Below are 57,671 nucleotides of genomic sequence, written 5' to 3' on the forward strand. Positions count from 1 at the left end.
TTTCTCTTTGTAGTACTGCGCTAATGTCACTCTCTTTCGTTGCCGTCGCTTCGGCCCAATGCGTGAAATACAGTGTCGCACCCGTTAATGCAATGAAAGCAATAAACACCAACACTGATATCGAGAAGATCTTTTTCGGCTTCATATTCTTCGTCACAGAGCATCCCTCAACGACTTCATCGGAGTACTCTTAATCATTCTGATCACTGGCAATGCCCCCGCGATCATGATGGCAAACATCGCCCAAGCAATCGTCTGAACATACTCCCAAGGGATCGTTTGCAACTCTAAAGACCAGCCAAAAGATTGCTTAATAATGATATCAACAATCAAATGTGCCAACGCTAATCCGAGCGGGACGGCAATAATGGCGGAGATCATACCAAAAGCAAACAACTGTAACCCACCAAGGAGGACAAGCTCTTTACCCGACACGCCCATACAACGAAGTAAAGAAAAGTGCCTTTGCCGTGAAAACTCGCCAGCAAGGGTGGCAAAGAACAAGCCAAACACAGCAATAATCAATGTAATGTTGCCTAGTGTGCCTGCAATCGCAAAGGTGTGGTCAAACACTCGCATGGCTTGGTTATAGATATTGTTGTTGTCGAAGACTCGGTCTTGTGACAAGCGGAACACGTTTTCTAAGCGACGTTTCAAACCTTCGCCATTAACATTGTCTTCAAGTAAAACGCCAAGCCCAACGTTACCTGAGCCCGCAAAAGCATACAGCCAATTTCGGTGCGACATCATCACTTGGTTGTAGGGGTTGCCATAGTCGTAGTACACCCCAACAACTTGCCACCCTCCGCCTAACGGTGGCTGAAGATCAATATAGTCACCAGGGCGAATGTCGAGCTTCAATGCCATAGACTCACTGACCATCAGACTTTTTGAATGATGTAAGTGATACCAATAATTAGGCACGCCAAGTTTTACTGTGAGTGAATCAAGTTCCCCTTCCGAAGCCCCTGTACTCACTACTTGAAGCGCTCCACGTTCCGTAGGCACATCTTTTTCCCAACGCCACCAAACGGTATCGACCTCTGGTTGTTCTTTTAACCAAGCACTCATGCGAGCTGCTGAGTTGTTCGTAGGGTAGATGTAGATATCTGCAGCAAGACGTTGGCTCAACCATTTGTCGGTCGTATCACGGAAACTGCCTACCATGGTCTCAACACCAATGTTTGCCGCAAGTGCCAGCATAAAGGCCATCGTAGCAACACCTCGGTAACTCATGCTTGCCGCCGCATCAGCGAAGAACCAACGGACACGAACCCAACGTAATGAATAAGAGAAACTTTGGAACATATGCCACATCAGGAACGGCATAAACAACGCCACGCTGATCAACATTAGCGCTATGATGGCAAAACCTGACTCTTGCGTTCTTGGAGCTTGATAAACCGCAACGGCCGCTACACAAAAAGCACAAGCAGCAAACGCCTGCCAAGAGAACTCACGTCCAGCAAAGCGCATCAAAGATAAACGAGAAGAAAGACGGATGGGTTGTGATTTCAACAAACGAATCAAAGGCCATAAACAAGAAATCAGAGCGCCCAACGCCGACATTGCCAAGCTATATAAACTCGATTCCCATGACCAACCAATGGTGAGACCAACGTTGGCATCGTATAAATCACTTAAGCTGGATGACACTGCAGGAATCAGTTCATTCGCTAAGATCAACCCGAAGAAGTTACCACAAGCCCATGCAACCAAAACTAGAATGGTCAGTTCTAACATCAATGCCTGTGCGAGCTGCATGCCATTTACGCCCGTTTGGCGAAGAATACCAACTAAACGTTGACGTTGGATAAAAGACAGAGACATTGCTTGATAGAAGATAAACAAACCAACAAGGAAGGACAACATTCCCATGGCCGTTAAATTCATGTGGAATGCTTTAGTAAGCGATTCTAACTCTGTACGGCTATTGCGCACCAACGTCATGCCATTAGGTAGCATATTTTTTAGCGCCAGAACTTTTTCCTCTGGCATTTCACCACAGGCAATCGCAGACAATCCTGAACTGCGTTGCAGCATTCTTAATAGAGAGATGTCCGTGACTAAACGCGTACCAGAAAGCAAGTTGTCACTATCAACCTTCAAAGGCCCGAGCTGACTGCCATCATTCAGCGTAATAAAGTCACCATTGCTCCATGACATATGTGCAGCTAAATCTTGGCTGACTAAGATTGGATATGGCGGCTTCATTAACGTCAGCATTGGAAGATCTTTAAGCGATTTACCTTGCTGTAGCGGCAGCAATGCAACAGGGTCAACCCCCACTAACATCAAACTTATATCGGTGTTGGTGTCTAAATGTAGAACATCAAATGGTGCGCATTGATTAAAACCAGCACGACGAAGCTGGATATAAAAGCCTTGAGGAATTTTGTTTGCAGAGTGTTTAGTACGAATACGGTAAGGCAAAGGGTTGGAAAAAAGTTTCTCACCAGTTTCGTAGCTCTGTTTCGCGTGTTGGTTAATTGAAGTCACACCAACAAGGAGTGATACTCCGAGGGTTAAACCAAGCCAAACAAGAATAATTTGAAGTGGGTAACGACGGTAATGACCGAGTAGCGCCTTAACTACGGGCCATAACATGCAATTGCCCTCCTTGAAGACGAATGCGGCCTTCCATGTGCTCAGCGACCTTTTCACTGTGCGTCACCAACAACAGCGTACACTCAAGCTGACGAGCAAGGCTGGTCAACAAGCGCATTACCGCTTCAGCATTTCGTTCATCTAAGCTACCAGTCGGCTCATCGGCAAGTAAGATCTTCGGCTCCATATACAGCGCACGAGCAATCGCAGCGCGCTGCTGCTGTCCACCTGATACCTCTTCTGGGTAACGCCCTAAAAGCGGCATAAGATCGAGTGCAGAGAGAATTTGGCGCCATAAACCTTTGTCTTCAGGCAAGCCTTTTAACTGGCGACAGAAACGGATGTTATCTGCAATATTCAAAGTAGGCAGCAGGTTGAATTGCTGAAAGATGTTGCCGATGTTGTTTCGACGATAAAGTGTTCTTAAGCGCTCTGGAGCACTGTGCATCGCGAAACTTGGGTATTGGATTTCACCAGAGTCAGCGGTATCAAGGCCTGCAATTAAATTAAGGAGTGTACTCTTACCAGAACCACTCTCTCCCATTAATGCAACTTGTTCACCCTGTTGTAATGTTAATTCTGCCCCTTGTAGTACAGGATGAAATTCGCCCCCGTCTACATAGCCTTTACATAGGTCTGACAGTTTCAACATTGATTTTGCCGCTCAAATGGTGTTTAAAAATTGGAATCAGAATCTACACTAAAATCCGGTTGGTAGGAAGTAATTTGAATAGTTGATCACACTATCAGACTACAAATGCAACTTGTCTCGCGACCCTTCTTAAGCATCGATCAAATTTTTCATCCATTTCTTACTCGCCATGCGGTGTAAACATGTCCCCCACTTAACCACTTCCTCGGTTAGAAACAATAAGTAAACCCATTGTGGTTCAAAGCCTAGGTAGATAGCACCAAAGGCGGCAAGAGGAATGCTAATCACCCATTGCGCAATCAGATCTTGGTACAAGCAGAACTTCACATCCCCACCCGCACGAAGCACACCGACAATGGCCATCATAGGAACAGAGCGAAGAACCACGCCGACGGCAAGAATCACCATAAACTGTTCAGCTAGGTGGCGCGTTTCTGGTGTCAACGCACTGAAGGCGTCGAGAATAAGTTGGTTAGAAAACAGAAGTAAAATCGCCACCACGATAGCAATCGCCACATTGAGGATCACCGTCGCCCAAGCTTGATAATAAACAGGGCCAAAGTTCTTCGCTCCCAATTGATTGCCCACCAATACTGCAGCAGCGTTAGATGAACCAATCATCATAGCTAGAGCAATTGACTCTACCGGCGTCATTACTGACAATGCCGCTAAACCTTGAACGCCTGCTTGCCCCATAATCGCATGATAGGCAAACAAACCACCCGCCCAAGCAAGGAAGTTAAATGTGGTCGGAAGAGAGAGCTTCAAGAAACGTGTAATTTTATCCAACACCAAGCTGGCACGAATATCATCCAAACAAAACGCAATGATGTGTTTTTTAAACCACAGGTAACTGAATAAACAAGTTACTTCAATAGCACCACTGATAACGGTGGCAATGGCAGCCCCTTTAATACCCATCGCAGGAAAGCCAAATTGACCAAAAATGAGCACCCAGTTAAGGAAGATGTTGGACAGAATGCCGATGCCACTGAAAAAGGTGCTAAGCCCGGGTTGATGCATGGCTCGAAGACCGACAGCCATACTTGCGACACAGGCTACAGCAAACATACTAACCGATGAAATAACGAGATAATCAGCACCAAGTCGAATCACCTCTTCCGAATCCGTTGTCAGGCGCATGATTGGTTCTGGGAACAGAACGAATAACACCACCGTAAGGGCAGCGAATACCATGGAAATCATCCAAGTCAACGACGTACTCTGACGCACACCGACTTTATTACCTGCCCCCCAATACTGCGCCGTAAGCAATGCTCCACCCGTTGTCACCCCAAGTAACATAATGGTCGTTACAAATGTCGCTCTTGCTGCAACACCGACCGCAGCAATTTCCGCCTCTCCCAATTGACCGAGCATCAGTACGTCCACCAAGCTTCGGCTGGAGAACATCATGCTCTGTAAAGTTATGGGTAATGCGATGGCAAATAGTCGACGTAAAAACGACTTATCAGCATGAATAACCAATTGTGAGAAAAAAATCATGCTCGCTCCGACGACAACTTATTGATAGAACGGGAAAAGTGTCTCATGATTATACCCAGTGGTGACTAATCCACCAGTAATAAAAGGATTCATAATGAAAAAGGTGTTGGTACTCGGGGCTTCCGGCTACATAGGCTCTCAACTTCTTCCACAACTGATCGATAAAGGTTACAGCGTCACTGCAGCAGCTCGTCATATTGACTATTTAGAATCTCGAACTCAGCCACACCCTAATCTCACACTCACTTATTTAGACCTCGCAGACGCAGAAGCGACGCTCGAAGTCGTAAATGATTTTGATTTGGTGTTCTTCCTTGTGCATGGTATGGCACAAGGTCACGACTTTGTTGAGTACGAGTTAAACCTCGCAGAGAACTTCAAAAATGCGCTTGAGAAAAGTCGCGTAGAACACGTGATCTACTTGAGTGCGATTCAGCCTCAAACCGGCAACTCTCAACACTTAGCAGCACGTAAAGCGACGGGGAAGATCATTCGTCAGGCTGGTGTTCCTGTTACCGAGCTTCGCGCAGGCGTGATTATTGGGCCAGGGTCTGCGGCATTCGAGATCATGCGTGACTTCGTCTATAACCTGTCGATTCTGATTGCGCCTAAGTGGGTCGACTCCAAAGCTAACCCAATCGCCCTACCCAACCTCAATCACTATTTGCTGGAACTGGCAGAAACCAAACCAACAGAAAGTGAAATCTATGAAGTTGGTGGGCCGGATACATTAAGTTATCGCGAGCAATTTGAAGTCATTTGTAAAATCACGAAGAAACCTTACAGACTGTGGTCAACGCCACTGCTAACACCCAAAATGGCATCGTATTGGTTAGCCATTGTGACGTCAGTTCCCACAAGTATTGGTAAAGCGCTGCTTGCTGGTTTAGAGCACGATTACATTGCCAATACCAAAGCCATTCACGAGCGATTTCCACAAGAGTTAATCAGCTATGAACAGTCCGTAGCGGACACCATCGCTACGGAGGGAACTTTTGTGCGTAGTAACGTATGGGGGTTTGAACCAGCAGCTCTCAAACGTTGGCAACCAGGCTACGGCTATTATCCAAAACAAGCAGGAGCAAGCATTAAGACAAAAGCTTCTGCAGAATCACTTTGGAAAGTCGCACAAAAGATCGGGAGCCCTGAAAAAGGCTATTACTTTGCCAACATCCTTTGGCGCACCCGAGAGTGGCTTGATATCTTCTTTGGTGGAGGAAAACCCATTCGAGTTTCACCACCGGGGCCAGAGCTCAAAGTAGGTGATTTCATTGATTCATGGAAGGTCATTCGCTGCGAAGAGAACCAGTTCCTCTCACTGTTTTTCGGTATGAAAGGTCCCGGACTTGGTCGTTTAGAAATTACAATCAAAGACGATGGCGAAGAGCGCGAATTCGATATCACCGCATGGTGGCACCCGCAAGGCTTCCCTGGTTTGCTTTACTGGTTTGCGATGATGCCAGCACACCTATTCATCTTCAAAGGTATGGTAAAAGCGATCGCCAAAGAAGCAGAGCATCTAGAGCGGGAGTAACGCCCCATTGCGGTTGGCCGCTCATAGCACTTTCAAACAAAGCAGATAAAGGCTATTTGAGAGTGCTATTGAAAAGGTTCTATATTGATTAACACTCTGTAAATTTAATTGAATTTATTTCAGTACAATCTCCATATTATTCTTAGCTCATACCTTTTTAGACCGGCTTTGTTCTGAACTTAGTGACTATAACGTTAAGCAGATTTTGGAATCACAATGGGCAATCGATACATCATTAGCAGTAAACACCACGATAACTTTATGCTTCGTCAGCAACACGTCGATAAGATCGCGTTGGTGACAGAAGGTGGCGGCCAGCGAGGCATTTTTACTGCAGGCGTGTTAGATGCCTTTCTTCATGCTGATTTCAATCCTTTTGACTTGCTGATTGGTACTTCTGCTGGCTCTCTCAACCTCGCCTCGTATATCTGTGGGCATCAAGGGCATGCTTACAAAATCATCACAGAAACAACACGACGCCCTGAGTTCTTTAAACTCACGAAATACTTGCTCAATGGTGAAGGGTTTGACTTAGATTTTTTAGTAGACAATGCCGAGATAAGCATCCCGTTAAACTGGGAAAAAGGTTCTGATTTACTCAAAACAAAGCAAGTCGTCGCCGTCGCGACACACGCACGAAACCTAACGACAGAGTGTTTTGATGTCACCGTTGATAATTGGAAGGATGTACTGAGAGCATCTTGTGCTATTCCTGCTCTGCACAAAAAGCCCGTTGTGTTTAATGGCGCGCGTTGGTTAGACGGCGGTGTATCTGCACCAATCCCAGTTGAAGAAGCTTATCGTCGAGGTTACAAACACATCGTGGTAATCCGGACGATGCCCATCGACTTTGACGAACATCATCCTTTAATAGAAGCCGTGCTAAAGCGCGCGCCATCCAAAACAATGAGTGAGCTATCGGCTATTTTGCTCAAACACGAAGAAACTTATCGACAAACTCGACGCTTTCTCGCCTCTCCTCCTGATGATGTAAACATTTACGAGATTTCTCCAGCGCGGAACTTACAATCTTCAGTTGTTGAGAGTACGAAAAAGCAACTCGATGCGGATTATTTGCACGGTGCTCAACTAGGCCGCTTGTTTGTGACCAGCATAGGAAGAAAACTCAATATTCCTCACAAGCCTTATAAACGCTATCACCCCATTACCTCGGAATTGAGCCACCATAACCATGATTATCACCAACAAATAGATGAAGTATGGCAAAACAGAAAGAGCGGTTACTTTAAAGGTGCGATGAATAATGATATCGCTTGGATTAACGTGAACCCTCAAAACCATACAAGAACGTTAGTCATTGTTCAGGGGCGAAATGAATCGTTTTGGAAGTACAAAGAAGTCATTTACGAACTCAGCCAATACTTCAATATCTATTCCTTTGATCATCGAGGTCAGGGAGAGTCGCAACGCTTGGCAGAACACAGCGAACTTGGACACGTGGACCAATTTGAACATTATGTTGAAGACTTAGCTCAGTTTCTTGGAGAGGTTGTAGAGAGCCAACATAAAGACGAAGTTATGATGCTCGCCCACTCGATGGGAGGTGCTGTCGCAACTCAATACCTCGCGAGTTATGATCACAACGTTAAAGCGTGCGCCCTAACAAGCCCAATGTTTGGTATCAAATTACCCAAAGTGGTTGGCGGCATTCAAACGGCCACCATTAAACTCATCAGTCAACTTCAGAAAACACCGAATTTCGCCCCTACCCAAACGGCATTTGTGACTAAAACCTTCGAAGGTAATGATCATACAAGTAGCCCTAATCGCTTTAGAGCCTACAGTGATTTGTTGAGCAACCACCCCAACTTGAGACTCGGTGGTGTTAGCCCTAAGTGGATTAGCGAAGCCGTTGCTGCGGGTAAAAATTGTTTAGCTCAAGCCAAAGACATCAAAACGCCGATTTTAATCGTGCAACCGGAGGGGGATAACGTTGTGTCGTTGCCTGCCCAAGATTTATTCAATGAGCATTGTTCCAGTTCAAGGCTTTTAAGCATTCCTCATGCAAGACATGACATTTTAATTGAATCCGACCGATATCGAGATTGGGCCCTGAAGCGGATCATGAATTTCTACGACCACAGCCATAAGTTTGTTTAATCGCTCGATAGAAGTAAATGTCAGGCCCTCAAAAACAAAAAAGCGTACACACCACAGTATGTACGCTTCAAAGCACCGCAATCTCCGATAAGTAACGTTTTTCGCTCACTTGTAGGTGAAGCTCGATTACTTATTGAGATGCTTAATACGGTCTAGTCTGCTTTAAATGACAACGGAATTTCCGCTAACTGGTTTCCTTCATTCGCAGGGAAGATCAGGTATTCACCGTGGTACTTCACCATTGACTTGTAATCGGTCACCTTGTGGACCATGTAGCCAGCTTGCGTTGCTTTCTCGACAAATTCAGCGTGGTTACCGCGAACAAACCAACTCATCGGTTTAGCAAGCACTTCACCATCAAAACAGCTTTCACATTGGTCTGCACAAAGCGCCAGAGAGTTTTGACCCTCAGTGAAGATTTGTACTTTACCACAACCAATCAGTTGCTCAGAAGTCGACACTTCCCACTGAGCTTGCTCCATAAGATCCAAAAACGCTTCAATGTCTGAATCTTTGATCACTTTCTGTTCCTCGCCTTCTGGGAAGAATTGTGCGTAATAAGCAGAAATACGTTTGAAGATAAACAGCAAGCCAGCATCGTTCCCTTTTGAACGACCCGCTTTTTGCCAACGCGTTAAATCATCCCCAACAGTGCGACCGAAACGCTGTGATTTTAGCGCTTTGGTCACCCAACGAACCAAGTAATGATTGTTAGCAACTGGCGCATTCGCCAATTTACCTGAACGATGTTCCTGATCCAGTTCTTCCAGAGCAGAATTAACCAAGTGTTGAATTTCTTTGGTGTAATTAGACATTACGCCTTTCTTCCTAAAGTCCAATAAAACAGTGCAGACAGCACTGAACAAGCAAACATAACGATGATCATCGGCCATGCAACACCGCTCGGCATTGCAGCAACCAGCGCACCAATAAGTGAACCAGTACCAAAACGCAAGGTGCCAGCAAGTGAAGATGCTGTACCAGCCATGGTTGGGTAACCACTCAACAACAACGCCATTGAGTTACTACCAATCGTAGACAAGGTACCAATAAACAGCACGACAAATGGCACCATACCCCACAAACCAAGGTTGAACATCCAACCAACAAACAGACCAATACCCGCGGTTAATTGCACAGCTAAACCAAAACGAAGCATGGTATGAGAGCCAACTTTTTTCACCAAACGACCGTTGATGCTGGTCATGATGATCATCGCCACGATGTTCAAACCAAATAGATAACCAAATTGGTCCGGTCGAACACCATACAAATCTATATAGATAAATGAACCCGCCGTCAGGAATGCAAACATACCTGAGAACGAGAACGCCCCAGAAAGCATTAAACCTAATGCTTCAGGATTTGAACACAAGCGTGCATAGTTGCGAATTGTTGTTCGGAATCTTAATGGCTGACGGTTTTCTGGTTTTAGCGTTTCCGGAATCATCCATAACACCAGCAAAATCACTACGACAGCAAAGATAGCCAATACCCAGAAGATAGAGCGCCAACCGAACCAAATCGCTAAGTGACCACCGATCATAGGCGCAACAAGCGGCGCAATAGTGATAACTAGGGTCACAAACGACATTGCACGTGCAAAGTCTTCACGGTCAAACATATCGCGAACGACAGCTTGGATGATCACGGCAGCAGCTGCTCCTGCAAAACCTTGTGCAGTACGTACATACGTCAGAGCATCAATACCATTTGTAGTTGCACTAACTACCGCCGCCAAACCAAAAAAGAACACACCTAAAATGAGTACAGGTCGGCGACCATAGCTATCAGCTAGCGGTCCATGAAGCAACTGGCCTAACGCAAAGCCTGCGGTGTACGCCGTTAACGTAATTTGCACTGCCCCTGCTGTCACGCCTAGATCTTTCGCGATAGTAGGCATAGCTGGCAGATACATATCGATAGCAAGCGGGGTTAATGCACCGATTGCACCGAGAACAAGAAACAATAAAAAACTGATTTGTGACTGGGGAGCACTTTGGGCTTTTTCTGTCATTGATTTACCTCTTGTTGTGGTCCTCCCATCAACATTCCACATTGATTGAGACAGATGAGTGACACTTCTCGAACACTGGCTTCATAACAGAGTTACAAAAAACAGTGCGTAGTATCCATACTATTGAGAAATACAGATGCTCAAGTACTTTTTCACTTTTTTAGTGTCACTTGAGCATTACTGACGAAAGTATACCAAGGCGGTCTTGACTAACTCGACGCTTAAACCTGCATGATGATTATGCGCAGCGACAATATAACCGAGCTAAAACGAAGAGGCGGTGAAGTTAACACCGTCTGTACTTATCGTCAGTAAGGACCAACAAGAGAAAAGGTTTTTCTCAGATTAAATACAGTTCAGCCTGCGTTTACGAGCAGCGAATACATGACTGGTTCAGTCATTAACACAAATTTGGTAGGAAACCCCATTCTGAGTGATTTCCTACCAAAACACTAGTTCCTATCGAGAACTAAACAATTTCCCAGAACAGCGATTATTTCCAGTCAGAAAGAATTACTTTAATACCGATTCGACTTCTTCTTCGGTTAACACACGGTAATCACCGGGCTCTAGAGCTTCATCCAATACGATAGAACCGATACGCTCACGGTGAAGGTGTTCAACCTTATTGCCAAGAGCAGCAAACATGCGCTTCACTTGATGGTACTTGCCTTCGACAATCGTCAATAGCACTTCGTTTTCGGCTTCGTTCACGATTTCCAAGTGTGCTGGTAATGTCGGTTCACGTTCATTGCGAAGTTCTATCCCTTGGGCAAACTTCTCCACGTAGTCTGGCTCAATCGCATCCACCAACCAAACACGATAGGTTTTCTCACACTTGTGTTTAGGTGAAGTAATACGATGAGACCATTGGCCATCGTCAGTGATCAAAACTAATCCTGTCGTATCGACATCCAAACGACCAGCAAAGTGCAAGTTCTCTACTTTCGGCTCATCGAGCAGAACGAAAGCGGTCGGGTTATGCCCGTCTTCATGCGAACAAACAAAGTCCGCAGGCTTGTATAGCATGATGTAACGTGGGCCAGGTTTACCAACGTCACGACCATCCCACTGGACGACACCACCTTCTGGTACTTTAAAAGAACCACTTTTTTGTACTTCACCATTGATGGTTACTTCGCCACTTTTGATGATCTTTGTTGCCTGCTTGCGAGTCGCACCCAGAGCATCACACAAATATTTATCTAAACGCATGAATACCTCATTGAATTATACCCAAATGACCTCTGCCCAAGCCCATTTAAGCTAACAATCGGTAAGTAAAACCGCACTCAAAAGTCACTTGGGTATAAAAGTCGGGTATTATAGCGATCCTAATTAGAATAGTTGAGCAATTTCACAGATTTTCATGTACACCCTTCGCCCTTACCAAGCCGACTCTGTAAAAGCGGTGATTCATTATTTTCGCAAACACACCACACCAGCGGTCATTGTACTACCAACAGGTGCCGGTAAGAGTTTGGTTATTGCAGAACTGGCGAGACTCGCCAAGGGACGCGTATTAGTGCTCGCACACGTTAAAGAGTTGGTGGAACAAAACCACGCCAAGTATGAAGGCTACGATTTAAAAGGCTCAGTTTTTTCGGCGGGTTTAGGCAGAAAAGAAACCGATCAACAGGTGGTATTCGCATCCGTTCAATCAGTCGTACGCAATTTAGATTCATTCAAAAACCAATTTTCCTTGCTGGTCATTGATGAATGCCACCGCGTACCCGATGATAAAGACAGCAGCTACCAAAAAGTCATCACTCACCTAAGAGAGCTCAATCCAGGTATCAAGGTCCTTGGCTTAACCGCAACGCCATATCGTCTTGGGATGGGGTGGATTTACCAATACCACACTCGCGGACAAGTTCGTACCGAAGAACCTCGTTTTTTCCGTGATTGTATCTTCGAACTACCTATTCGTTATTTATTGGATGAAAACTTCTTAACACCTGCACGCATGATGGATGCACCAGTACTGTCCTACGACTTCTCGCAGCTTAAGCCAGCCAGTACTGGACGATACAAAGAAGCCGAAATGGATATGGTGATCGACAAAGCCAAACGCGCCACGCCACAAATCGTTGAACAGATCATTCAATACGCCAAAGAACGTCAAGGTGTGATGGTATTTGCTGCGACGGTACGACACGCTCAAGAAATTCATGGTTTATTACCTGAAGGGGAAACATCCATTGTGATTGGTGATACACCAACTCCAGAGCGAGATGCGATCATTCAGTCGTTTAAAAACCGTGAGATTAAATACCTAGTTAACGTCTCCGTTTTAACCACAGGCTTCGATGCACCGCATGTTGATTTGATCGCGATTCTACGGCCCACGGAATCAGTCAGCTTGTATCAGCAAATTGTTGGTCGTGGTCTGCGTTTATCAGAAGGCAAAACCGAATGTTTAGTGCTCGATTATGCCGGTAACAGCTATGACTTATACCAACCAGAAGTGGGCGACCCAAAGCCAGACTCCACCAGCGAGATCATCACTATTCCCTGCCCTGCTTGCGGGTTCAACAATAACTTTTGGGGCAAGTTAGACAGCAATGGTTTCTTGCTTGAGCACTTTGGCCGTCGCTGCCAAGGCTATTTTGAAGATGACGAAACCGGAGAACGCGAGCATTGTGGTTATCGGTTTAGAGCAAAATACTGCGGCGAATGTGGTGCAGATAATGACATTGCGGCGCGTATTTGCCATGAGTGCGACGCCACACTTGTCGATCCAGATAAAAAGCTAAAAGAAGCGTTGAACCTCAAAGACGCACTAATTTTTGAATGCACAGAAATGGACTTGTCCGTGTTCAAATCCAGTGATGGAAAGTCACAACTGAAAGTCACGTACTCTGGAGAGTCTTATCAAGGTGAAGGGAATGCATTGGTGCATGAGTTTTGGTCTTTAAACACCAAAAAGCAGAAGCAAACCTTTAGAGATCAATTTGTTCGCCCTCATTTAGCCGACAAGCATCGTCCATTTGAAGAGGCTTCCCCGACCAAAGTGGTCGCGAGTCAGCATCGCTTTCGCTTACCTCAATTTGTAATAGCGAGAAAGTCTGGTCGTTTTTGGAAGTTACGAGACAAGATTTTTGAAGACGAATTAAAGCAGTAATCGGCACATTATCGCGTCCAGATTGAATACAACGGCGCGACATGATTACTGAAAACTCTCGGTTATTTTGAGCGGTACATATCCCGGTCAGCGAGTTCGATAACGTCTATCAGGGATTCATTCCCTGTTGCTTTGGCCACACCTGTCGTTACTTTTACTTCTACATTATAACGATCTAAAGGCTTGGCAACGATGTTCTCCTTGAGTCGTAAAGCTAAGTTTTCCGCAGATTCTAAGGAACAAGAAGGAATCACCGCTACAAACTCATCTCCGCCCAAACGAATCAACCAATCGCTCTGACGGAACGTAGATTGCATCGTTCGAGCAATATGAATCAATGCCATGTCACCAGCATTGTGGCCATGGTTGTCATTGATCTCTTTAAACTTATCACCGTCAATCAAAATCACAGAGTAGTGGCCTTGTTTTATTACCTGCTCAAATTCTTCATCTTCAAACACCTTCCGGTTATGTAGAGACGTCAATTCATCTTTGCTGGCATTTTTTATTGCATGCGCTAAGTGGTTTTGATGCCTTATATTAGAGGAATACAATCGATGGTAGGTGCGCACCACCCCCCAAGCGACCAACAACACCCATAGATTATCGATCAGCACCTTTACTACCGGAAGCTGATAGATGACCACGCTCGTATTATCGAGAGGTAGCACTAATCCTCCAGTAAGGTCATAAAAAGGGTACTTATCATGCCCTATCGTGACATAGTAATGCCCATTTACTTTTTCTGATGTGAGGCTTTGACCATCTAAAAAATGGTAGTTCACATAAACTTCAACAACGACATCTCCCAAAATCTGACCATTTAAATAAACGGGACTGGAGATGCTGAATGCGGTTTCACCGGTTTCTGTGTTATTGAAGTTTTCCGAGAAGATGACGCGATCCGCTAAGTCTGAGTCGTGCATATTCAAAGTACAGGAACGAGTTTGACTACATAGCATGGGATCAAACATCGATGCGTCGATAGCAAGATCATCATTCGCTTTCGAGAAGATAAGTTTCTTTCCCTCATAAGAACGATAGTAGATATGAACGTTAGGTCGTTCTGTTAGTTCTCTATTGTAGCGAAACAAGTCATCTAGAGCAGAAAACGCGATGCGTTCATTTGGGGTTAATTCTGCATCGTGAAGAGATTTAACTCGTTGCGAGCTCTCTATTTGTTGTTGGGTAAAGTTTACATCGGATTGGTTCTTCAAATCAGACTCGATTCGTAGCCCAGTTAATATCGCGGTACTTTTATAAAGTTCCAGATAGTTCGCAATAGAGGCAAACTCTTTTTCGCTGCGATTGATCGCCCATACGCTCATCACTGAAACTACGACGATATAGAGGCAAAACGAAATCACTAATGAGTTTTTCGACAATTTAAAAAGAAGCATTCTTTATCCTAGAACTCCATGCATACACTATGAACTGCACCGAGCTATCCAATTAAAGTGCTCTATGATTTGTCCAGACCAATTATATGTAACATTTATATCAACAGCATATCGCGCGAAAAATATACATTTGTTGTGTTTTTGTTTATAGGCATGTTGCAAAACGCGAACCCGTCTTTTGCCTAATTAGTGTCAATTTTCTCTATAAGCTATTTAAATTACGGAATTTATATTTTTAACGGTTCGAGCGCAGAAAATTTTGCACCTAAATCCACATTCACTTTCCATTCATGTACAAGCGGATATAATTTTGCTAACTCTCCCAAAAAGGCTTTGCTATGTCTAAATCCTTCATTACACGCAAGCTACCCATGCTGTTAGGTTTAGTGCCACTTTTGTTGTCTGCGCCAAGCTTTGCGAATCATCACGATCACAGTGACCATCATGACGACAAAGATGGACACGCCATTGTTCGTGACGTTGAAAAACCGGGAACCAGAATTGAATTCGATGAAGATCAAGACGAAGTCTATCGCGCTGTGCAGAAAGGCTATATTCGCCCTTTCTCTGATATGTATGAAGCGGTGGAGAATGATCTTTATGGGCGTATTATTAAAGTAGAGTTGGAAGAAGATGACGATGAATGGGTTTACGAGCTAAAAATCCTATTCGATGACAGCGTGATCAAAGTGGAATACGATGCTGCTACGCTTGAAATGCTAGAAATCAAAGGTCGTAACTTCAATAAAGCGCTCAAACCGCAATAATCCATCAAACATAATAAGAAGAAAGAACATGAAAATACTTGTTGTCGAAGATGAACCTCGCCTAGGCGAACAAATTATCGAAACTTTAGAAAACAATGGTTGGGTACCTGAGTTATCTCAAGATGGCATTGATGCGCTTTATCGCGCGACGTCTGAAGAGTGGGATGTGATCGTGCTTGATTTAGGCCTGCCAAAACTGGACGGTTTAACAGTACTTAAGGGGATTCGAGATGAGAACATTAACACCCCTGTTGTCATACTCAGTGCACGTGACACCCTATCCCAACGCGTTGAAGGCTTAAACGCAGGCGCGGATGACTACTTAACAAAGCCATTTGAAATGATGGAGTTAACGGCTCGATTACGAGCTCAATTACGTCGAGCATCTGGTAATGCCTCCCCAGTAATGAAGATTGGGGATTTGAGCCTAGATACGCGTTCTTCGAAAGTTCTATGGCAAGGACAAGCGGTTAGCCTTACGGCATTGGAATACAAAGTGGTCGCGTATTTCATGCATAACCCAGAGAAGGTCATTTCGCGTACTGAGTTGGTGGAACACATTTACAAACAAGACTTTGACCGTGACTCCAACACCATCGAAGTTTTTATCGGTCGTATTCGTAAGAAAATCGCACCAAAGATCATTAAGACAGTACGTGGCTTGGGGTATCAGTTGAATGCCGAGTAAAAACAAACTGCCAATGCACGTTCTCAAGCGGCTAAGTATTAAAAGCCGCTTAGTGCTTGCAGCGGTGGTTTGGCTCACCGCAATGATCCTCGCTGCCGGCGTGACAATTCCAACTCAAGTTTATCATTACATGGTGGATGACACTCGTTCACAATTAAATGTCTTTATGGACGAAATAGCCGCTCAGCTTGAAGTTGACAGTAAGGGACAACTCTCTCTTTCTACTCAACTTTCCGACCCTCGCTTTAGTCGCCCTTACAGTGGTTTATACTGGAGCGCCTCCACAGAGACCAGCCTCGAACGCTCACGTTCACTTTGGGATAAAAAAATCACTTATAAGGGGCTCGATAAAAACGCGTTTGGTGCACGAGATGAAAAACTCATCACCATAAAGAAAACCCTTTATCTGCCCGACTATAACGGTCCTATCGATATCATCATTGGTGTTGATGAAGATCCAATTGAACACACTATTCAATCTCTCACCGGTCAATTGTGGATTATATTAGGCTTGCTATTCGCCGGCGTCTTAGCAGTTATCTTGCTTCAGATCGCTTGGTCATTGAGTCCCCTAACGAAGCTGCAAAGAGAGCTTGCCGAGCTCAAATCGGGCAACAAGAAGGGGCTGGAAGAAGAATATCCAAAAGAAATTTCACCTCTAATTTCCGATCTGAATGCCTTGCTCTTTCACTACCAAGAGCTACTTGAACGAGCGCGTAACCATGCGGGTAACTTATCTCACGCGTTAAAAACACCACTCTCCGTGTTAAAAAACGAAGTGCAGAGCTTAGCCCCTGAAACTCAAACGAGATTGAATGCACCGATTAGTCAGATTCAACAACATATTGATTACCATTTAGGCCGAGCTCGTATGGCCGGCTCTATGAACATCCTATCGGTAAAATCTAACCCATCAGAACGCGTTGATGCGATCTCTATGGCGTTCGATAAAGTGTATGCCGTAAGAGAAGTCACATTAATCAATGAACTTGATTCTGAGTTGAACGTTGCCGTTGAGAAAACGGATCTTGATGAAATGGTGGGTAATCTACTAGAGAATGGTTACAAATGGGCAGCGAGCATTATTCGTGTCCATTCTACGCAAGACAAAGACAACATTCACATCATCGTTGAGGATGATGGACCTGGTATCCCCGCCGAGCAGTTATGCCAGGTAATCAAACGTGGTTACCGATTGGATGAAACCACCCCTGGCTCAGGTTTAGGGCTGAATATTGTGAGTGAGATGGCCCACAGTTATCGTGGCCAGCTTGAGCTTTCACAAAGCAAAATGGGCGGTTTAAAAGCCACCCTTATTTTGCAAAAGAGTCGAGTTTAAATCACATCAGGTGATAACACTGAAATGGCACTTATCGATGTTTCATCGTTAGGTGCCATTTTTGTATCTGATTGCTGATTAGGCACATTTAAAGCAAGTGAAGGCTCGCTAATCAACAAGACATTCCCATCAGAGTAATAGTCATGTTGATTGTCCATCGCGACAGGTTGTGCCAACGAATACAATTCCCCTACTAAGGCTAAATGACTCATTTCGATTTGATTCGCCAAACGGTCTCTTTCACTGTCTACATTGGGATCAATCCGATGCAACACAGTCACAATACCGGAATAATGCGCTAACTTGAGTCCATCATCGTAACTTATCGCCCCAACCCAAACCGGTTGATTTGAGCTTGCCTCGTGCCCTGCTTGCCACCAGCGTATATGAGAGCGTTTAAGTAAGCTTCCGGGTTCTTGAAACGCCATCGCTTGTGGTTTGCCATTCCAAAACAAATCCGACACAGGTGGCAACTTTTGCTTCAATAAACTCAAATAATCAGAGAGCTCAATGTCGTTTCTTGAGAATGTTTGATTTTCTAGCCAACCGAGTTCTTGCATTAAGACTCTCGGTGATTCACCGACGTAGACCAAATTTACAGCCTGAGCGTCAAACACATTGGAACGTCCTGGGTACACTTTAAAACCGAGATCGTTAAACGCGATTGGTTGAATCTCAGTGGACTCGACTTGCTGAACATTATCGTCAGCAAGATAGAAAAAATGACCATAGTTTGCAGCAACCAAACACAACACTAATGCCGTCAGTGATTTGGTCCACTTGCGTGACCAGTTCTTTTTCCACGCAACAACGGTAAATGTCACAGCCACCAATACCGAAGCAATAAGAAGTTTATGTTCAATTAAGATTAACTTTAAGGAATCCAATGGCAACCAAGTTTGCAGACCTGCAGCAAGCAAATATCCAGCAACGACAAATTGCCCAACACCGAGTATCAAACCTATTGATGAACAGACGGTAAAGCGCTTCCAACTCACGTTCACTGAACCCGCCATAAATGGCACGACCCAAGCGACTGGGCCTAGTAGACGTGCAAAGATTAAAATGGCGTTACCACGCTTTTTCATCAGCAAACGACAACGGGCAATTGGGCGCTTCGTCTTAGCTTGCCAACGAATCAGCTTTCTCTGGGCTTTAGAGCCCGAACGTTTACCAATAAAGTAACTGAGTTGTTCACCAAGCCAACCACCAATGAGGACGGCGATTACGCCCCAGATGATGCCTTGGTGTAATTGATAGCCCGCGGCGAGCAAAAACGGCTCACCGGGAACAAAGAGATTTGGTCCAATCGTCGCATCTAGAAATGCCCCGAAGAACAGACTGATTGCTTCCAGCATACAGCCTCCAACGATTATGAGTGTTGATCTTTATAGTGACCGAATTTGTATTCCATTTCGTTGTTACGCATTTCCCCAAAGAAGAATCGACGTACATTCGCTTTGAAATAGGTCATGCCCATTTTAAAGAAACCATCTTGCTCCAAACGACGCGGATCGAATTCGAACATCATTGGTAAAAAGCGGAATCGCCATGTTTTTGAAGCGCGTTTCACGTAATCACAATCTTCGCAAAGCGTGATGGATTCATCAAAGCCGTTGATCTCTTTGTGGGCACGCTTGGTCGAGAAAATACACGCGCCAACAGCGGTTGGGAATGTGTACTGGGTAATGAACAAGCCTGTATTAAACAAGCCATAGCCAAGTTTGTGCGCCATTGGTAATTCCTTTGCCCCCATGTACACACCGGCCACTTCTAACTTCGCATCTTCTAACTTGCTCATTGCACGACTTAGAAAGTCGCTTGGCAAACGTACGTCTGCATCCAAGAAAAGAATGCGTTCGTATTTCGCCAACTCTGCCCCCGTGTTACGTCCTAAGCTGACACCACGAGTCTCCATTTGATGAACGGTAAGTTCCGGCAATGAGCTTTCGTAAGCTTGTGCAACTTCACGAGTCGAATCTTCGCTGTTCGAGTCCACCACAACCACTTCAAATTTCTTATGTGTTTGTTTAGTTAAATCTTCGAGTAGTCGACCAATACGTTTTTCTTCATTTAGGGTAATAATCACGATACTGACTGGGTTCATAATCCGCTCCATTGATGCTCTCGTTAAGTGTTGGGCCAAGAATAGAACCGAGTGGCTTAACGGTTACTGAGGTCAGCATTCATTTTGCGTTCATTTCGTTAATAACAGATGTCGATGATTATCCATTCACAAAAATGATACCTGTCGAGAAAGGGAAGAAAAATACAAGTAAAGGAAGGTAAATAGGTTAAAATCGCCTCAAAGTGAACAAAGTTTTATCTAAGCGATAAAACTTGCACTCTTACTATCCAAAGATTGCTGTCTTTTTATTGATTTGGGTGCATTTATGGTTGCTGAACCCAGAGCAGGATGATAGTATCCGCGCTCGCTTGAACAGTTCCTGTTTCAAGCTTTACCACGAACTCAAGGTCGCATTGTGGTTCGTGAAGTTTAATTTTTACTAATTTGAGAGTAAATACTATGAAATTCGAAGCAGTAGTACGTACTGAACTAGGTAAAGGTGCGAGCCGCCGCCTACGTCACGCTGGCAAATTCCCTGCAGTTGTATACGGCGGTGAAGCAGCAGCAGTTGCTATCGTTCTTAACCACGACGAGATCGTTAACCAAATGGACAAGCCTGAGTTCTACGAAGGTATCGTTCTAGTGATCGACGGCGCTGAAGTTAAAGTTAAGCCACAAGACGTTCAACGTCACGCGTTCAAGCCAAAAGTTGAGCACATGGACTTCATCCGTATCTAATTCCCTACCAAGGAATTAACGGATAAAATCCAAACCTTTTGCATAAAAAGATTATCGGACTTACCAACCGAGATATCTAAAAAATTCAAAACCCCGGAGCCTTACCATCTCCGGGGTTTTACTATATATGGCCGATGAAAATTCCCACGCAAACTCCAAACACAAGAGAGCCCCAAACATGGGAGCGCCATGGATTCGAACCAACTATGTTCGTGCGATGTACTTCACCAAAGTGAGGTCATTCAACACCATGCCCTCAATGACCTCTGCCTCCTCCTCTCCTGACCGCACAAAGCCACATTTTTTATAGAAGTTCAGCCCCTGTTGATTCGTATCCAACGCTTTAAGGCTGATTTGCATCACCGGTGTGGACAACAAACGCGTTTCTAGCTCATCAATCAATGCACTACCCGCTCCTTGCCCGTAGTAAAGAGGCGAAACATAACAACAAGTGACAACTGCTGTCTTATCCTCACTAGAATGGTTCGGTAGCTCGTAGCTGAGAAAACCTACTATCTCTTTACCCTTCTCTACCACAATCAAATTTGCCAATTGTTCTGTCATCACTCGTGTCCACATCTTTTCTCTGCGCTCAAGAGTAAACTGACAAATATAACTTTCAGGCATCAATCCTTTATAGGCGACTTGCCATGAATCGACATGAATCTTGGCGATAAGCCTAGCTTCGTCCCTTAGTGCGTTTCTTACTGTATATCCCATTGCGCGCCTTTCTTATAACTCTTGAGTAAACACTCTCTGACGACTGTATGCTTCAAATCCCAGTGATTGGCACAACATTATTGAAGGTGTATTTTCAATGTTTACTCGATACCTAACTTTACGCTGTCTTGCCTTCACCTCACGGACTAAGTGAGCAAGCAGCCGCTTCCCATACCCTTTCCCTCTCGCATATGGAGAAACCAATATGGACAAAGATTCAAACGGTTCCTTTCCCGGATAACAATATGACGCCAGTACCGCAACGAGCTTTTCATTGTCGAAGATGCCATAAAAGAAATGACTATCCAGCTCAAAGTCCGCTTTTTCTATATCCTCACTACTATTCTGGCTTAAAAAGAATTCAAGTAATGAAAGATCGGATTCGATAGTAAGCGGAATTATTTCGTCATCATTGTTGACGTTATCGTCATTAAATAAATAGTAGTCGACATCGTCATAATCACAGAAGAATTGCTTATTATTTAATTTCCGTTCGATCTCACTTGGTTGAAAATGTCTTATTTTATTCCATAGCTCTTCGGGACAGGATATAAACGTCGTTGCATCGGATTGGTATAAAAAAACCGCAGCCTGATCGGAGAACTTTTTCCAATATTCAGGGTCGTAAGAGTAACCGTTGTACATTTTATCGATGGCTGTGAACTGCTTCTGCCAAGAGCAATCGATTTCCGCTGTGAGCGCGGCTGATTTTTTGAGCATCCCTACCTCTCAACATGCTGTACAGAAAAATCTTAACTATATGTTTCGCATACATTATAAAAACATGAATCTGGTAAAATAATAATCAATCCTTGGTTCATATCTCGCCAAAATGCGTATTGATTCACACTAAGAAAACACATTCAATTGAGCTGCTCACAATTTTAATAAACCACTTCGCAAAAACCTTTCTAAATACGATTTCTGTTTATTTGTCGACATCCATTGCAGGCTTGTTATTTCCTTTATTCAACAAAACTATAAATAAGATATAGATCACTAAAGTTTCACACTAATTCCGTATATTTCACGCCGTAATAAAATCAAAATCACAAAGAAAGGATCCCTTATGAAGTTTTATAAATCCCTCTTGGTACTTTCTGTCGGTGCTGCGCTAGCTGGATGTGGCTCAGACAGCGACAACTCTCCAGTTACCTGTGAGACCGCAGACTCTTGTACTAAATTTACTGTTCTTCATACCAACGATAACCACGGTCGCTTTTGGCACAACAGCGACGGCGAGTACGGTATGGCAGCACGTAAAACACTTATCGAATCTATTCGTGCAGAAGTTGCTGAAAACGGTGGTGAGTCAATTCTGCTGTCTGGCGGTGACATCAACACAGGTGTACCAGAGTCAGACATGCAAGATGCCGTGCCAGACTTCGTAGGTATGAACCTTATTGGTTACGATGCAATGGCTGTCGGTAACCACGAATTTGATAACTCTCTAGACGTATTAGACATGCAGGCAGAGCTTGCTGACTTCCCGATGCTAGCTGCAAACATCTACAAGAAAGATGCAGACGGCAAAGTAACTGATGAACGTTACTTCGACCCTTACAAAGTATTCACGGTTAACGGTCTTAAAGTGGCGGTTATCGGTCTTACAACGAAAGACACTGCAAAACTGGTAAACCCAGACAATGTTGCGGATATCTACTTCGAAGATCCACAAGTTGAAATCCAAAAAGTACTTGCAGAAATCGAAGCAAACGAGAAAGTTGACCTAGTGTTCGCTACAACACACATGGGCCACTACCAAGATGGTCAACACGGCAGCGAAGCACCTGGCGATGTTCTACTTGCACGTTCTCTTGAAGAAGGTGAGCTGGACGCAATCATTGGTGGTCACTCTCAAAACCCAGTATGTATGGAACCTGGCACAAACAACTACGCTGACTTCAAACCAGGTGATGACTGTGCTCCAGACCAACAAAACGGTACTTACATCATGCAAGCGCATGAGTGGGGTAAATACGTAGGTCGTGCAGACTTCGAATTTTACGACGGTAAACTGCACCTAGCTAAATACGCACTAATCCCTGTAAACCTTCTTGATGACAACGATGAAGTGATCGGTGAGTACATCAAGCACGATGCAACAGTGAAGTCGATCCTTCTTCCTTACCAACAACAAGGTCAAGACTTGTTGGATGTTAAAGTTTCAGAAACTGACGGCAAACTTGAAGGCGACCGTGGCGTAGTTCGTTCAGAGCAAACTAACCTTGGCCACCTATTGGGTGAGGCATACCGCACTTATGAGCTAGTTAACGCTGACTTTGGTGTAATGAACTCAGGTGGTGTGCGTGACTCAATCCAGAAAGGCGATATCGCTTACCGCGATGTACTAACCGTACAACCTTTCGGTAACTTCGTAACCAAAGCAACGATGACCGGCCAAGAAGTTAAAGATTACCTAGACGTAGTTGCTACGAAATCTGCGGGCTCTGGTGCTTACGCTCAACTAGACAACATCACGCTATCTGTTGATTGTGACGCAAGCGATGTCACTATCACAGACATCAACGGTAAGGGCTTCAACCTAGCGGATACTTACACGTTCTCAGTGATCAGCTTCAGCGCGGCTGGCGGTGATGATTACCCAGTGATCGATGTTGAATCAACTCAAATGACAGATGCTTCTGTACTGCGTGAGTTCTTCGTTAAAAACCCTCAGATCTCTGCGGCAGACTTTGACAAGAATCTAGGCAATATCGAGTACTTCAGCAACGGTCAAGCTGTGAAAGGTTGTCCTGCTTCAGGTAGCTAAGCTACTAAGACCTTGTCTACACTTAGATGTTGACAGCTATTCGGTTGCATAACAATCGAAACAAAAGCGTGTCAGACTGACTCTAAGACCAACCGGAGCCCAAGTGGCTCCGGTTTTTTTATTGGTGCTAAATCCCTGAAAAAGCAGCCCCTTCATAAATCGTTCAAAAAATGTTCATTTGTGTTATTGACGCCCATGTGCGGGGCTTCTATGTTTGATAAGGTCTTTCAAATAAGCAGATTCATTGACTAACTTTCGCGATTCCTTTTTATTCGCGCAGCTAATGATTCTGAGAAAGATTTGAATGGCGTTACAAACACTGCTCTCAAACAATTTGTCTTTAGGACTTCAAACGACGGCGTTGTGTCTCCACGTGCACGCCAATGAGCAGCGATCTGGACGTCAATGTGTTCAAACTGCTGCCATCGAGTTCTGGAGGTCAAAAATGAAACGAGCCAGCAACAGCTACAGACTGCAACTGATTAAAGAAGTGGTAACTCGCAGAGAACGTGAAGCATGTACTGATCCCATGGCAAACTATATTCATCAACTAATGGATGAACTGCCAACCAGTCGATTAGAGGTGGAGCAAAACCACCGCTTTGCCGGAAGCCACTTTGACGAACAAGCAGGAGGCTGGGTCAGTGACCAATGGTCAATGAAATAACGCCAACCACTTTTTCAGAGGTGGAAAATGGATAGGAGCTTCCCGGCTCTTATGGATAAGTATCTCAGACTGGGCCGGGAATAGTTGAATCCCACTATCAACTAAAACAAGTCTTGCTGCGGTGATGATCCATCCTGTGGCGATTCTGCTTTTGCCTTCCCTGCCAATACCTTTCTTCTATAGCGTTGACGACATAGCTTGATCACGTGTAACTGTTGTGCAGGGGTAAAGCTTAGCCAATTAAACCGCTCTTCTCTCTTACGCATGCATCCCTTGCAATACCCTTTTTCGTCGGAAGTGCAAATTCCAACGCAAGGACTTGGGACGGTAAAAAACTCCAGTTGCTCCATGCTCAAACCGTTCTATCGTTAGCTTGTTTAAATCCAATACGTTAATAGTCGAATAACTGTAAGAAATTTCTAAGTTTTCGGTGAATATCAATACCGATAATGGGATCTCTGTTATAAAATACGCTGTGTTTAAAAACATACGAAACCATAACCGTATGCTGACAAAAACAGTGTTTTATTACCTATACTTACCACGTTTTCTAAAAACGGAGTCAATAAAATGAAGCTTAGCCTAAAAACGTTAGTAGCAGCAATCTCACTTCCAGTTCTGATGACTGCATGCGCTAGCAACGGTGATAATGTGAAAGAAATTACGGCTCAAGATCTACAGCGCCATAACTGGGAGCTGGTTCAAATCGATGGCAAAAACATTGCATCGGAAGAACAAAAGAAAGCCCCTCGCTTAGAAATTGGTGAAAACCTAACAGCGAACGGCAACGCAGGTTGTAACAACTTCTTCGGTCAAGCAGAACTGAAAGACAACCAACTGCGCATTGAGAAAATGGGTATGACCATGATGATGTGCGTAGGCGATCAAATGAAGATTGAAAAAGTAATGTCTGAAACGCTTTCTGATTGGAGCGACGTTACTCTGACTAACGACGGTCTAGTACTGAAAAACGCAGATCACGAACTAACGTTCACACTGCGTGACTGGGTAAACTAATCCCATATTCAGCTTCTAAGACAATACGTCTCTGAAATGATGAGTCTCTAAAAAAGCAGCCATTGGCTGCTTTTTTTGTTTCTAATGTCCGACAGATTGCTTCGCAAGCTTTTCAGGATCGTCATACACCGCATGACGGTCAATCATATCCAATGTGGCTTCGTTCATGCCTCTCACCGCGACAATCGCCCCTCCTTTTCGGAACTTCATGATGGCTTTATCAAGCGCAGATATTGCCGTGATATCCCAGAAATGCGCATCCGATAAATCAATCGTGATGTACTTAGTGGCATTACCGAAGTCAAACATATCCGTAAAGCTATACGCAGAAGCAAAGAAGATTTGCCCATGCACTTTATGAATGGTGTGGTCGTTATCTATGATCACCTCATCCGACACTTTCATTAGGGTTCGACTCTGGTTCACATAAAACACACACGCCAATAGCACTCCGACTAACACACCTATTGCTAAGTTATGCGTCGCAACAACCGCAATCACGGTTGAAAGCATCACAAGGTTTGTGGACAGACTGTGCTTACGCATTTCGGCAATCGAATTCCATGAAAATGTGCTGATAGAAACCATGATCATCACCGCTACCAACGCGGCCATCGGGATCTGTTTAAGGTAGTCACCCAAAAACACCACCATGATAAGTAGAAACACACCAGCGCATAACGTAGACAACCGCGTACGTCCACCAGACTGAATATTGATCATTGATTGGCCGATCATAGCGCAACCCGCCATACCACCAAACAACGACGAGACCATATTCGCAATCCCTTGTCCTTTACACTCATCATTATTTTCACTTTCCGTGTCTGTCAGCTCATCCACGATGGAAGCTGTCATCAATGACTCCAGCACACCAACAACAGAGAGTGCTAGTGAATAAGGGAAAATGATTTGGAGTGTTTCAAGGTTAAAAGGAATATCTGGGATCATAAAAACAGGGAGTGAATCAGGTAACTCTCCCATATCGCCTACTGTCCGAATATCAATATTGAACATTAGGGCAATCACAGTCACTGCGACGATACACACTAAAGGTGAAGGTAGCATTTTTCCTATTTTCGGAACATAAGGAAACATGTAGATGATGGCCAACCCTAATCCTGTCAGTGCGTAAACAGGCCAAGAAACATTGGTTAGTTCAGGCAGCTGCGCCATAAAAATTAAGATAGCCAACGCGTTTACAAACCCGGTCATGATCGACTTTGAGACGAAACGCATTAAATCCCCTAGCCTCAAATAACCGATCAACAGTTGAAGTACGCCAGCGAAAAATGAAGCGGCCAACAGATACTGTAAACCATGGTCTTTGACTAAGGTTGTCATCAACAGCGCCATTGCGCCCGTAGCCGCGGAAATCATTCCGGACCTTGAGCCTGTAAACGCAATCACGACACAGATGGAAAACGAGGCATATAGACCAACTTTAGGGTCTAATCCTGCGATAATAGAGAATGCAATAGCTTCTGGTATCAGTGCCAGCGCTACAACAACTCCTGATAAACAATCTCCTTTAACATTGTTGAACCAAGTATCTTTTGTAAATTTAAACATAAATCTCTCATAAACGTATTGCCTTAGTTGGTGCATTGCGCACGGTGAAGGGAGTGATGCAAACGCATCTGAGAGATCGTTCTAAGGCGGACTAATGAGCAAAAAGCACCTTCCTTTTCCTATTGATGGACCAAAAAATGAGGACAAACAACGAGAGTGCCCCCAAAAGAAGTGTGCTTTATATCACTATAAAAATCTAAATTGTAATAAATTTTTACAAAACAAAGTCAACAGTCCTACAAAGAGCCACAAAAAAACGCCTCACAAAGGAAGCGTTCTTATCATCTCTATGCCTTATAGGATAAGGGATTATCGTAACAACCGTTTTTAGAATGACTGCTGAGAGTACCTTTCTCCATCAAAGCCACTTAATTGCTCATAAGCTTTGGAAAGAATCGCAATACCGATAATCGTCACCAAGAAACTCAACAGACTCATTAAGAAAGGAAGCTGTAAAAACGCAAGTGGTGACATAGCCAAACCAAACAGAAGCGGCACTATAATCACAACGCTCATCATGTACCAAGTATGGCCTTTGGTAAGGTTCCAAGCGTAAGGGAAAGAAACACCTTTACCAATCGCGATGGCTGGAAAAACCAAGACTAATCGACAACACACCACGCTTAACGCTAATAATGCGATAGCTGCAAGGACAAGATTAATCATCGCGAAAATCGCAGCCACTGCGACCACCGCCACCGTCATGGCTAAGTAGTGGCCGATAAACCACATTTCGATTTTTCCAAACGTGAAACGTCCCCACTGAGGCACAGACTGAGGGCCTTTCAAAATGATGCTGTGAACGTTGATTGCAACGATTGCAGATAAAAGAGCCATCAAGATCTGAACAAGAATAGGAGCGACATCCCCTTGCGCTGAGTTCAAAACAAGATCCAGCATAAGAGAAAGGAGAATGGGTAACGCCGTTGCTTTCGCAATAGCCTGTTTATTTGCACTCAATGATGAAAAAGCGCTTTTAACGGTATCGACAAACATAGTTGGATTCTAATTAAGAGTAAGGTTTATTCTGGTTACTGATGTTATCTTCCAGATACTAAATGAGCAAACCTTTCCCTAATTATCATTGAGTTACCGTATTTACTTCGACCTAGATAGGTTCATTTATCCACAATTAAGCGCTTTGTTCACCGAATACGGCTTTGTTAGATTAAATGTCCAACTTTACGAATCAGTACAGCAAGGCTTTCCGCTTCGAGTTTCTTCATCACGTTGGAACGGTGTACTTCAATCGTTCGTAAGGAGACACACAACAAGTCCGCCATCTCTTGGTTTTTCATCCCTTTAACCACCAAGCCAAGCACTTCTCTTTCACGCTTAGTAAGATTCTGTAGAACTTGTTTTGCACCGAGCTTTTCACAGTTTTTGATCGACTGTTCCATAGCATCTTCAATCGCTAACACCAACGCATTGCCATCAACTGGCTTTTGGAAAAAATCGAGCGCACCATCTTTTAGCGCATCTACCGCCATAGGGATATCGCCGTGCCCAGTAAGATAGATAACACTGATTGGGCTAAATTGCTCATTCATGATTTGATGAACATCTTGTCCTCGCATCTCTGGCATACGACTATCAAGTAGCACACACCCTGCTGACGGTAAATCGGCTTCTTTTAGAAAATCCGGGCCACTACAGAACGCCTGAACCTCATAGCCATAGCTTTCTAACATGAACGCCATCGACTCTAATACGGGTTCTTCATCATCGACGATATAAAGGGGACAGAGGTTACGACTCATGACAAGTCTCCTGATACGGTAAAATAATGGTCACTTGGCAGCCAGTAGGCTCTATTGACCGAAAACGAATACTGCCTTGATGGGCATCGATAACATCACGACAAATCGCGAGTCCTAGTCCTAGGCCATTTTCTTTGGTGGTGTAGAACGCTTGATCCAGCGGAATATCTTGTTCTTCGATGCCAATACCGTTGTCCATGACATCTATGATGACCATTTCGTCACAAAAGCTTATGTGCAGGTCAACGTAGAGCTCCTTTCGCTTTGGCTCGTGACTCAAACACGCATCTTTTGCGTTGTTTAAGACGTTAAGGATGACTTGCTGCAACCCCGTTACGTCTGCAAAAATGGGTTGTACTTCACCTGAATACATCACCCCTAATTGAATGCGATGGCGTTGAAATTCATAATCCACCAGCTTCATTGACTCTTCGATGAGACTTGGAAGGTCAATCCATTTTTTTTCAATCGGAGTACGATGAATCAAGCTTCGTAAACGTTGAATGATGTCACTGGCAGAAGTCACTTGTTGCTGAATCTTATCCAAAATAGGCAACATCTCTTCGGGTGTTGTCCCTCGTTCCATGCGGACTTTCGCCCCTTGGCTGTAGTTCTTAATCGCAGCTAACGGCTGGTTAATCTCATGAGCAATGCTGCTGCCAAGCTCCCCAACAATAGTGATCCGCTGTGCGTGTTCAAGCATGCTGCTTTTGCGTCGTAAGTTATTCATGGTGGATTTTAGTTTTTCTTGGCTGCGTTGAAACTTCCATTCCAACCAAAAGTGGTAACCCGTCATAAGCAATAAGGTCAACAAAGATGCCATCGCTATCGCTTGGTTCTTACCCAACCATTCTTTGACCTTTTGTCCCCATGATTTCTGCAAAGGATGCATATCCAAATGCTTATAAACTTTATCTACATTGATACTCGGCGCAGGCAACATCCAACCTACATTATTCGCCGCTATTGCCGCAGGGTGCTCAGCAGGCATCGCAAATAGTGTTTGTGCGACCATTTGCCCGACATCAAAAGGCGTGCGTTCAGTCATTGCCATGGTCCAGTTTGGATAAAGAGGTGTACTGACTGCACAAATTGAATCGGCCGGACGCTTTTCGTTAAGTACTCTTAAACTATGCAGCTGGATACGGCCCTCTTTCGCCATATTTTCCAACGTACAAGCAGGAACAATCGCCACATCCAGATCATTTTTGATCACATCCAAAATCAATTGATCCGTTGGTGGACCAGTGAAATGGATTTTTTCAAAGAATGAAGAGTTGAAGTAACCCAACTTATCCAACTCATAACGCAGGGCAAGAAAACCACCAAAGGCTTTTTCAGACACAGCAGCGACATTGGCTTTATTGATGTCTCTAAGTGTTTTAAAGGGTGATTCTTCACGTACCACCACCACCGAAGCAATCGACTTATTTGGCAAGTCGCTGTAAGCGGTTTTTTGTGTGGCTAACCAATTAATAGGGTATTCACGAGCAAGCTTGGTCGCCTGCCCCGGGCTGGTCAAAATGAAGTCGAGCCAACCGTGCAGAAATGCGTCTTCCAGTTGGTCGAAATCGTAAGTATGTAAATTGAATTTGTATCCAGGGTTTTGCACCTCTAACCAATCCAAAGTCGGTTGCCAAGCTTCACGCGCATGGGCGTGTCCGCGCAGTGCTAAAACACCAACATCATAGTCTGTTCTGTGTGCTTTTTGTTCACTAGCAAACACAAAAGAGGTAAAGAAAAAGAAGAGAGCACAAATGAAAAGAGTTAACTTTTGAGAATAATTATCAATCACTTACGAGATACTACCAAAACACCGTTGTGGCACATTTTAGCACCACTCCCCCCTACTACTTTGTTGCTTTAGATCAATCCCACATCATTATTGTGGGAAACCACAATATCGCCATTTAAACGTTTTCCTCAGAATGCCTTACCCATAAAGGGGTAGGGGCATTTTGCCTGTTTCACGCAATGAACATCTCTAACGAACAAAAAACGTTCATGTCGGCCTTTCCCCTTCAAAAGCATTCTAACTGTCGAAAAATCGAAGATTCGGCACAAAAACTTTAAATTAAAATATGGAAGCAACTCATGAAAAAATCGACGATTGCGTTGGGTGTGTTGGCGGCTGTCGCAGCTGTTGGCTACTCAGCTTACAATACGATATTCTCAGCTGAAGCAGTGACAGTGGATGCCGCAGCACAAGAGCAAAAGTTCACTGAATACGCTCACCCAGAGCATTTCATTTCATCACAGCAACTAAAATCGTTAATGGACAGTGATAAAGACGTGGTTGTGATCGGCGCGTTAAACCCTATCAAACCAGATAGTCCTATCTCTGGTTCTTACACTATGTGGCGTAACGATTACTCTGCGCCTGAAGGCGTTTACGATTTCGGCGGTATGAGCAACAGCACGGAAGAGATGGAAACCATCTTAGGTAGCTTCGGCGCATCAACGGACAGCACAATCGTGGTTTACGCGGCAGGCTCTCACCACGATGCTGCGCGCCTTTACTGGCAAATCCATAACCTTGGTCACCAAGACGTTCGTTACCTAGACGGTGGCTTAAACGCTTGGATGGGCGCAGGTTTCCCAACTGGCTCTGCAAATCAAAGCGTTGCAGCGGTTGAATACAAATCTCCGAACACGAAACAAGACAACAATACGCTAGCAACGTTAGATATGGTTATCGAAGCGCAAAACAGCTCTGATTGGGTGATCCTAGATACGCGTGGTAACGACGAATTTAGCGGCGAAGTAGCGGTTTCTGGTGCATTTGGTCCAGGCACCATTCCAAACAGTGTTCACATCAACTGGACAAAAGCACTAAACGAAAACACAACGCTTAAATCAGCAGAAGAGCTGCAAGCCCTTTACGGCAACATCATCAAAGGAAAGAAAGTGATCGCTTACTGCCAATCTGGTGTTCGCTCTGCCCACACCACCATGATTCTTACTGAAGTATTAGGTGCAGAAGACGTCTACAACTATGACGGCTCTTGGATCGAGTATAGCCATGCTCACTACGAGCAGAAGAATCCTGAAGTGAACGTTATCAACGGCAAGAGCTGAACAACACGGAAATAGCACTCAATGAACAATGTAATTTTTAGCCAAAAGCTATTAGACACCGCTCAAACTATCGTCGATGGCTGTATGGGTGATGCCGATCCGGCATGTCAAACCGCATGTCCAATGCACACAGACGTAAAGCAATACGTTCGCATGGCAGGCGAAGGGGATTTCCAAGGTGCTTTGGATCTGATCCGCAGCAAACTATTCCTACCTCAAACGCTTGGCCGCATCTGTGCACACCCTTGTGAGGCTTCTTGTCGTCGTAACACTGAATTCGGTCAGCCAATCAGCGTTGCAGGCATCAAACGTTTTGTTGCAGAAAAACTGGATAACCAAGATCACTGGGATCTCAACATTGCTCCCCTAACCAACAAACACATCGCGATCGTTGGTGCAGGCCCAGCTGGTGCGCAAGCGGCTATTGAGCTTCGTCGTCAAGGCCACGAAGTAACGATTTACGAAAAGCTAGACGTATACGGCGGCATGATGCGTGTGGGTATCCCTGAATACCGTCTACCACGCGACGTTATCGACTTCGAATACAGCTACTTAGCAATGCTAGGTGTGACGACTCGTTTCGGTGTTGAAATCGGCAAAGACATCAGCTTCGATACTCTACGTAGCGAACACGATGCTGTGATTCTAGCTCACGGTGCACACGTAGGCTCTATCATTCCGCTACCAGGTCATGACAACGATGGCGTGTTCTCTGCGGTTGAATACTTGAAAGAGATTTCTGAAACTCGCCAGTTCCCACGAGCAGGTAAACGCGTGATGGTTATCGGTGGTGGTGACGTTGCGATGGACTGTGCGCGTTCTTCATGGCGTATCGGTGCAAGCGACGTTTACCAATGTTCGCTTGAGAGCCTAGAGAATCTACCTGCAAGCCAAATCGAAATCGACGAGTCACTAGAAGAAGGCGTCGAGTTCAACGCAGGTTGGGGCCCAGTCGCTATTGAACATGAGAACGGCAAAGTTACAGGCATTACGATCAAGAAAGTACTTTCTATCTTCGACGAGCAAGGCAACTTTGCGCCTCAGTACAGCGAAGAAAGCAAAACTATCTCTGTGGATACGGTTGTTTTCGCTACGGGTCAAGTTGTGGCTGACATCACTGGTGGCGCACTAGAACAAACTCGCGGCGGCCGTTACGTAGTCGATAAACAAACACTAGCTTCTAGCCTTGAAGACGTCTTCGTAGCCGGTGACGCGTGTGGCGGTAACATCGTGATTGAAGCGATGGCATTAGGTCGCAAAGCTGCAATGAGTGTTGAGCGCTTCCTAACGACTCGCCCACTGACTGAAGGTCGCGACTTCGAGCAAGAATACAGCTACTCATCTCGTCTAGACGTGCCACTACCAAAAGGTACGGTAGATACCCCTCGCCTACACGGTGAATTGCGTAACGCGGAAGAGCGTAAACAAGATTTTGCACAAGTGGATTTAGGCTTTACTGAAGCTCAAATCAAACAAGAAGCATCTCGCTGTCTGCAATGTAGCTGCAAGCTATGTATGACCGAGTGCATCATGATGAATGACTTCAGTGACTGTCCGAAGACCATCTTCTCTGACTTTGTGAACAACAAGTCAATGGACCCATTGATGGCTTACTCATGTAACGCCTGTGATCAGTGCACCATCGTATGTCCGAAAGACTTCCCAATGAAGGAAATGTTCCTAGGCGCACGTGCTGACTTTGTTAAGGCAAACAATGGTGAATCACCAATGCCGGGTCACAAAGCAATCAATATGCACCAGAAGCTTGGCTTCTCAAAAATCTTCACTATGGCAAAACGAGCGGTATCGACAAAATGAGTAATAAAGTATTTATGCCAGGATGCAGCTTGCCATCCTACTCACCAGAAGGCGTAGCAGCAATTGCGAGCTACTTAAAAGAAGTGTACCCAGACATGGGCGCAGTGCAGAAGTGTTGTGGTAAACCAACCGCTGCTATTGGCCAAACTGAGAAGTTCAAAGAACGCTACGGCCAGCTTCAAGCGGACTTCGATAAGCTAGACGCACAAGAAGTCATTGTGGCGTGTCAAAGCTGCTACGGCATGATCAAGAAATCTGGCGGCACACAAAAGCCGGTTTCATTGTGGAAACTGCTTCCAGAAATCGGTCTGCCAGAAGCGCTACGCGGTAAAGCGAAAAACAGTGACGTGGTATTCACCATTCACGACTCTTGCTCTACTCGCTACGAAAAAGAACTGCAAGACGGTATCCGCTGGATCTTGAATGAGCTTGGCTACAAAACCTCAGAACCAGAACACACACGTGAAAACACACGCTGTTGTGGTTTTGGCGGCATGGTAGTGCCAGCAAACCCAGACGTCGCAACACGCGTAATCAAACGCCGCGTAGAAGAGTTTGAGACAGACTACGTTGTGGTTTACTGCTCGGCTTGTCGTGCATCCATGATGGGTGTTGGTACGAAATCTTGGCACATTCTGGATCTGATGTTTGGCCCTGTGATCATGCAAGGTGATGAGCCGCCAGTAAACGTACTTGCTAGCCCTGTGAAAGCTTGGTTCAACCGCTACAAATCAAAAGCGGGTCTAATCAAGTGTATGTCTGTGTAGCTGTGTCTCTGTAGCTACGTTTTTGTAGCTACGTTTTTGTAGCTACATCTTTTTAATTATTAGGTTTAAGTGAAGTTGAACTTATGAAATTCGTAAAAATTGCTCTTATTGTTGCTGTTATCGCTCTCGCTCTATTTGCAGCAAAACAAACTGGCATCCTTGAAATCATCACAGACATCAAGAGCCTACAAGATTGGATCGCAAGCTTTGGCGTTTGGGGTTACGCGGTATTCGTAGCAGCATTCGTGTTTGCATGTGTTTTCCTACTACCAGGCAGTGCGTTCACTATCGTGGCAGGCATCGTATTTGGCCCTATCAAAGGTGGCGTTTTAGCGCTATTTTCTGCAACGCTTGGCGCAGTAGCGGCATTCATTGTGGCACGCTTCCTACTGCGTAACACCATCATGAAGAAGTTTGGCGATAACCCAATCTTCAAGAAAATCGACGATGGCGTAGCAGCAAACGGTACAAGCTTCTTGATCCTAACGCGTCTCGTACCTGTATTCCCATTCAGCCTACAGAACTACGCTTACGGTCTAACTAGCCTAAACCTTGGCACTTACGCTCTGGTTTCTCTACTAACGATGGCTCCAGGTGCATTCATCTTCGCCTACATGGCGGGTGATATTGCGACAAACGGCGTGTCTGCGATGCTACTAGTGAAGTTTGCGGTTGCGGGTCTTATCCTGTTTGGCATGTCTCTGATTCCAAAATACATCGCGAAGAAAAAAGGCATCAACATGGAAGAATTAGCGAAGTAATCCGGTCTATCCATTATTGACGCCAAAAGAGTGCGACTTATCGGGAGTTGCACTCTTTTCATTCATACCAGCTTGGTCATATTTTATGCCCCTATTGCTCACGTTTAAGGCCAAAGATAAATGTTGATCGGTATGACCTCACAAGGCGAGTAATTCTCTGAATCTATTGTCAAATTCGCGTTGATAATAAAGCAAGATAGATTACTATCCATCTAGAGGGAACGGAGCATTCAGTTGATGAATAGCCCTATGTTGAGTGCCGAAAATAAACGGTTGCCACTTCATAGCGGAACAAAGCTCCAAAATGAAAACAAAGATAAAAACACGGATTACGTATGAAAAAGCTACTTAGCACCATTGGCATTTTAACCGCCACTTTTGCCACCTCTTCCTATGCCTCTTCTAACACAGAAGAATGGCAAAAAATCGAACAACAAGCCGACGGTCAGACTGTTTATTTCCATGCTTGGGGTGGTAGCCAAGAGATCAACCGCTATATCCAATGGGCAGGCAAAGAGCTTAAATCTCGCTACAACGTGACGCTTAACCACGTAAAAGTCACCGACATTTCTGAAACCACCACTCGCCTTATCGCAGAAAAAGCTGCAGGGAAAAACAGCGGTGGCAGTGTGGATATGGTTTGGATTAATGGTGAAAACTTTAAATCAATGAAAGACAACCAACTGCTGTTTGGTCCTTTTGTTGACGGTCTACCAAGTTGGCAATATGTCGACAAAACACTACCGGTAGATGTTGATTTCTCTGAACCAACTGATGGCCTTGAAGCGCCATGGGGTGTCGGCCAACTTGTTTTTATCTACGATGAAGAGACGCTAAACAACCCGCCAAGTTCTTACGCAGAAATGCTAAGTTACGCAAAAGCGTTCCCTAACCGCCTTACTTACCCTCGCCCACCAGAGTTCCATGGCACTAGCTTCATTAAATCTCTGCTCATTGAGTTAAGTAACAACGATCCTGCACTGCAAAAACCAGTGCCCGATGAAGCATTCAAAACCGTTACGCAGCCTCTATGGGGTTACTTAGATGAATTCCACACTGTCGCATGGCGTGGCGGTAAACAGTTCCCAGGCGGAACAGCAGAAACCGTACAGCTGTTAGATGATGGTCAGATTGACCTAGCTGTCACGTTCAACCCGAACGCGGTTTTCTCAGCACAATCAAGCGGTAACCTAGCAGAAAGCACCAAAGCATACGCGATGGACGCTGGTGCACTGTCGAACATCCATTTCTTAGCGATTCCTTGGAACGCAAATGCCAGTGCAGGCGCGCAAGTTGCTATAAACTTTTTATTAAGCCCTGAAGCACAATCTCGCAAAGGTGATATCAACATCTGGGGTGATCCTTCAGTGCTAAGCAGCCAGTACCTAACCGGCACGGCTAAGAATACTCAACAGTTCAAATCTATCGCGGAGCCACACCCAAGCTGGCAAGCAGCGCTAGAAAAAGAATGGCTGAAACGCTACGGAAATTAATACACACCCATGTTAAGAGCGCTGTATCTAGTTATTATCGCAGTTTGTATATTACCGACCATCCCGGGGCTACTCGGGGTGGTGGTGTCTGCGCTCGGCTATGTACCCCCTATCGGTTTGCACCACTTCTCACTGGATGGCTTTCATGCTGTGTTTGACTGGGAAGGTGTGTGGACGTCGATTGGATTGACTTTTTATTCCGCCATTTTCAGCAGCTATCTTGCTTGTTTGATCACTTTCGCGATTCTTCAAGCCTCATGGGACAGCAAGTTCTGGCGTAAGATTGAAATGAGTCTTTCCCCTCTTCTTGCTATGCCGCATGTCGCGTTTGCCATTGGCTTCGCTTTTCTATTCGCACCAACAGGTATGGGCGTTCGTGTACTCAACCAAATGTTTGGTTACGATCCAAATGCACAAACGGTGAATGATCTGGCGTTGTTGATCAAAGACCCACACGCACTGGGTTTGATCGTCATGCTTGCTATCAAAGAAGTACCGTTTTTATTGTTGATGAGCATTCCTATTCTTCAGCAATTAAAAGTTGAGAAGATTGAAAAAGTCAGCCATTCGATGGGTTACAGTTCCGCGCAAGCATGGTGGAAATGCGTTTTCCCACAATGGTTAGCGAAGCTGCGTTTTCCAATGTTGGCTGTTCTGGCTTACAGCTTATCCGTTGTGGATGTGGCGCTAATTATTGGCCCAACCAACCCTCCTACGTTTGCAGTGTTGGTATGGCAATGGTTTAACGACCCTGATTTGTCACTCCTACCAAGAGCGGCGGCGGGCGCGGTTGTGCTGTTTGCTATTGCAAGCCTTTTGATTGGTTTTGCACGACTTGTCGAATGGAGCATTACGAAAGGCTTCAAACGCTGGCAATACTCTGGTCGCAGCGGCTTCCGCTTACCGGGTAAGACCTTGTTCTCCATGATTGCCCTACTCGCACTGTTAATGGTGCCATTGATGGTGGTCTGGAGCTTTGCACAGCGTTGGCGTTTCCCTGACTTATTACCAAGCCGCTACAGCTTACGTTTTTGGGAATACGAGTGGCAAAGTATTCTTGGCACGCTAGAGCAAAGCATGTTGATTGCAGTTATCAGTACATCTATTGCCCTTGTACTAGCACTAATCGCTCATGAGTACCGCCTACGATACCGTTGGCAGGTGCCGGGTTACATCATCGCTGTACCTATGTTGATCCCGCAGCTTTCTGTGTTGTTTGGTATGCAGGTCGCTACTCTGTATCTCGACAGCAATGCATATTTCTTCTGGGTGTGCTGGGCGCATGTCTTCTTCGCTTTCCCATTCGTATACTTGTCATTGGATGGTCCTTGGCGCAGCTTCGACAACGGTTTGATTCGTGTCGCTCTAAGCCTTGGTAAATCACCAATGCAGGCTTGGTTGAAAGTGAAATTGCCGATTCTTCTGCCTGCCATTGCCTTTGCTTGGGCAGTGGGAATTAGTGTGAGCTTGGCTCAATACCTACCAACACTGGTGCTGGGTGCTGGTCGCATCAGCACAATAACAACAGAAGCGGTAGCCCTCTCAAGTGGCTTCGACCGTCGTGTCACCGCGATTTACGCAATTTGGCAAGCGCTCTTGCCGTTAATGTTCTTCTCTTTTGCGATTCTACTTAGTCGTTTACACGTTAAGTATCGCCGGTTGTCTATTAAAGGTTTACTACCGAATGAGTCTTTGTCTCGAAAACCTCGCCATCCGTAAAACCAATGGCGATACTCTTTTCTCTGCGTTCAACATGACCGTAAAGAAAGGTGAAATTGTTACCCTGATGGGCCCAAGCGGCTGCGGAAAATCCACCTTGTTGGATGCGATTGCTGGCCACCTGTCTTCCGAGTTCGACTATTCAGGCTCAATCACGCTCGATAACGAAAAGCTGGATGCTTTACCTGCACACAAACGTCAGGTGGGTATTCTGTTCCAAGACGATTTGCTCTTCCCGCACCTCACCGTGTGGGAGAATCTCGCCTTTGCACTACCCGATTCAATCAAAGGCGCAGAGCGCAAAGAGCGTGCGATGCAGGCTTTGAAGCACATCTCGCTAACTAAACTTGCAGAGTCTTTCCCTGATCAAATCTCAGGCGGCCAGCGCGCACGTATTGCTCTCACTCGCATGTTATTGGCAAAACCGAAAGTTGCCCTACTCGATGAGCCATACAGCAAATTAGATAAAGATCTGCGCGTACAGTTTCGCAATTGGGTTGTGGAGCAGCTTCAACAAGCCAATATTCCTGCTTTAATGGTGACTCACGATGAAGATGATATTCCTGAGGGCAGTCGCTGCCAGAACTGGCCTTGGGAGACAAGCCATGCTTGATAGCCTGAGTATCAAAATCATTAAGTGGCCATTGGCACAGAGCGCAAAACTGATTGATAAATGTGGCGTGACAGCTAACCAAACCACCTTGTTTGGCTTTGCCCTTGGTTGTTTTGCCTTACCTGCATTGATGGCAGAGCAATACACGCTTGCATTAGCGTTTATTCTGCTGAATCGAATCTGTGATGGATTGGATGGTGCTTTAGCGAGGATTCAAGGCATCACCGATGCGGGCGGCTTCCTTGATATAAGCCTAGACTTCTTGTTCTATTCTCTGATTCCCTTTGGCTTTGTACTAGCAAATCCAGAACAAAACGCCGTCGCGGGCGCATTCTTGATCTTCTCGTTTATTGGTACAGGAAGCAGCTTCTTAGCATTTGCGATCATGGCGGGTAAACGTGGTATCGATAACCCTGTCTACAAGCACAAATCTCTGTACTACATGAGCGGTCTGACAGAAGGCACAGAGACCATCGGTTGCTTCGTGCTGTTCTGTTTGTTCCCACAACATTTTGCCATCATTGCGTACATCTTTGGTGCGGCGTGTTGGTTTACTACGTTTACGCGTATTTACTCCGGGTTTCATACGCTGAAGCCGTAAACAAAACTTCAAGAGAGATTACTGATTGCGACGAAGGACCGCAGTCGGGAATCTCTTTTCAATCACCCCTCAGTAAAGCATCCCACTCACCACAAGCGTCACCACAATTCCAGAGACAAAACTCGGAAAATGCCACGTCCGCTGCTTAGCGCGGTAATACTCTTTTTGTAGGTCCTCTTGGTAGCTCTTTACGGCCAATTCTTTAATGTAGTTATTATGCATAACCTGTCCTCCTGACGTGTTTTACAGATGGAGGATAAAAGCTCAAGTTAACTTAAGGTCAACGGAAAAATTCAATTTCGGATAATATTATTTGCGAAGGCTGAATCCCTCACTCCTAGTTCTTAAGATCAATCAGTTGCACTTGTTTGTATCACAGTTTTGTTGTGTCACTTGATCGTCGTCAATGGAACATCAATCTCTCACACCTTTCGATGTTCAAATGACATCAAGTTGCTAGCATGAGCCCATTCAAGATAACTCTGGGCTTGTTATGACTCCTACTGTCGACCACGTACTTCTCAATATCGCACTCAATCTGAGCTCAAATCGCTCTCATGAGCAGCAATACCAAAACCTGATTGACGGGGTAGCACAAGTCTTCCCTTGCGATGCGAGTTGCCTGTTTATCTTTGATGAAGATGGCTTCCTAACGCCAGTCGCAGTAAAAGGTTTATCGAACTCAGTTCTCGGTCGCCGTTACTTTCCTAAAGCTCACCCGCGTTTAGATGCCATCATTCATAGTCGCGAGCCTGTTCGCTTTGATGCCGACTGCGCCCTGCCCGATCCATTTGACGGAACACTGTTAACCGAAGACCAGTGTATTGACGTCCATGACTGCATGGGCTTTAGCTTGTACGTTGAGGGGCAACTTGTCGGCGCATTAACCATGGATGCGCTAGCGGTTGGCGCGTTTGACCATATCGACCCAGTCGCAATCGAAACATTCGCAGCACTAACGGCGGCAACACTGCGTAACATTGCGCAATTAAAAGCCCTTAAAGCGCAGAACCAGAAGCAAAAGAGCGTCACGCAAACCCTGATCCAACAGGCACGCTCACAACACGGTGACATGGTTGGCTTAAGCCCACAAATCAATCAATTACGAAACAACATTGCGACCGTTGCTCAGTCGGATTACGCAGTATTGGTAACGGGAGAAACAGGAACGGGCAAAGAGCTTGTTGCTCACTCTGTCCATGCTCAATCTCACCGTAATGATAAACCGATGATTTACGTAAACTGCGCCGCCCTACCCGAAGGTCTGGCGGAGAGCGAACTGTTTGGCCACGTAAAGGGCGCTTTTACCGGAGCCAATAGTCATCGTGCAGGTAAGTTCGAGCTGGCTGATGGCGGGACAATCTTCTTAGACGAAGTCGGTGAATTGCCATTGATTTTACAAGCAAAACTGCTGCGAGTTATTCAGCAAGGTGAGTTGCAACGTGTGGGCAGCGATCAGCATTTGATGGTTAACGTGCGCATCATCGCAGCCACCAACCGACAGTTAGAAAAAGAAGTGGAAGATGGCACATTCCGTGCAGATTTGTTCCATCGCTTAAATGTATTCCCAATCAAAGTGCCACCACTTCGCACGCGTGATGGTGACATTCCAGTTCTTGCGGGATATTTGTTAGAAAAAGTACGTCAGCAATTTAACGCACCAAACCTTCACGTTCACCCTAAGGTACTGACTCAACTAGAATCTCTGCCTTGGTATGGTAACGTTCGAGAGCTTGAGCACACTTTAACGCGTGCAGCGTTACATGCCATTCAACAAGGCGCGAGCACCATCATGCTCAATCACTTTGATACTTCATTGGCATTAGATGATGTAAAAAACACATCGCATTACTTGCCAAAAGAGAGTCAGCCAATGCGTGAGTTAGTTGAGAGCTACCAACGAGACTTGATCGAACACGCTTTAAGTCAAACTGGCGGTGTTTGGGCAAAAGCAGCGGAGTTTTTACAAATGGATCGAGGCAACTTGTATCGCATGGGTAAAAAACTCGGCATTAGCAAATAGAAGCCCTACTTCACTCTTTTCTCTTGAAGGAAAAGTTACCTCTTGAACAGAGGGATTCCGGATGGTTCGCTTAGACTCGTCCGGAATGACGCTTAACACCAATGTGCATGAGTTAACTGCCTCATTTGGCTTTTCGCATTTCATTCCCTCCTCATTCGTACCAATTAAACCGCTCAAGTCTCTGCTTTCTTCTCACTCTTTAAGCTCACCAAGTTTTCAGTTGCCTTATTGCGTCACTCCAAAAATCTACGGAGGCGCACAATAGGAAACCTCTTCCTCCACACAACCGCATTAACTTTTCTCCTGTTTAACAAGTACTTCCACTTTCGATTGTTCAAGCGTTTCTCGCGTGTTGCTTTTCTCATCACATCTGTATTTTCGTTGTCATTTGCACATCATTCGCGTTGTCACAATCACATCAATCACGTACTTCGAAAGCAACAAAACCGTTATATATCAATAAGATAACAATTGGCACGCATTCTGCTATATAAGGAAAATAAAACGAATATTACTACAATCACTGGAGAACCCAATATGTTCTGTATTCAATGTGAACAGACAATCCAAACCCCGGCTGTAAAAGGCTGTTCTTTCGCACAAGGTATGTGTGGCAAAACTTCAGAGGTATCCGATCTACAAGACGTGTTGGTTTACACTTTGCAAGGGGTTTCTTTTTGGGCAGCACGCGCGCTTGAATTCAATATCATCAATGATGAAATCAACCAGTGGGCTCCAAGAGCATTTTTCTCTACGTTGACCAACGTAAACTTTGACCCAGAACGTATCCTTGAACTGACTTCTCAAGCAGCAACATACAAAGCGCTGCTAAAAGACCAAGCGACGACAGCAACAACTCTTGCAGATGAAGTGCTAGTGAACATTCCTGATGTAGCGAACTTCGAGTTGCCAAACAGCGCAGAGGAAATCTTGGCGTTTGCTCCTCAAGTTGCGGTAAACCGCGGTAAAGACCAAGTACACGAAGACGTTATCGGCCTGCGCCTACTTTGCTTATACGGCCTAAAAGGTGCAGCTGCGTACATGGAACACGCACGCGTACTTGAGCAAACCAACAATGATATCTTCGCGGAATACCACGAAATCATGGCTTGGTTAGGTACTGACCCTGAAGATCTAGGCGAACTGCTAGACTGCTCAATGCGCATCGGTCTTATGAACTACAAAGTGATGGAAATGCTGGATCACGGTGAAACAGTTACATTCGGTCACCCAGAGCCAACAACCGTTAACGTTAAGCCACTGAAAGGCAAATGTATTCTTGTTTCTGGTCATGACCTTCACGACCTAGAGAAAATCCTGCAACAGACTGAAGGCAAAGGCATTAACGTTTACACCAATGGTGAAATGCTGCCTGCACACGGTTACCCAGAGCTGAAGAAATACCCTCACCTAGTGGGTAACTACGGTAGCGCTTGGCAGAACCAACAGAAAGAGTTCGCTAACTTCCCTGGCGCGATTGTGATGACATCAAACTGCCTATTGAACCCGAACGTTGGCCAATACGCAGACCGTCTATTCACTCGTAGCATTGTTGGCTGGCCGGGTGTCGCTCACCTAGAAGGTGATGATTTTAGCCAAGTAGTCGAGTGTGCATTGGCACAAGAAGGCTTCCAGCACGACGAAATCGAGCACAACATCACGGTTGGCTTTGGACGTAACGCACTGATGAACGCGGCTCCTGCAGTTATCGACCAAGTGAAGCAAGGCAACATCAAGCACTTCTTCCTAGTAGGTGGTTGTGATGGCGACAAAGCAGAACGTAGCTACTACACCGACTTCACCGCGGAAGCACCAGAAGATACGCTAATCCTAACGCTGGCTTGTGGTAAATACCGCTTCAACAAGAACACATTTGGCGACATCAATGGCATCCCTCGCCTATTGGATGTAGGCCAATGTAACGATGCGTACTCAGCAATCCAGCTTGCACTGGCACTTGCGAAAGAGTTCGATTGCGACATCAACGAGCTTCCTCTAACGCTTGTTCTGTCTTGGTTCGAGCAAAAAGCGATTGTGATCCTGCTTACCCTATTCGCTCTTGGTGTGAAAGGCATCTACACGGGTCCAACAGCGCCTGCATTCCTGACGCCAAACTTGATTGCGATTATCCAAGAGAAATTCGATATGCGTAGCATTGGTAATGTTCAGGATGATCTTAAAACCATCCTAGCAGCGTAATCACCTTGCTTATCACGCGCCTCCTTAATTGGGGGCGCTTTTATCTATTGAGTACTCGACAACCAAAGAGATTGTTATGTTTTTTGAATGGCAAGGCAGTCAACCTGTCACGTTACGCTGTGTAGACAAATACCATGAAACTGCTGATGCAGTGAGCCTCAAGTTGGCAGACCTGTCAGAGTCGCTCTTGTTTGAATTTAAAGCCGGTCAGTTCATCAACCTTGGCGTTGAAATCGATGGCAAGATGGAGTTTCGTGCTTACTCTCTCAGCTCTCTTTCCGGTGACGACTGTCTGCAACTAACGATAAAGCGTGTCGAAGGCGGTAAGGTATCCAACTACATCATCGATAAGCTTCTCATTGGCGATACAGTTCAAGCGCTTCCTCCTACGGGTGATTTCAACTGCATTGACCATCCACCAATCGAGGTCAACGGTAGAAAGAAAGCACTGCTCATCAGTGCGGGCTGTGGCATTACGCCTGTATTCGCGATGGCAAAAGAATGGCTAGGCAACGACGCTGGTGTTGATATTGAGTTCCTACACATTGCCCGTTCTAAGCCGGAAACCATCTACTTTGATTTGCTGGAGACCTACCATTCGGTTTATCCAGATTTCAATTTGAAATTGCTGCTGAAAAACCGTGGTGAAACACTATACCCAGAAGGTCGTTTGAATACCGAGTGGTTAAAAGAACTGGTGCCCGACTTTAAACAGCGCACGGTTTATCTATGCGGTCCAAATCAGTTTATGCTTGATGTTCAAAGCTACTTGAATGAGCTTGGCTTTGATATGGCGAACTTCTTCCAAGAAAGCTTTACACCAGCAGCAAGCGAAGAAACCGAAGTATCAAATGAATCAGCGAGTGTGTCAGTACCTAATTTCGCCCAAACGATTGATGCTCAAAAAGGCCAAGTCCTTGCTGATGTGTTGGAAGGCGCAGGATTACCACTGATCATAGCTTGCCGAAGCGGTATTTGTGGCTCTTGTAAGTGTAAGGTTCGCAAGGGTAGCGTGTCTTCAACCAGCCAAGAGACATTGACCCCTGAAGAAATTGAGCAAGGCTATGTACTCGCCTGCTCTTCGACGATTGAATCCGATCTTGAAGTTCAGATTGGTTAAAGCCGTTAATACGAACATTAAAAAAGCGCCGTACTAGGCGCTTTTTGCTTATGGAAAAGTGTTATTAAACTCGGAAGTTTCTTTATCTAAACTCAGCTAAACAGTAAAACCTTCAGTGCAGCTTCGCTATCTACATCCATAAACTCTGGCGGGTTATCCAAACGCTCGCGGAATGTTAGCTCTGGCGCTTCTTCCTTCATGCTTTCAATCAAGAAATCGCTGGTCACCGATGGTGAGTTTACACACGCTAACACCTGACCACCTTCTGCCAATAAATCAGGCAAACGGCGTAGAATCTTTTTGTAGTCTTTGGTTAGTGCAAAGCTGCCTTTCTGGAATGATGGTGGATCAATGATGATCACATCGTATTGGCCCGCTTTCTTAATCTTGCCCCACGACTTAAAGATGTCGTGCCCCATAAAGCTCACTTGGTTGATGTTATGACCATTCAGCTTATGGTTCTCACGACCTTTAGACAGCGATGCTCTCGCCATATCCACGTTAACCACTTTATCTGCGCCACCAGCAATTGCAGCAACAGAAAAGCCACAAGTGTAAGCAAACAGATTAAGTACGTTTTTGTGCTTCGCATTTTCACGTACCCAGTCACGGCCGTAACGCATATCAAGGAACAGACCGAAGTTCTGGTTACGTCCGATGTCTAGCTGGTACTTCAAGCCACTTTCTTCAACCACAGGCCGAGCATCTAGCTCACCCAACAGAATTTCAGAAGGTGCGCCGTCAGCGTAGCGATGTTGGATTACGATCGTGCGCCCCTGTTTCTCTGCCCACAGAGCAGATTCTGAAAGCGTGTTCAACCCTGCTTTCAATTCAGTAAGAAACGTCTCATCCACTTCTTTAAATAGGTTGATGATCAACTGACCTTGTAACCAATCACACGTGATTTGCTCTAAACCTTCAAAACGGCGACCACGACCGTGAAACAGTCGGCGAATTTCATTGGGAGCTTGTGTTAGCTCCGCTTCTAGATGCTGGAAAAACAGCGGAAGTTGTGATGCTTGCATCGAATTCTCTTATTCGTTTTCTTTGTGATGGTTATTTAATCGTAGGCCAGTTCAGCTCCCACGGAGAAAGCCAAGAGTCTACACCTTGAGAGACGACTTCATTATGCCATTTACTGCCAAGTGCTTTATGCTCGCGCGGGTCGCAAACAAAGCGATGAGTTTCATCTTGATACGGAAAGCACAACGAAAATGCATGCAAGTAACCACGGTCTGCTTCATTGCCTGCATTATAAATAGGATCGCCAACAATTCCTGAGCCAACTGATTTCAATGCCACGCGAATTTGGTGTGTTTTGCCAGTGTGCGGCTTACATAAAAACACGCGCTCTCCCGGCTCTGCAGCGAGGGAAAAGAATTGGGTAATCGCGGGATTCGTTTTGCTGTTCACCAGTTTCCATGAGGAACGACGAGAGCGTTCCATATCACCCACTACTAGCCCTTGTTTCTTCTTAGGCTTTTTCGAGCCAATCGCAAGGTAGAACTTTTCGACTTCGCGATTGGCAAATGCTTGAGATAAGGCGCTTGCTGCTTTCGCATTGCGGCCGAGAAGTAGAATACCAGAAGTCATTTTATCGAGACGGTGGATAAGATACAGCTGCTCATCACCACTCTGCTTTGCTACTTCTTGAAGCAACATAGTGTCACCATCGTCTTTATGAACAGAGACGTTGGGATGTTTATTGATGATCAGAAAATCTGGATGGGTATGTAGAATGTCGAACATAAAAAACTGGCTCCACGTTTGGAGCCAGAAGTATACCGATTCTAAGCAATTAGGCGAGCTTAAACTTACCCACTAGAGCTTCCAACTCTTGAACTTTACGATTCAGGCCCTCAACACTTTGAGAGCTGTCATTCGCGAGTTGTAATGAACGAGCTGAAATATCACTGATCGACGTAATATCCGCGGCAATTTCTTTCGTTACAGCGGTTTGCTCTTCTGCAGCAGTCGCAATTGAGTTCACCATACTTTGAACATGCGCCGCACCAGAAACGATTTCCTCCAGTGAGTTCACTGCACCTGAGCTTTGACTCACGCCAATTTCAACCAAACGACAACCGTCCTCAGTGTAAGTCACCGCTTCTTGAGTACCGACTTGAATTGCTTGGATGATCTCACCAACCTCTTGTGTTGCCTTCGTTGTTCGTTCAGCAAGAGCACGAACTTCATCCGCAACCACAGCAAAACCACGACCAAACTCACCTGCACGTGCCGCTTCAATCGCCGCGTTCAATGCCAGAAGGTTCGTCTGCTCTGCGATATCTTCAATGACTTTGATAACCGCACCGATTTTCTCGCCATGAGAACCTAGGCTGTTCATTTGCACCGACATATCCGACATTTGCTGTGATACTTGCTGAATGCTTTCAACCATCTCAACAATAACAGTACGCCCTTGCTCTGCGGTTGATTCCGACTTGCGAGCCTCTTCAAAGGTTGCTGCGCCCTGCTCTGCTACTTGAGAAATGGTCAGACTTAGCTCTTCTGACGCCGTCGCGATCAAGTGCGCTTTGTCCGCTTGGCTGCTTGCACCGGAGACAATATCTTGACTGACGGTAGCCAATTCTCCAGTCACGGACTTCACTTCTTCGGATACTAACGATATAGAACCAATAAGACTGGTCAAAGACGCTTGCATCTTATTCAAAGACGTCGCGAGGTTTGCTAGCTCGTCACCTGATTTATCGTCGATAGGCGCTACCGTTAGGTCACCCTCTGCAACGCGCTGCGCCAGTTCATCCAATTTACTCAAGCGACTGGTAATCGAATTAGACAACAAGTATGCGATAACAGCAGTGGCAACAAGTGCTATCGAACCAAGCACATAAATCGTCAATTCGATACTGTTAAATGAATCCGAAAGATCAAGCAAAGCTTCACTAGTACTTTGACGACCGTCGATTGATGCAGCATCTAGGATAGACTCAAGCGGTGCTAGATTCGTTTCATAAAGTGAGCGAAGACGCGCGACATTCTCTTCAACATTTTCTAAGCCGAGATTGGACAGAACTTGGGATTCAAAGTCTCGTGTAAAATCGCTCATGTAACGCTCAGCTTTCTCAACGTTACGGTAATCTTCACCACCTACCGTCTCCAAACGTTTAACTGCAGCAATCGCTGCTGCAAACTCCTTTTTATTAACTTGATATTCAGCCTGAGCGCCAGAGACACCAACAATGCTTCCTAATGCATCGCGATAAACATCACCAGCCTCATCGATCAGAATTAGATACTGAACTGTTTCAGGAACATCGTCCGTTCTCACCTCGTCAGCCACTTTGTGCGAGTTCAATACTTCTAATGTAATAATCCCTATCATCACTAGCATGATCGCCAAAATGGCACCAAAACTCGCGTACAGTTTTTTACGAACAGACATTGTCACTAATAACCTTCCTTACCGTTGTCATGGATTTTCTTACTGGTTAATCCACATATTTACACATGCTTTGTAAGGGTTATCGGAACGTACCTCTGCAACTTGAGTACATTTTTTTGTGATCTAAATCTCTATGCGAGCGATCTCACAATTACTACCCGTTATTAATATGAGTTTTCTCAATCCTATAAATTATGAATATAAAAAAACGGGAACCGATTAAGGTTCCCGTTTTCAATCAAAGTCTATTTGGTTATAACTTCTTAGAGAAGATACCCGCCAGTGCGATGATGCCGATACCCACCAGCATGATTTCGCCCTTACCGCTGTCGAAACCAGACTTGATACCCATGAAGGCTACGATTGCGATTGCCACTGGGATTACGTACTTAACTAGGTTGTACCATAGACCAAATAGTGGGAAAGAAACTTTGCCGTCGTTAGTGATCTCTTTCTCTAGTTCAGCGCGGTTTAGACGCCAGCCAGCAAAGATACATACCAACATACCGCCAACCGCTAGGAAGATCTTATCCGTTAGTAGGTCAAAGATATCAAATGCGCCCGTACCGAATAGTGTCGGACCAACACCACCAAGTGATAGCGATGCGAACACACACAGTGTTGCCATTACGACACTCGCAGACAGTACTGCTGTAGAACGCTTCAGGCCTTTCTCATCGATTAGGTAAGAAACCACTACTTCTAGCAGAGATACTGAAGACGTCAGCGCTGCTACTGTTAGACCAATGAAGAACATCAGAGCAAATAGAAGGCCAATTACGCCGCCCATTTCAGCAAACAGTTGAGGAACAACGACGAATACTAGACCTGGGCCTGCTGCTGGCTCCATACCGAATGCGAACATTGCTGGGAACATTGCTACACCCGCTAGGATTGCAACACCAGTATCCATCGCCGTAACCATGCCGGTAGTTTGAACTAAGTTTTCCTTCTTCTTCAGGTAAGAGCCGTACGTCATCATACAACCCATACCTAGACTTAGAGAGAAGAATGCTTGGCCTAGCGCCGCTAGAACGACATTGCTGTCTACTTTCGAGAAGTCTGGCATGAATAGGAACTCAAGACCCGCCATTGCACCAGGAAGCATCAGACCTTTCACTGATACAACGATCAGGATAAGGAATAAAAGAGGCATGAGGATTTTACCAGCCTTTTCGATACCGCCAGAAATACCTTTCATAACGATAACGATGTTAAGGAACAGGTAAACACCCATCCACATTAACGGTTGGACTGGATCAGAAATGAAGCCGCCAAAACTGTCACCAATTGCTTCAGGAGCACTTAGTAGACCACCACCTACTTTAAAGATGTAAGCAAGCGCCCAGCCACCTACTACAGGGTAGAAACCCATGATCAGTAGACCACTTAGCACGCCGATAACACCGGTAAACGTCCAACGGCGGTCAGTAGATTTGAACGCACCTACTGCTGAAAGACCTGTCTTACGACCAATAGCGAATTCTGTCAGCATGACGCTAAAGCCGATAAAAATAACGAATAAAAGGTAAATTGCTACGAACGCGCCGCCGCCGCTCTCACCTGCTGTGTAAGGGAACTTCCATATATTGCCTAAACCGACAGCGGAACCCGCTGCTGCCATGACGAAGCCTAGTTTAGACCCCCACGTATCACGTGGTGCTGCTGTATTTGTAGCCACGCTTTTTCTCCAAAATGTTTTGTTGTGTTTGCATAGAGATAGGCGTCTAGAATATGTTCGTGTAAAAAATAATGTACACTTTATAAGATGTTTGTATGACGCTCTATGTATGGCAAGTAAAGCAGTTTCAATTTAAAATTGGAACCCCGATCAGCACATTTATCGCACAAATGTATCATTGTTCACGCTAAATGCTGCTTTTTTACGCAAAAGTTAAGATTTCCTCCAACTTTTCACACCTTAGTAACAGAACGTCTCGTTATAAAATTCATTTCACGATACAAAATCATCCTCCTCTAGTGGTATGAAAATAGTTTCCCGTTCCGCCATTTACGCTTAATATCCATATTGGGTTTATTACTTTTGGCGACTATGGACAAGTTCTATCATTTTCTCACTCTAACTGGCATCGGCCTTTACTGGTTTTTGGTTGCGGGTGTTACGATCCGTGTCGTATTAAAACGTCGCGCTGTTAGTGTTTCTCTTGCATGGCTGATGATCATTTATATTCTGCCAGTGCTTGGCGTCGCTTGTTATTTTCTATTCGGTGAGCTCAACCTCGGTCGCAAACGTGCAGAACGCGCAAAAGAGATGTTTTCACCATTCCAGCGATGGTTCACTCAGTTAAATGACTGCAATGCGCATGTCCCTGAAGCAATGGGACGCCATATCTATCGTATTGATGAGCTGTGCAACAATCGTCTTGGTTTACCTGCATTAAGTGGGAACACGCTTTCTCTACAACAATCGCCTAACGAAATTCTCCACTCGATTATCGAAGACATCGAGAATGCTGAACACAGTATTCGCATGGTTTTCTATATTTGGCATCCTGGTGGTTTAGCTGACGCCGTTGCTTCGGCTTTGATTCGCGCTTCTAAACGTGGCGTAGACGTAAAACTGCTACTCGATTCAGCGGGCAGTCCACGTTTCTTTCGCAGTCATTGGTATAAAATGATGAAAGACGCAGGCATCGATGTTGTGCAAGCGTTAGAAGTAAAAATGTGGCGTATCTTCCTTCGTCGTTTGGATTTACGCCAACACCGTAAGATCATTGTGATTGATGATGAGATCGCTTACACCGGTTCGATGAACTTGGTTGACCCCGCCTTTTTCAAGCAGAACAGTGGGGTTGGGCAGTGGATCGATATTATGGTGCGAGTCACCGGACCGACGGTAAATGTTTTAAGCGCTATTCATTGTTGGGATTGGGAAGTAGAAACTGGTGAGCGTTATTTTCCTAAGCATCCAGAATGTAGAATCGACAATAAAGAAGACGAGTTTCAGCATCCAATCCAAGTGGTGCCGTCTGGCCCTGGTATGCCAGAATACTTGATCTACCAAGTACTCACATTAGCCATCAACCAAGCGAATCGTTCCGTCAGAATCACCACGCCTTACTTCGTGCCAAGTGCCGATCTATTAGAGACTCTGAAAATGACCGCGCAGCGCGGCATCGAAGTAGAACTTATCATCCCACACAAGAATGACTCTATGATGGTTCAATGGGCTTCGCGGGCATTCTATGACGAGTTGCTCGTCGCTGGGGTGAAGATTTACGAATTCTATGGCGGGTTACTGCATACAAAATCAGTCGTGATTGACGAGCAATTCTGTTTGGTGGGTACCGTAAACATGGACATGCGCAGTTTGTGGCTTAACTTCGAAGTAACACTGGCTGTCGATGATGAAGAGTTCACAAAACAGATGTCGTGGCTGCAAGACAGCTATATCAAACAGTCCCATACCGTTGATCGAGATAAGTGGGAAAAACGCAGTATTTTCTCTCGCTTCTTAGAGCGTGTTTTCTATCTGTTTAATCCATTACTGTAGCAAATACCCAAAATAACAAAACTTCCTCGAAAACCGACAGCCATAAACTGTCGGTTTTCTTTTTCTTATTCAATCAATGCTTCTGTTTTTCGACCTATCCTCGGAGGAGTCGTTTGAAGTTAAGTTTTCCCTTGCAAACCACCCATCGTCCATGTTTTAAATATTGAAAATCGTAAATTAGACAGGGAAATTTTATGTCAGAGGGCAAAAAGACCAAATTCGTTACTGCAGGCCGTGATAAGAAGTGGACGAATGGCGTGGTCAACCCACCAGTACAACGAGCTTCAACTATCGTGTTTGATACAGTTGCTGAAAAGAACCAAGCAATGATTAACCGAACCAACAAAACACTGTTTTACGGACGTCGTGGTACGAATACTCACTTTGCTTTCCAAGATGCGATGGTGGAAATCGAAGGTGGTGCTGGCTGTGCACTTTACCCTTGTGGCACGGCCGCAATCTCGAATGCGATTCTGTCTTTTATCGAAACCGGCGACCACATTTTGATGGTGGATACTTGTTACGAACCAACCCGCGATTTCTGCGATACCATTATGAAAAAAATGGGTGTCGAAACGACTTATTTTGATCCTATGATAGGCGAAGGTATCCGCGACCTAATTCAGCCAAACACCAAGGTACTTTTCCTTGAGTCTCCGGGTTCTATCACTATGGAAGTCATGGACGTTCCGACTTTAGCAAGCATTGCACACGAAAAAAACATCATCGTAATGCTTGATAACACTTGGGGTGCCGGTGTGAATTTCTCACCATTCGAGCACGGTGTTGATATCTCTATCCAAGCAGCAACCAAGTACATTGTTGGTCACTCAGATGTAATGCTGGGTACGGCGGTTGCGTCTGAGAAATACTGGGACCAGCTGCGAGAACAAAGCTACCTTATGGGACAATGCGTTTCTCCTGATGACGCATATCTTGGTCTGCGCGGTATTCGTACTTTGGATGTTCGCTTACGCCAGCATGCCGAGAATAGCCTGAAAGTCGCACAGTGGTTGGCAAGCCGCCCTGAAGTTGATCACGTTCGTCACCCTGCCCTAGAAACCTGCCCAGGTCATGAGTTCTTTAAACGCGACTTTACTGGTGGGAATGGCTTGTTCTCATTCGTATTAAAAAGCTCGTACCCGAAAGCAACCACAGCATTGTTGGATGGCATGAAACACTTCAGCATGGGTTACTCATGGGGTGGTTTTGAGAGTTTGATTTTAGCTAACGAACCAAAGAGCTTTAACAGTTTGCGCACAGTGGCGAATCCAAACTTCGAAGGCACACTTGTCCGCCTGCACATCGGTCTTGAAGATGTTGAAGATCTCATTGCCGATCTTGAAGCAGGCTTCGAGCGATACAACGCACTCGTACTAGAAAAAGAAGCCTCTTTATAAGCATTCAGAACAATTATTAAATAGCCTCGTACTGCGAGGCTATTTTTTTGCCGCTCATTACAGAGTTACTAACCCATTGTCTTAATTAGAATTAACTAACATTCTAATATTCATAAATTCAATGTTAATCATATCTGTTGATTTTCTTTTGAGTAATCACAGATTAAAACAATGTGCCACAAACGAACTTCTCAACCGCAAAACTTATCTCCTATTTTATAAAACTCACAAGAGGTCATACCACAAGGAGATAGTTTTGAAACTCAGATTCATAACAACAATGCTTTTCGTTTTAAGCACCCTACCCTTTGCATCTGCCAACGCCAGTGGGTACACGGAGACTAAATATCCCATTGTTCTTGTTCATGGGTTGTTTGGCTTTGATACCTTGGCCGGTGTCGATTACTTCTATGGCATACCACACTCTCTGACCAAAGATGGCGCAACGGTTTATGTTGCCCAAGTGTCTGCGACCAACAGCAGTGAAGCTCGCGGTGAGCAGCTATTAGCACAGGTTGAAACGCTGCTTGCTGCAACAGGCGCACAGAAGGTCAACTTGATTGGACACAGTCACGGAGGCCCAACAACACGCTATGTCGCCTCCATACGCCCTGACTTAGTGGCATCCGTTACCAGTATCGGAGGAGTAAATAAGGGCTCTAAAGTTGCAGATATTGTGCGCGGTACGGTGCCTGAAGGCTCTATCAGTGAAGGCGTGGCTGTGAAGTTGGCAGAAGGGCTCGTGACATTGATTAACCTACTTTCTGGTGGCACAGACCTCGACCAAGATCCATTGGCCTCTTTAGAAGCTCTAACCACCGAAGGTTCTTTGGCGTTCAACCAATATTATCCGGAAGGTATCCCTACCAGTGAATGCGGAGATGGTGATTTGTTGGCATCGAATGGCGTGTATTACTACTCATGGACGGGCTCTTCGAACTTTACCAATCTATTTGACCCTACTGACGGCGCAATGGTCGTCTTAGGCTTAGCATTTGATGGTCCGAACGATGGCCTTGTCGGGGCATGCAGTACTCACCTAGGTAAGGTGATTCGAGACAACTATAAGATGAATCATCTGGATGAAATCAACGGATTGCTTGGTATTCATCACTTGTTCGAAACTGACCCAGTCACACTGTATCGTCAGCATGCAAATCGCCTGAAACTGCAAGGTCTATAAAAAGGAACTTATCATGAAGAAAGCCGCTCTTGTCATTGTGTCCGTTGTATCACTCATTAGTGTAGGAGCGGTTTATTTGTATCAACCTCAGTCAGCGCAGCCAATAAAGGCGCATTCACAACAAGATACTACAGTTGATCTTTCCTCCCAGAAAGACTTCTTTGAGTACTCATTGAGCAGTCTTGGGGAGCAAAGCCTTGAAGAAATCAAAGCCAACGTAAAAACCGGCGAATCACAATCAAATTCACTGGGTATCAACGCAGAACTGTTCGAAACTTACCTCGCCTACAAAGAAGCGTTATCCAAGCTAGAACCGTTTGAAGGAAATTCATTGTCATTGATGGAGTTGAAACAGCTGAACAACGCCATCTTGTCGATGCAGAGCGAATTTTTTACTGACGAACAAATCGCTCAACTTTTCGATGAAGAAAATCGCTTACGTCAGTTAGCAATAGATAAACTCGCCATTCGGGAAACCCAATTAGACGCTGACTCTCAAAAACAAATACTCGAAGAAAACCTCGCCTCTCAACCTGAGTACATTCAACAAAGTGAGCGCAATAACGCGCTAGTGATTGAACTAAATCAGACCTCGGAAATGTCTGCACAAGAGAAGTATTTGGCTCGTGTTGATTTGGTGGGCGAAGAAGGCGCCGAACGACTACAGGCTTTGGATGAACAACGAGCATCGTTTAATGCATCACTCAACGATTATTTAGAGAAACGAGCGGAGATCATCAACAATGATTTCCTCGGTAAGGAAGAAAAGAAAACAGAAATCGCTGGATTAAGAGAGCAAAGCTTCGAGCAAAACCAATGGCGTCACGTCGAAGCTTTAGAAAGAATTCATGATAGTGAAGCGAACAACTAGTTCGATGTCTAGTTAGGCTTTTTAGGACAACCAACAATGTGGTCGTCGACCATGCCTACGGCTTGCATAAAGGCATAGCAAATGGTCTCACCAACAAACTTAAAGCCTTTCTTCTTAAGGAACTTACTCATCGTTTTGGACTGTTCTGTCGATACTGGCACTTGGCTCATATCTGTCCAGTGATTCACGATTGGCTTGCCATCGACAAATTGCCATAGCGCAGCGGAAAGGCTTCCGTATTCTTCAATCAATTGCTTGGCCGCTTTGGCATTGCTAAATACCGAATTGATTTTACCGCGATGCTTGACCACATCGAAGTTCTCAACGATGAACTCTGTACGCTCTTCATCGCGTTGAATCAACTTATCTAAATCATAGTGCTCAAACGCTTCACGATAGCCTTCTCGCTTTTTCAGGATAGTAATCCAACTCAAGCCAGCTTGCGCACCTTCTAACGTGATGAACTCAAACAAAACGGTATCATCATGAACAGGCACTCCCCATTCCGCATCGTGATATTCACGTTCAAGTGGGTGGTTCATCGCCCATGCACACGTTCTATGTTCCATACTTTTATCCTTATAAAAACGCCTCTGACAATCGGTCAGAGGCGTTTTTCAAACTTAACTGAGTTAAGCGGTTACTTTGGTAATGCCACTCTGTGGAATAGACGATACAACACTGGTACAACAATTAGTGTCAGTACGGTCGCAAAACCCAAACCAAACATGATGGTTACTGCCATTGGTTTGAAGAAGATATCCGGTAGTAGAGGAATCATACCAAGAATGGTAGTGATTGCCGCCATACATACCGGGCGCACACGACTCACCGCGGCATCAACTACGGCATCGTACGCTTCTTTACCCGACTTCATTTCAATCTCAATCTGGTCAAGCAGTACAATACCGTTCTTCAGAACCATACCAGACAAACTCAAGAAGCCCAGCAGCGCCATAAAACCAAATGGTGTATTCAAGGCCAATAAACCTGTCGTCACACCAATCAATGCCAGAGGTACCGTTAACCAAACAATCAAAGGTTCTTTGATTGAGTTGAACAAGAAAATGGTGATCAAGAACATGAACAAGTAACCCATCGGCATCGTGGTGAACAACGATGCTTTAGCATCACCAGAAGATTCATATTCACCACCCCACTCTAGAGAGTAGCCTGGTGGCATTTCGATCGCTTCAATCTGAGGTTGTAGGCGTTTTTGTAATGTTGCCGCCGTCTCTTCACCCAAGATATCTGGATCGGCCATCACCGTTAGCATACGCTTGCGGTTCTTACGCACGATGATTGGGTCTTCCCAACGCATGTCGTATCCCATAGTTACTTGTTGTAGAGGGATAAACTCACTCTGTGCTGGACTCCAAATCTTCATCCCTTCGATGTTGCGAATATCGATACGCTCATCTTCTGGTAGACGAGCAACAATTGGCATTAGCGTTGTACCATCTCGGTAAAGACCGATGCTCATGCCCGAAAACGACATTGAAAGGAAATCGTCCACATCTGATTTGGTGATACCGTAACGGCGTGCTTGGCTTTCATTAAACTGAGGCTCAAGTACCTGAGTACGTTCACGCCAATCATGACGAATGTTTGTTGCACCTGGATCGGCGTACATCACATCCATCACTTGCGCAGCGATAGTACGTAGCACTGTTGGATCAGAACCGATAACACGTGCTTCAATTTTCGCACCGCCACCAGGGCCCAATTCAATTTGTTTCAGCTTGTAGTTGATCTCTGGGTAATCAGATTTCAAATGCTCTCTAAAACGTTCCATTAACGGGGCTAGTGCTTCGTAGTTATCAACTCGAGTAGTGATCTCACCATAAGCCGCGTAGCTTTTTTCTGGTGCGTAGGTCAGCATGAAACGTTGCAAACCTTTACCCGCCGTCGTCGTGATGTGGTCTACATGGTCCTGTTCTGCCAACCAACCTTCTAACTCCTGCAACGTATCGTTAGTCGCTCGAATATCGGTGCCTTCCGGTAACCAAACATCCAATTGGAAGATAGGTGTCGT

49 protein-coding genes (2 of these 49 running past the window's edge) are annotated in these 57,671 nt (G+C 45.2%); 25 read left to right on the forward strand and 24 right to left on the reverse strand.

Annotation, left to right across the window (positions count from 1 at the left end; all coding sequences use genetic code 11):
* The 4 genes from ATB76_RS06140 to ATB76_RS06155 form a co-directional block, all read right to left on the reverse strand.
* On the reverse strand, positions 1–145 hold the beginning of the coding sequence (locus tag ATB76_RS06140; protein WP_061034985.1) for a lipocalin-like domain-containing protein. 971 nt of this gene lie to the left of the window's left edge; the window shows 145 of its 1,116 coding nt (coding positions 1–145); it begins with the start codon at positions 143–145; its stop codon lies off the left edge, out of view.
* Positions 146–153: 8 nt separating this feature from the next.
* Positions 154–2,607, reverse strand: a complete 2,454-nt coding sequence (locus ATB76_RS06145; RefSeq protein ID WP_039977378.1) for an ABC transporter permease — start codon at positions 2,605–2,607, stop codon at positions 154–156.
* Complete coding sequence (locus tag ATB76_RS06150; protein WP_038874609.1) at positions 2,588–3,259, reverse strand: ABC transporter ATP-binding protein; 672 nt, start codon at positions 3,257–3,259, stop codon at positions 2,588–2,590. The genes ATB76_RS06145 and ATB76_RS06150 overlap by 20 nt, the downstream gene beginning before the upstream one ends.
* Before the next feature lie 129 nt (positions 3,260–3,388).
* A complete protein-coding gene (locus ATB76_RS06155) occupies positions 3,389–4,765 on the reverse strand; it encodes an MATE family efflux transporter (RefSeq protein ID WP_061034878.1) in 1,377 nt (458 codons plus the stop codon).
* A gap of 94 nt (positions 4,766–4,859) precedes the next feature.
* On the opposite strand from ATB76_RS06155, the gene ATB76_RS06160 reads away from it, so the two are divergent.
* Positions 4,860–6,299 (forward strand): DUF2867 domain-containing protein, encoded by a 1,440-nt coding sequence (locus ATB76_RS06160; RefSeq protein ID WP_061034879.1) that lies wholly within the window; start codon positions 4,860–4,862, stop codon positions 6,297–6,299.
* A gap of 216 nt (positions 6,300–6,515) precedes the next feature.
* Positions 6,516–8,420, forward strand: a complete 1,905-nt coding sequence (locus ATB76_RS06165; protein WP_061034880.1) for an alpha/beta fold hydrolase — start codon at positions 6,516–6,518, stop codon at positions 8,418–8,420.
* A gap of 152 nt (positions 8,421–8,572) precedes the next feature.
* Here the strand turns inward: ATB76_RS06165 and ATB76_RS06170 are convergent, their stop codons facing one another.
* The 3 genes from ATB76_RS06170 to rsuA form a co-directional block, all read right to left on the reverse strand.
* Positions 8,573–9,235, reverse strand: coding sequence for a DUF2913 family protein (locus ATB76_RS06170; RefSeq protein ID WP_038868724.1), 663 nt, complete (start codon positions 9,233–9,235; stop codon positions 8,573–8,575).
* Positions 9,235–10,437, reverse strand: coding sequence for a Bcr/CflA family multidrug efflux MFS transporter (locus ATB76_RS06175; RefSeq protein WP_038868726.1), 1,203 nt, complete (start codon positions 10,435–10,437; stop codon positions 9,235–9,237). Before ATB76_RS06175 ends, ATB76_RS06170 begins: the two co-directional genes overlap by 1 nt.
* A gap of 513 nt (positions 10,438–10,950) precedes the next feature.
* The gene (gene rsuA, locus ATB76_RS06180; protein WP_038868727.1) at positions 10,951–11,652 is read right to left on the reverse strand and encodes a 16S rRNA pseudouridine(516) synthase RsuA; all 702 of its coding nucleotides are present in this window, start codon (positions 11,650–11,652) and stop codon (positions 10,951–10,953) included.
* A 154-nt stretch (positions 11,653–11,806) separates the two neighbouring features.
* Here rsuA and ATB76_RS06185 point away from each other — a divergent pair, with 154 nt between their 5' ends.
* Positions 11,807–13,561, forward strand: coding sequence for a DEAD/DEAH box helicase (locus tag ATB76_RS06185; protein ID WP_061034881.1), 1,755 nt, complete (start codon positions 11,807–11,809; stop codon positions 13,559–13,561).
* A 62-nt stretch (positions 13,562–13,623) separates the two neighbouring features.
* Here ATB76_RS06185 and ATB76_RS06190 read toward each other — a convergent pair whose 3' ends face one another.
* A complete protein-coding gene (locus ATB76_RS06190) occupies positions 13,624–14,961 on the reverse strand; it encodes a GGDEF domain-containing protein (protein ID WP_061034882.1) in 1,338 nt (445 codons plus the stop codon).
* A gap of 338 nt (positions 14,962–15,299) precedes the next feature.
* On the opposite strand from ATB76_RS06190, the gene ATB76_RS06195 reads away from it, so the two are divergent.
* The 3 genes from ATB76_RS06195 to ATB76_RS06205 are packed head-to-tail and all read left to right on the forward strand — an operon-like array spanning position 15,300 to position 17,755.
* Positions 15,300–15,728, forward strand: a complete 429-nt coding sequence (locus ATB76_RS06195) for a hypothetical protein (protein ID WP_038874596.1) — start codon at positions 15,300–15,302, stop codon at positions 15,726–15,728.
* Positions 15,729–15,756: 28 nt separating this feature from the next.
* Positions 15,757–16,416 (forward strand): response regulator transcription factor, encoded by a 660-nt coding sequence (locus tag ATB76_RS06200; RefSeq protein ID WP_038868732.1) that lies wholly within the window; start codon positions 15,757–15,759, stop codon positions 16,414–16,416.
* Positions 16,406–17,755: an ATP-binding protein gene (locus tag ATB76_RS06205; RefSeq protein WP_042604544.1), complete on the forward strand. Its 1,350-nt coding sequence runs from the start codon at positions 16,406–16,408 to the stop codon at positions 17,753–17,755. Before ATB76_RS06200 ends, ATB76_RS06205 begins: the two co-directional genes overlap by 11 nt.
* Here ATB76_RS06205 and ATB76_RS06210 read toward each other — a convergent pair.
* Complete coding sequence (locus tag ATB76_RS06210; RefSeq protein WP_061034883.1) at positions 17,752–19,113, reverse strand: LssY C-terminal domain-containing protein; 1,362 nt, start codon at positions 19,111–19,113, stop codon at positions 17,752–17,754. The two genes, ATB76_RS06205 and ATB76_RS06210, sit on opposite strands and share 4 nt — an antisense overlap.
* A gap of 14 nt (positions 19,114–19,127) precedes the next feature.
* Positions 19,128–19,862 carry a glycosyltransferase gene (locus ATB76_RS06215; RefSeq protein WP_061034884.1) on the reverse strand — a complete coding sequence of 245 codons (735 nt, stop codon included), beginning with the start codon at positions 19,860–19,862 and terminating at the stop codon, positions 19,128–19,130.
* 420 nt (positions 19,863–20,282) lie between these two features.
* Here ATB76_RS06215 and rplY point away from each other — a divergent pair, with 420 nt between their 5' ends.
* A complete protein-coding gene (gene rplY / locus ATB76_RS06220) occupies positions 20,283–20,561 on the forward strand; it encodes a 50S ribosomal protein L25 (RefSeq protein ID WP_038868737.1) in 279 nt (92 codons plus the stop codon).
* A 204-nt stretch (positions 20,562–20,765) separates the two neighbouring features.
* Here rplY and ATB76_RS06225 read toward each other — a convergent pair whose 3' ends face one another.
* Positions 20,766–21,281 (reverse strand): GNAT family N-acetyltransferase, encoded by a 516-nt coding sequence (locus ATB76_RS06225; RefSeq protein ID WP_038868738.1) that lies wholly within the window; start codon positions 21,279–21,281, stop codon positions 20,766–20,768.
* A gap of 12 nt (positions 21,282–21,293) precedes the next feature.
* Complete coding sequence (locus ATB76_RS06230) at positions 21,294–22,001, reverse strand: GNAT family N-acetyltransferase (protein ID WP_061034885.1); 708 nt, start codon at positions 21,999–22,001, stop codon at positions 21,294–21,296.
* Positions 22,002–22,350: 349 nt separating this feature from the next.
* Between ATB76_RS06230 and ushA the strand changes: the two genes are divergently transcribed.
* Both ushA and ATB76_RS06240 read left to right on the forward strand, forming a co-directional pair.
* The gene (gene ushA, locus ATB76_RS06235) at positions 22,351–24,054 is read left to right on the forward strand and encodes a bifunctional UDP-sugar hydrolase/5'-nucleotidase UshA (protein WP_038868741.1); all 1,704 of its coding nucleotides are present in this window, start codon (positions 22,351–22,353) and stop codon (positions 24,052–24,054) included.
* Between the two features lie 445 nt (positions 24,055–24,499).
* The gene (locus ATB76_RS06240) at positions 24,500–24,721 is read left to right on the forward strand and encodes a hypothetical protein (RefSeq protein ID WP_038868743.1); all 222 of its coding nucleotides are present in this window, start codon (positions 24,500–24,502) and stop codon (positions 24,719–24,721) included.
* Positions 24,722–24,822: 101 nt separating this feature from the next.
* Here ATB76_RS06240 and ATB76_RS27100 read toward each other — a convergent pair whose 3' ends face one another.
* Positions 24,823–25,071, reverse strand: coding sequence for a DUF1289 domain-containing protein (locus tag ATB76_RS27100; protein WP_080774337.1), 249 nt, complete (start codon positions 25,069–25,071; stop codon positions 24,823–24,825).
* 220 nt (positions 25,072–25,291) lie between these two features.
* On the opposite strand from ATB76_RS27100, the gene ATB76_RS06245 reads away from it, so the two are divergent.
* Positions 25,292–25,738: an META domain-containing protein gene (locus ATB76_RS06245; protein ID WP_061034886.1), complete on the forward strand. Its 447-nt coding sequence runs from the start codon at positions 25,292–25,294 to the stop codon at positions 25,736–25,738.
* An 81-nt stretch (positions 25,739–25,819) separates the two neighbouring features.
* Here the strand turns inward: ATB76_RS06245 and ATB76_RS06250 are convergent, their stop codons facing one another.
* The 4 genes from ATB76_RS06250 to ATB76_RS06270 form a co-directional block, all read right to left on the reverse strand.
* Positions 25,820–27,310 carry a SulP family inorganic anion transporter gene (locus tag ATB76_RS06250; RefSeq protein WP_061034887.1) on the reverse strand — a complete coding sequence of 497 codons (1,491 nt, stop codon included), beginning with the start codon at positions 27,308–27,310 and terminating at the stop codon, positions 25,820–25,822.
* 327 nt (positions 27,311–27,637) lie between these two features.
* Positions 27,638–28,306, reverse strand: coding sequence for a hypothetical protein (locus ATB76_RS06260; protein ID WP_042601815.1), 669 nt, complete (start codon positions 28,304–28,306; stop codon positions 27,638–27,640).
* A gap of 167 nt (positions 28,307–28,473) precedes the next feature.
* Entirely contained in the window at positions 28,474–29,070 is a 597-nt protein-coding gene (locus tag ATB76_RS06265; RefSeq protein ID WP_038873562.1) for a response regulator, read from the reverse strand.
* Positions 29,060–30,865: a sensor histidine kinase gene (locus tag ATB76_RS06270; protein WP_061034888.1), complete on the reverse strand. Its 1,806-nt coding sequence runs from the start codon at positions 30,863–30,865 to the stop codon at positions 29,060–29,062. Before ATB76_RS06270 ends, ATB76_RS06265 begins: the two co-directional genes overlap by 11 nt.
* Before the next feature lie 299 nt (positions 30,866–31,164).
* On the opposite strand from ATB76_RS06270, the gene ATB76_RS06275 reads away from it, so the two are divergent.
* The 8 genes from ATB76_RS06275 (at position 31,165) to ATB76_RS06310 (ending at position 39,920) form a co-directional block, all read left to right on the forward strand.
* Positions 31,165–32,148, forward strand: coding sequence for a rhodanese-like domain-containing protein (locus tag ATB76_RS06275; protein WP_061034889.1), 984 nt, complete (start codon positions 31,165–31,167; stop codon positions 32,146–32,148).
* 21 nt (positions 32,149–32,169) lie between these two features.
* A complete protein-coding gene (locus ATB76_RS06280) occupies positions 32,170–33,966 on the forward strand; it encodes an FAD-dependent oxidoreductase (protein WP_061034890.1) in 1,797 nt (598 codons plus the stop codon).
* Positions 33,963–34,733: a (Fe-S)-binding protein gene (locus ATB76_RS06285; protein ID WP_005442306.1), complete on the forward strand. Its 771-nt coding sequence runs from the start codon at positions 33,963–33,965 to the stop codon at positions 34,731–34,733. The genes ATB76_RS06280 and ATB76_RS06285 overlap by 4 nt, the downstream gene beginning before the upstream one ends.
* Before the next feature lie 83 nt (positions 34,734–34,816).
* A complete protein-coding gene (locus ATB76_RS06290) occupies positions 34,817–35,494 on the forward strand; it encodes a TVP38/TMEM64 family protein (protein WP_038881392.1) in 678 nt (225 codons plus the stop codon).
* Between the two features lie 335 nt (positions 35,495–35,829).
* Positions 35,830–36,987, forward strand: a complete 1,158-nt coding sequence (locus ATB76_RS06295; protein ID WP_061034891.1) for an ABC transporter substrate-binding protein — start codon at positions 35,830–35,832, stop codon at positions 36,985–36,987.
* 9 nt (positions 36,988–36,996) lie between these two features.
* Positions 36,997–38,706, forward strand: a complete 1,710-nt coding sequence (locus tag ATB76_RS06300; RefSeq protein ID WP_061034892.1) for a hypothetical protein — start codon at positions 36,997–36,999, stop codon at positions 38,704–38,706.
* Entirely contained in the window at positions 38,672–39,319 is a 648-nt protein-coding gene (locus ATB76_RS06305) for an ATP-binding cassette domain-containing protein (RefSeq protein WP_061034893.1), read from the forward strand. Before ATB76_RS06300 ends, ATB76_RS06305 begins: the two co-directional genes overlap by 35 nt.
* Positions 39,312–39,920: a CDP-alcohol phosphatidyltransferase family protein gene (locus ATB76_RS06310; RefSeq protein ID WP_005442311.1), complete on the forward strand. Its 609-nt coding sequence runs from the start codon at positions 39,312–39,314 to the stop codon at positions 39,918–39,920. Before ATB76_RS06305 ends, ATB76_RS06310 begins: the two co-directional genes overlap by 8 nt.
* A 69-nt stretch (positions 39,921–39,989) precedes the next feature.
* Here ATB76_RS06310 and ATB76_RS28425 read toward each other — a convergent pair whose 3' ends face one another.
* A complete protein-coding gene (locus ATB76_RS28425; protein ID WP_170001019.1) occupies positions 39,990–40,142 on the reverse strand; it encodes a hypothetical protein in 153 nt (50 codons plus the stop codon).
* Between the two features lie 271 nt (positions 40,143–40,413).
* Between ATB76_RS28425 and norR the strand changes: the two genes are divergently transcribed.
* From norR to ATB76_RS06325, 3 genes are all read left to right on the forward strand, one after another.
* Positions 40,414–41,943 carry a nitric oxide reductase transcriptional regulator NorR gene (norR, locus tag ATB76_RS06315; RefSeq protein WP_061034894.1) on the forward strand — a complete coding sequence of 510 codons (1,530 nt, stop codon included), beginning with the start codon at positions 40,414–40,416 and terminating at the stop codon, positions 41,941–41,943.
* Between the two features lie 537 nt (positions 41,944–42,480).
* Positions 42,481–44,142 carry a hydroxylamine reductase gene (gene hcp, locus ATB76_RS06320; RefSeq protein ID WP_061034895.1) on the forward strand — a complete coding sequence of 554 codons (1,662 nt, stop codon included), beginning with the start codon at positions 42,481–42,483 and terminating at the stop codon, positions 44,140–44,142.
* A gap of 76 nt (positions 44,143–44,218) precedes the next feature.
* Positions 44,219–45,262, forward strand: coding sequence for a hybrid-cluster NAD(P)-dependent oxidoreductase (locus ATB76_RS06325; RefSeq protein ID WP_038873585.1), 1,044 nt, complete (start codon positions 44,219–44,221; stop codon positions 45,260–45,262).
* Between the two features lie 92 nt (positions 45,263–45,354).
* Here the strand turns inward: ATB76_RS06325 and ATB76_RS06330 are convergent, their stop codons facing one another.
* From ATB76_RS06330 to ATB76_RS06345, 4 genes are all read right to left on the reverse strand, one after another.
* Positions 45,355–46,287 (reverse strand): class I SAM-dependent methyltransferase, encoded by a 933-nt coding sequence (locus ATB76_RS06330; RefSeq protein ID WP_061034896.1) that lies wholly within the window; start codon positions 46,285–46,287, stop codon positions 45,355–45,357.
* A gap of 31 nt (positions 46,288–46,318) precedes the next feature.
* Positions 46,319–47,011 (reverse strand): TIGR01621 family pseudouridine synthase, encoded by a 693-nt coding sequence (locus ATB76_RS06335; RefSeq protein WP_042604532.1) that lies wholly within the window; start codon positions 47,009–47,011, stop codon positions 46,319–46,321.
* A gap of 49 nt (positions 47,012–47,060) precedes the next feature.
* Positions 47,061–48,674 carry a methyl-accepting chemotaxis protein gene (locus ATB76_RS06340; RefSeq protein WP_164492037.1) on the reverse strand — a complete coding sequence of 538 codons (1,614 nt, stop codon included), beginning with the start codon at positions 48,672–48,674 and terminating at the stop codon, positions 47,061–47,063.
* A 247-nt stretch (positions 48,675–48,921) separates the two neighbouring features.
* Positions 48,922–50,349 carry a sodium-dependent transporter gene (locus tag ATB76_RS06345; protein ID WP_038873593.1) on the reverse strand — a complete coding sequence of 476 codons (1,428 nt, stop codon included), beginning with the start codon at positions 50,347–50,349 and terminating at the stop codon, positions 48,922–48,924.
* A 372-nt stretch (positions 50,350–50,721) separates the two neighbouring features.
* Here ATB76_RS06345 and cls point away from each other — a divergent pair, with 372 nt between their 5' ends.
* The 4 genes from cls (at position 50,722) to ATB76_RS06365 (ending at position 55,636) form a co-directional block, all read left to right on the forward strand.
* Positions 50,722–52,182, forward strand: a complete 1,461-nt coding sequence (gene cls, locus ATB76_RS06350) for a cardiolipin synthase (protein WP_038873594.1) — start codon at positions 50,722–50,724, stop codon at positions 52,180–52,182.
* Between the two features lie 194 nt (positions 52,183–52,376).
* Positions 52,377–53,582, forward strand: coding sequence for a cystathionine beta-lyase (locus ATB76_RS06355; RefSeq protein ID WP_061034897.1), 1,206 nt, complete (start codon positions 52,377–52,379; stop codon positions 53,580–53,582).
* A gap of 280 nt (positions 53,583–53,862) precedes the next feature.
* Complete coding sequence (locus ATB76_RS06360) at positions 53,863–54,765, forward strand: triacylglycerol lipase (protein ID WP_009705784.1); 903 nt, start codon at positions 53,863–53,865, stop codon at positions 54,763–54,765.
* A gap of 13 nt (positions 54,766–54,778) precedes the next feature.
* The gene (locus ATB76_RS06365; RefSeq protein ID WP_061034898.1) at positions 54,779–55,636 is read left to right on the forward strand and encodes a lipase secretion chaperone; all 858 of its coding nucleotides are present in this window, start codon (positions 54,779–54,781) and stop codon (positions 55,634–55,636) included.
* Positions 55,637–55,644: 8 nt separating this feature from the next.
* Here ATB76_RS06365 and ATB76_RS06370 read toward each other — a convergent pair whose 3' ends face one another.
* The gene (locus ATB76_RS06370; RefSeq protein WP_038873602.1) at positions 55,645–56,205 is read right to left on the reverse strand and encodes a DNA-3-methyladenine glycosylase I; all 561 of its coding nucleotides are present in this window, start codon (positions 56,203–56,205) and stop codon (positions 55,645–55,647) included.
* 71 nt (positions 56,206–56,276) lie between these two features.
* Positions 56,277–57,671, reverse strand: the 3' portion of a protein-coding gene (vmeI, locus tag ATB76_RS06375) for an efflux RND transporter permease subunit VmeI (RefSeq protein ID WP_061034899.1). 1,710 nt of this gene lie beyond the right edge of the window; only the last 1,395 of its 3,105 coding nucleotides appear in the window; the start codon falls outside the window, past its right edge — the gene reads right to left on this strand; its stop codon occupies positions 56,277–56,279.

Origin of the sequence: Vibrio sp. MOR3, from assembly GCF_001557775.1 — a bacterium.
GTDB classification, from domain to species: domain Bacteria; phylum Pseudomonadota; class Gammaproteobacteria; order Enterobacterales; family Vibrionaceae; genus Vibrio; species Vibrio jasicida.

What these genes read in the sequence shown, in the direction of transcription:
- ATB76_RS06190 (WP_061034882.1), bottom strand. Translation starts at nt 14,961, where the DNA reads ATGCTTCTTTTTAAATTGTCGAAAAACTCATTAGTGATTTCGTTTTGC.
- ATB76_RS06295 (WP_061034891.1), top strand. Translation starts at nt 35,830, where the DNA reads ATGAAAAAGCTACTTAGCACCATTGGCATTTTAACCGCCACTTTTGCC.
- ATB76_RS06335 (WP_042604532.1), bottom strand. Translation starts at nt 47,011, where the DNA reads ATGTTCGACATTCTACATACCCATCCAGATTTTCTGATCATCAATAAA.
- ATB76_RS06170 (WP_038868724.1), bottom strand. Translation starts at nt 9,235, where the DNA reads ATGTCTAATTACACCAAAGAAATTCAACACTTGGTTAATTCTGCTCTG.
- ATB76_RS06210 (WP_061034883.1), bottom strand. Translation starts at nt 19,113, where the DNA reads ATGCTGGAAGCAATCAGTCTGTTCTTCGGGGCATTTCTAGATGCGACG.
- ATB76_RS06285 (WP_005442306.1), top strand. Translation starts at nt 33,963, where the DNA reads ATGAGTAATAAAGTATTTATGCCAGGATGCAGCTTGCCATCCTACTCA.
- ATB76_RS28425 (WP_170001019.1), bottom strand. Translation starts at nt 40,142, where the DNA reads ATGCATAATAACTACATTAAAGAATTGGCCGTAAAGAGCTACCAAGAG.
- ATB76_RS06245 (WP_061034886.1), top strand. Translation starts at nt 25,292, where the DNA reads ATGAAGCTTAGCCTAAAAACGTTAGTAGCAGCAATCTCACTTCCAGTT.
- ATB76_RS06280 (WP_061034890.1), top strand. Translation starts at nt 32,170, where the DNA reads ATGAACAATGTAATTTTTAGCCAAAAGCTATTAGACACCGCTCAAACT.
- cls (WP_038873594.1), top strand. Translation starts at nt 50,722, where the DNA reads ATGGACAAGTTCTATCATTTTCTCACTCTAACTGGCATCGGCCTTTAC.
- ATB76_RS06310 (WP_005442311.1), top strand. Translation starts at nt 39,312, where the DNA reads ATGCTTGATAGCCTGAGTATCAAAATCATTAAGTGGCCATTGGCACAG.
- ATB76_RS27100 (WP_080774337.1), bottom strand. Translation starts at nt 25,071, where the DNA reads ATGGAGCAACTGGAGTTTTTTACCGTCCCAAGTCCTTGCGTTGGAATT.
- ATB76_RS06160 (WP_061034879.1), top strand. Translation starts at nt 4,860, where the DNA reads ATGAAAAAGGTGTTGGTACTCGGGGCTTCCGGCTACATAGGCTCTCAA.
- ATB76_RS06150 (WP_038874609.1), bottom strand. Translation starts at nt 3,259, where the DNA reads ATGTTGAAACTGTCAGACCTATGTAAAGGCTATGTAGACGGGGGCGAA.
- ATB76_RS06175 (WP_038868726.1), bottom strand. Translation starts at nt 10,437, where the DNA reads ATGACAGAAAAAGCCCAAAGTGCTCCCCAGTCACAAATCAGTTTTTTA.
- ATB76_RS06200 (WP_038868732.1), top strand. Translation starts at nt 15,757, where the DNA reads ATGAAAATACTTGTTGTCGAAGATGAACCTCGCCTAGGCGAACAAATT.
- ATB76_RS06155 (WP_061034878.1), bottom strand. Translation starts at nt 4,765, where the DNA reads ATGATTTTTTTCTCACAATTGGTTATTCATGCTGATAAGTCGTTTTTA.
- ATB76_RS06240 (WP_038868743.1), top strand. Translation starts at nt 24,500, where the DNA reads ATGAAACGAGCCAGCAACAGCTACAGACTGCAACTGATTAAAGAAGTG.
- ATB76_RS06225 (WP_038868738.1), bottom strand. Translation starts at nt 21,281, where the DNA reads ATGGGATATACAGTAAGAAACGCACTAAGGGACGAAGCTAGGCTTATC.
- ATB76_RS06305 (WP_061034893.1), top strand. Translation starts at nt 38,672, where the DNA reads ATGAGTCTTTGTCTCGAAAACCTCGCCATCCGTAAAACCAATGGCGAT.
- ushA (WP_038868741.1), top strand. Translation starts at nt 22,351, where the DNA reads ATGAAGTTTTATAAATCCCTCTTGGTACTTTCTGTCGGTGCTGCGCTA.
- ATB76_RS06145 (WP_039977378.1), bottom strand. Translation starts at nt 2,607, where the DNA reads ATGTTATGGCCCGTAGTTAAGGCGCTACTCGGTCATTACCGTCGTTAC.
- ATB76_RS06205 (WP_042604544.1), top strand. Translation starts at nt 16,406, where the DNA reads ATGCCGAGTAAAAACAAACTGCCAATGCACGTTCTCAAGCGGCTAAGT.
- ATB76_RS06290 (WP_038881392.1), top strand. Translation starts at nt 34,817, where the DNA reads ATGAAATTCGTAAAAATTGCTCTTATTGTTGCTGTTATCGCTCTCGCT.
- rsuA (WP_038868727.1), bottom strand. Translation starts at nt 11,652, where the DNA reads ATGCGTTTAGATAAATATTTGTGTGATGCTCTGGGTGCGACTCGCAAG.
- rplY (WP_038868737.1), top strand. Translation starts at nt 20,283, where the DNA reads ATGAAATTCGAAGCAGTAGTACGTACTGAACTAGGTAAAGGTGCGAGC.
- ATB76_RS06165 (WP_061034880.1), top strand. Translation starts at nt 6,516, where the DNA reads ATGGGCAATCGATACATCATTAGCAGTAAACACCACGATAACTTTATG.
- ATB76_RS06185 (WP_061034881.1), top strand. Translation starts at nt 11,807, where the DNA reads ATGTACACCCTTCGCCCTTACCAAGCCGACTCTGTAAAAGCGGTGATT.
- norR (WP_061034894.1), top strand. Translation starts at nt 40,414, where the DNA reads ATGACTCCTACTGTCGACCACGTACTTCTCAATATCGCACTCAATCTG.
- ATB76_RS06230 (WP_061034885.1), bottom strand. Translation starts at nt 22,001, where the DNA reads ATGCTCAAAAAATCAGCCGCGCTCACAGCGGAAATCGATTGCTCTTGG.
- ATB76_RS06250 (WP_061034887.1), bottom strand. Translation starts at nt 27,310, where the DNA reads ATGTTTAAATTTACAAAAGATACTTGGTTCAACAATGTTAAAGGAGAT.
- ATB76_RS06330 (WP_061034896.1), bottom strand. Translation starts at nt 46,287, where the DNA reads ATGCAAGCATCACAACTTCCGCTGTTTTTCCAGCATCTAGAAGCGGAG.
- ATB76_RS06215 (WP_061034884.1), bottom strand. Translation starts at nt 19,862, where the DNA reads ATGAACCCAGTCAGTATCGTGATTATTACCCTAAATGAAGAAAAACGT.
- ATB76_RS06260 (WP_042601815.1), bottom strand. Translation starts at nt 28,306, where the DNA reads ATGTTTGTCGATACCGTTAAAAGCGCTTTTTCATCATTGAGTGCAAAT.
- ATB76_RS06275 (WP_061034889.1), top strand. Translation starts at nt 31,165, where the DNA reads ATGAAAAAATCGACGATTGCGTTGGGTGTGTTGGCGGCTGTCGCAGCT.
- ATB76_RS06365 (WP_061034898.1), top strand. Translation starts at nt 54,779, where the DNA reads ATGAAGAAAGCCGCTCTTGTCATTGTGTCCGTTGTATCACTCATTAGT.
- ATB76_RS06325 (WP_038873585.1), top strand. Translation starts at nt 44,219, where the DNA reads ATGTTTTTTGAATGGCAAGGCAGTCAACCTGTCACGTTACGCTGTGTA.
- ATB76_RS06300 (WP_061034892.1), top strand. Translation starts at nt 36,997, where the DNA reads ATGTTAAGAGCGCTGTATCTAGTTATTATCGCAGTTTGTATATTACCG.
- ATB76_RS06195 (WP_038874596.1), top strand. Translation starts at nt 15,300, where the DNA reads ATGTCTAAATCCTTCATTACACGCAAGCTACCCATGCTGTTAGGTTTA.
- ATB76_RS06360 (WP_009705784.1), top strand. Translation starts at nt 53,863, where the DNA reads ATGCTTTTCGTTTTAAGCACCCTACCCTTTGCATCTGCCAACGCCAGT.
- ATB76_RS06355 (WP_061034897.1), top strand. Translation starts at nt 52,377, where the DNA reads ATGTCAGAGGGCAAAAAGACCAAATTCGTTACTGCAGGCCGTGATAAG.
- ATB76_RS06370 (WP_038873602.1), bottom strand. Translation starts at nt 56,205, where the DNA reads ATGGAACATAGAACGTGTGCATGGGCGATGAACCACCCACTTGAACGT.
- ATB76_RS06265 (WP_038873562.1), bottom strand. Translation starts at nt 29,070, where the DNA reads ATGAGTCGTAACCTCTGTCCCCTTTATATCGTCGATGATGAAGAACCC.
- hcp (WP_061034895.1), top strand. Translation starts at nt 42,481, where the DNA reads ATGTTCTGTATTCAATGTGAACAGACAATCCAAACCCCGGCTGTAAAA.